Origin of the sequence: Inhella sp., assembly GCF_041912635.1 — a bacterium.
Taxonomy (GTDB): domain Bacteria; phylum Pseudomonadota; class Gammaproteobacteria; order Burkholderiales; family Burkholderiaceae_C; genus Inhella.
This window is the reverse complement of the sequence record NZ_JAYRMO010000037.1, coordinates 1-49550: the sequence shown is the minus strand read 5'-3', so window position 1 is coordinate 49550 and position 49550 is coordinate 1. Positions and strand designations below refer to the sequence as shown.

The 49550-nt window shown below is 70.4% G+C and carries 49 protein-coding genes and 3 pseudogenes; 33 read left to right on the top strand and 19 right to left on the bottom strand.

What is annotated here, in order from left to right; genetic code table 11:
• A pseudogene (locus ACE3QP_RS18620) lies at window positions 1-620 on the top strand (hypothetical protein); the annotation flags it as partial.
• A gap of 51 nt (window positions 621-671) precedes the next feature.
• On the opposite strand, the gene ACE3QP_RS18615 reads toward ACE3QP_RS18620, so the two are convergent.
• Window positions 672-4130 (bottom strand): S8 family serine peptidase, encoded by a 3459-nt coding sequence (locus ACE3QP_RS18615; protein ID WP_374438105.1) that lies wholly within the window; start codon window positions 4128-4130, stop codon window positions 672-674.
• Between the two features lie 344 nt (window positions 4131-4474).
• Here ACE3QP_RS18615 and ACE3QP_RS18610 point away from each other — a divergent pair, with 344 nt between their 5' ends.
• A complete protein-coding gene (locus ACE3QP_RS18610) occupies window positions 4475-5692 on the top strand; it encodes an MFS transporter (protein ID WP_374438103.1) in 1218 nt (405 codons plus the stop codon).
• Window positions 5693-5785: 93 nt separating this feature from the next.
• On the opposite strand, the gene ACE3QP_RS18605 is transcribed toward ACE3QP_RS18610, so the two are convergent.
• The 3 genes from ACE3QP_RS18605 to ACE3QP_RS18595 form a co-directional block, all read right to left on the bottom strand.
• Complete coding sequence (locus ACE3QP_RS18605) at window positions 5786-7090, bottom strand: NnrS family protein (protein ID WP_374438101.1); 1305 nt, start codon at window positions 7088-7090, stop codon at window positions 5786-5788.
• Between the two features lie 18 nt (window positions 7091-7108).
• Window positions 7109-8320, bottom strand: a complete 1212-nt coding sequence (locus ACE3QP_RS18600) for an NAD(P)H-dependent flavin oxidoreductase (protein ID WP_374438100.1) — start codon at window positions 8318-8320, stop codon at window positions 7109-7111.
• A gap of 92 nt (window positions 8321-8412) precedes the next feature.
• On the bottom strand, window positions 8413-9033 hold the full coding sequence (locus ACE3QP_RS18595) for a DUF1579 domain-containing protein (RefSeq protein ID WP_374438098.1): 621 nt from the start codon (window positions 9031-9033) through the stop codon (window positions 8413-8415).
• A 91-nt stretch (window positions 9034-9124) separates the two neighbouring features.
• On the opposite strand from ACE3QP_RS18595, the gene ACE3QP_RS18590 reads away from it, so the two are divergent.
• Window positions 9125-10153: a LuxR C-terminal-related transcriptional regulator gene (locus tag ACE3QP_RS18590; protein ID WP_374438096.1), complete on the top strand. Its 1029-nt coding sequence runs from the start codon at window positions 9125-9127 to the stop codon at window positions 10151-10153.
• 217 nt (window positions 10154-10370) lie between these two features.
• Window positions 10371-13211 carry a TonB-dependent receptor domain-containing protein gene (locus ACE3QP_RS18585; RefSeq protein ID WP_374438094.1) on the top strand — a complete coding sequence of 947 codons (2841 nt, stop codon included), beginning with the start codon at window positions 10371-10373 and terminating at the stop codon, window positions 13209-13211.
• Between the two features lie 246 nt (window positions 13212-13457).
• On the opposite strand, the gene ACE3QP_RS18580 is transcribed toward ACE3QP_RS18585, so the two are convergent.
• Both ACE3QP_RS18580 and ACE3QP_RS18575 read right to left on the bottom strand, forming a co-directional pair.
• Window positions 13458-13928: a DUF4124 domain-containing protein gene (locus ACE3QP_RS18580; protein WP_374438092.1), complete on the bottom strand. Its 471-nt coding sequence runs from the start codon at window positions 13926-13928 to the stop codon at window positions 13458-13460.
• 105 nt (window positions 13929-14033) lie between these two features.
• Entirely contained in the window at window positions 14034-14405 is a 372-nt protein-coding gene (locus ACE3QP_RS18575; protein WP_374438090.1) for a putative zinc-binding protein, read from the bottom strand.
• Window positions 14406-14502: 97 nt separating this feature from the next.
• Between ACE3QP_RS18575 and ACE3QP_RS18570 the strand changes: the two genes are divergently transcribed.
• Together ACE3QP_RS18570 and ACE3QP_RS18565 are read left to right on the top strand one after the other, a co-directional pair.
• Complete coding sequence (locus ACE3QP_RS18570; RefSeq protein ID WP_374438088.1) at window positions 14503-16101, top strand: diguanylate cyclase; 1599 nt, start codon at window positions 14503-14505, stop codon at window positions 16099-16101.
• Entirely contained in the window at window positions 16098-16316 is a 219-nt protein-coding gene (locus ACE3QP_RS18565) for a DUF3820 family protein (RefSeq protein WP_374438086.1), read from the top strand. The genes ACE3QP_RS18570 and ACE3QP_RS18565 overlap by 4 nt, the downstream gene beginning before the upstream one ends.
• A 10-nt stretch (window positions 16317-16326) precedes the next feature.
• Here ACE3QP_RS18565 and ACE3QP_RS18560 read toward each other — a convergent pair whose 3' ends face one another.
• From ACE3QP_RS18560 to ACE3QP_RS18550, 3 genes are read right to left on the bottom strand one after another with little or no spacing between them, the layout of a single operon-like run.
• Window positions 16327-16740 carry a GFA family protein gene (locus tag ACE3QP_RS18560; protein ID WP_374438084.1) on the bottom strand — a complete coding sequence of 138 codons (414 nt, stop codon included), beginning with the start codon at window positions 16738-16740 and terminating at the stop codon, window positions 16327-16329.
• A 26-nt stretch (window positions 16741-16766) separates the two neighbouring features.
• Window positions 16767-17024: a TfoX/Sxy family DNA transformation protein gene (locus ACE3QP_RS18555; RefSeq protein WP_374438082.1), complete on the bottom strand. Its 258-nt coding sequence runs from the start codon at window positions 17022-17024 to the stop codon at window positions 16767-16769.
• A complete protein-coding gene (locus tag ACE3QP_RS18550) occupies window positions 17021-18658 on the bottom strand; it encodes a diguanylate cyclase (protein WP_374438080.1) in 1638 nt (545 codons plus the stop codon). The genes ACE3QP_RS18555 and ACE3QP_RS18550 overlap by 4 nt, the downstream gene beginning before the upstream one ends.
• Window positions 18659-18794: 136 nt before the next feature.
• Between ACE3QP_RS18550 and ccmA the strand changes: the two genes are divergently transcribed.
• The 12 genes from ccmA (at window position 18795) to ACE3QP_RS18490 (ending at window position 29610) form a co-directional block, all read left to right on the top strand.
• Window positions 18795-19406 (top strand): heme ABC exporter ATP-binding protein CcmA, encoded by a 612-nt coding sequence (gene ccmA / locus ACE3QP_RS18545; RefSeq protein ID WP_374438078.1) that lies wholly within the window; start codon window positions 18795-18797, stop codon window positions 19404-19406.
• The gene (ccmB, locus tag ACE3QP_RS18540) at window positions 19403-20071 is read left to right on the top strand and encodes a heme exporter protein CcmB (RefSeq protein ID WP_374438076.1); all 669 of its coding nucleotides are present in this window, start codon (window positions 19403-19405) and stop codon (window positions 20069-20071) included. Before ccmA ends, ccmB begins: the two co-directional genes overlap by 4 nt.
• A gap of 4 nt (window positions 20072-20075) precedes the next feature.
• Window positions 20076-20813, top strand: a complete 738-nt coding sequence (ccmC, locus tag ACE3QP_RS18535; protein ID WP_374438074.1) for a heme ABC transporter permease CcmC — start codon at window positions 20076-20078, stop codon at window positions 20811-20813.
• Entirely contained in the window at window positions 20810-20971 is a 162-nt protein-coding gene (gene ccmD, locus ACE3QP_RS18530) for a heme exporter protein CcmD (protein ID WP_374438072.1), read from the top strand. Before ccmC ends, ccmD begins: the two co-directional genes overlap by 4 nt.
• A gap of 563 nt (window positions 20972-21534) precedes the next feature.
• A complete protein-coding gene (ccmE, locus tag ACE3QP_RS18525) occupies window positions 21535-22005 on the top strand; it encodes a cytochrome c maturation protein CcmE (RefSeq protein ID WP_374438071.1) in 471 nt (156 codons plus the stop codon).
• On the top strand, window positions 22002-24032 hold the full coding sequence (locus ACE3QP_RS18520; RefSeq protein ID WP_374438069.1) for a heme lyase CcmF/NrfE family subunit: 2031 nt from the start codon (window positions 22002-22004) through the stop codon (window positions 24030-24032). The genes ccmE and ACE3QP_RS18520 overlap by 4 nt, the downstream gene beginning before the upstream one ends.
• A complete protein-coding gene (locus ACE3QP_RS18515; RefSeq protein WP_374438068.1) occupies window positions 24029-24553 on the top strand; it encodes a DsbE family thiol:disulfide interchange protein in 525 nt (174 codons plus the stop codon). The genes ACE3QP_RS18520 and ACE3QP_RS18515 overlap by 4 nt, the downstream gene beginning before the upstream one ends.
• The gene (locus tag ACE3QP_RS18510; RefSeq protein ID WP_374438066.1) at window positions 24550-24963 is read left to right on the top strand and encodes a cytochrome c-type biogenesis protein; all 414 of its coding nucleotides are present in this window, start codon (window positions 24550-24552) and stop codon (window positions 24961-24963) included. The genes ACE3QP_RS18515 and ACE3QP_RS18510 overlap by 4 nt, the downstream gene beginning before the upstream one ends.
• Window positions 24960-25628: a tetratricopeptide repeat protein gene (locus tag ACE3QP_RS18505; RefSeq protein WP_374438064.1), complete on the top strand. Its 669-nt coding sequence runs from the start codon at window positions 24960-24962 to the stop codon at window positions 25626-25628. Before ACE3QP_RS18510 ends, ACE3QP_RS18505 begins: the two co-directional genes overlap by 4 nt.
• A 167-nt stretch (window positions 25629-25795) precedes the next feature.
• Window positions 25796-26710 carry a hypothetical protein gene (locus ACE3QP_RS18500; protein WP_374438063.1) on the top strand — a complete coding sequence of 305 codons (915 nt, stop codon included), beginning with the start codon at window positions 25796-25798 and terminating at the stop codon, window positions 26708-26710.
• A gap of 175 nt (window positions 26711-26885) precedes the next feature.
• On the top strand, window positions 26886-28802 hold the full coding sequence (locus ACE3QP_RS18495) for an RCC1 domain-containing protein (protein WP_374438061.1): 1917 nt from the start codon (window positions 26886-26888) through the stop codon (window positions 28800-28802).
• A 46-nt stretch (window positions 28803-28848) separates the two neighbouring features.
• Entirely contained in the window at window positions 28849-29610 is a 762-nt protein-coding gene (locus ACE3QP_RS18490; RefSeq protein ID WP_374438059.1) for a hypothetical protein, read from the top strand.
• A gap of 15 nt (window positions 29611-29625) precedes the next feature.
• Here the strand turns inward: ACE3QP_RS18490 and ACE3QP_RS18485 are convergent, their stop codons facing one another.
• Window positions 29626-30786, bottom strand: a complete 1161-nt coding sequence (locus ACE3QP_RS18485) for a diguanylate cyclase (protein WP_374438057.1) — start codon at window positions 30784-30786, stop codon at window positions 29626-29628.
• A gap of 68 nt (window positions 30787-30854) precedes the next feature.
• Here ACE3QP_RS18485 and ACE3QP_RS18480 point away from each other — a divergent pair, with 68 nt between their 5' ends.
• Entirely contained in the window at window positions 30855-31274 is a 420-nt protein-coding gene (locus tag ACE3QP_RS18480) for a VOC family protein (protein WP_374438055.1), read from the top strand.
• Here the strand turns inward: ACE3QP_RS18480 and ACE3QP_RS18475 are convergent.
• The 3 genes and pseudogenes from ACE3QP_RS18475 to ACE3QP_RS18465 all read right to left on the bottom strand — a co-directional run.
• On the bottom strand, window positions 31271-31549 hold the full coding sequence (locus tag ACE3QP_RS18475; RefSeq protein WP_374438053.1) for a hypothetical protein: 279 nt from the start codon (window positions 31547-31549) through the stop codon (window positions 31271-31273). The two genes, ACE3QP_RS18480 and ACE3QP_RS18475, sit on opposite strands and share 4 nt — an antisense overlap.
• Window positions 31543-31845, bottom strand: coding sequence for a serine hydrolase (locus ACE3QP_RS18470; protein WP_374438109.1), 303 nt, complete (start codon window positions 31843-31845; stop codon window positions 31543-31545). The genes ACE3QP_RS18475 and ACE3QP_RS18470 overlap by 7 nt, the downstream gene beginning before the upstream one ends.
• A 72-nt stretch (window positions 31846-31917) precedes the next feature.
• Window positions 31918-32183, bottom strand: a pseudogene (locus tag ACE3QP_RS18465) (serine hydrolase); the annotation flags it as partial.
• Window positions 32184-32400: 217 nt separating this feature from the next.
• Between ACE3QP_RS18465 and ACE3QP_RS18460 the strand changes: the two are divergent.
• Window positions 32401-33006, top strand: coding sequence for an OmpA family protein (locus tag ACE3QP_RS18460; RefSeq protein WP_374438051.1), 606 nt, complete (start codon window positions 32401-32403; stop codon window positions 33004-33006).
• 30 nt (window positions 33007-33036) lie between these two features.
• Here the strand turns inward: ACE3QP_RS18460 and ACE3QP_RS18455 are convergent, their stop codons facing one another.
• On the bottom strand, window positions 33037-33348 hold the full coding sequence (locus ACE3QP_RS18455) for a YkgJ family cysteine cluster protein (protein ID WP_374438107.1): 312 nt from the start codon (window positions 33346-33348) through the stop codon (window positions 33037-33039).
• Between the two features lie 47 nt (window positions 33349-33395).
• A complete protein-coding gene (locus ACE3QP_RS18450) occupies window positions 33396-34511 on the bottom strand; it encodes an HD-GYP domain-containing protein (protein WP_374438050.1) in 1116 nt (371 codons plus the stop codon).
• Window positions 34512-34605: 94 nt separating this feature from the next.
• Between ACE3QP_RS18450 and ACE3QP_RS18445 the strand changes: the two genes are divergently transcribed.
• The 11 genes from ACE3QP_RS18445 to ACE3QP_RS18395 all read left to right on the top strand — a co-directional run bounded on the left by ACE3QP_RS18445 (window position 34606) and on the right by ACE3QP_RS18395 (window position 45737).
• Window positions 34606-35091 carry a GNAT family N-acetyltransferase gene (locus tag ACE3QP_RS18445; protein ID WP_374438049.1) on the top strand — a complete coding sequence of 162 codons (486 nt, stop codon included), beginning with the start codon at window positions 34606-34608 and terminating at the stop codon, window positions 35089-35091.
• 380 nt (window positions 35092-35471) lie between these two features.
• A complete protein-coding gene (locus ACE3QP_RS18440; protein WP_374438047.1) occupies window positions 35472-35717 on the top strand; it encodes a hypothetical protein in 246 nt (81 codons plus the stop codon).
• 25 nt (window positions 35718-35742) lie between these two features.
• The gene (gene infA / locus ACE3QP_RS18435) at window positions 35743-36009 is read left to right on the top strand and encodes a translation initiation factor IF-1 (RefSeq protein WP_374438045.1); all 267 of its coding nucleotides are present in this window, start codon (window positions 35743-35745) and stop codon (window positions 36007-36009) included.
• A 21-nt stretch (window positions 36010-36030) separates the two neighbouring features.
• Complete coding sequence (locus tag ACE3QP_RS18430) at window positions 36031-36282, top strand: RNA recognition motif domain-containing protein (protein WP_374438043.1); 252 nt, start codon at window positions 36031-36033, stop codon at window positions 36280-36282.
• 92 nt (window positions 36283-36374) lie between these two features.
• A complete protein-coding gene (locus tag ACE3QP_RS18425; RefSeq protein ID WP_374438042.1) occupies window positions 36375-37520 on the top strand; it encodes a TIGR04552 family protein in 1146 nt (381 codons plus the stop codon).
• A 68-nt stretch (window positions 37521-37588) separates the two neighbouring features.
• Window positions 37589-38323, top strand: coding sequence for a DUF3592 domain-containing protein (locus tag ACE3QP_RS18420; protein ID WP_374438040.1), 735 nt, complete (start codon window positions 37589-37591; stop codon window positions 38321-38323).
• Window positions 38320-40122 carry a fibronectin type III domain-containing protein gene (locus ACE3QP_RS18415; RefSeq protein ID WP_374438038.1) on the top strand — a complete coding sequence of 601 codons (1803 nt, stop codon included), beginning with the start codon at window positions 38320-38322 and terminating at the stop codon, window positions 40120-40122. The genes ACE3QP_RS18420 and ACE3QP_RS18415 overlap by 4 nt, the downstream gene beginning before the upstream one ends.
• 50 nt (window positions 40123-40172) lie before the next feature.
• Window positions 40173-41066 carry a hypothetical protein gene (locus tag ACE3QP_RS18410; protein WP_374438036.1) on the top strand — a complete coding sequence of 298 codons (894 nt, stop codon included), beginning with the start codon at window positions 40173-40175 and terminating at the stop codon, window positions 41064-41066.
• Window positions 41059-42162 (top strand): hypothetical protein, encoded by a 1104-nt coding sequence (locus tag ACE3QP_RS18405; protein WP_374438035.1) that lies wholly within the window; start codon window positions 41059-41061, stop codon window positions 42160-42162. Before ACE3QP_RS18410 ends, ACE3QP_RS18405 begins: the two co-directional genes overlap by 8 nt.
• A gap of 77 nt (window positions 42163-42239) precedes the next feature.
• Window positions 42240-43070 carry a hypothetical protein gene (locus ACE3QP_RS18400; RefSeq protein ID WP_374438033.1) on the top strand — a complete coding sequence of 277 codons (831 nt, stop codon included), beginning with the start codon at window positions 42240-42242 and terminating at the stop codon, window positions 43068-43070.
• A gap of 234 nt (window positions 43071-43304) precedes the next feature.
• Entirely contained in the window at window positions 43305-45737 is a 2433-nt protein-coding gene (locus tag ACE3QP_RS18395) for a collagenase (RefSeq protein WP_374438031.1), read from the top strand.
• A gap of 25 nt (window positions 45738-45762) precedes the next feature.
• On the opposite strand, the gene ACE3QP_RS18390 is transcribed toward ACE3QP_RS18395, so the two are convergent.
• The 3 genes from ACE3QP_RS18390 to ACE3QP_RS18380 all read right to left on the bottom strand — a co-directional run bounded on the left by ACE3QP_RS18390 (window position 45763) and on the right by ACE3QP_RS18380 (window position 47779).
• Window positions 45763-46467, bottom strand: coding sequence for a phospholipase D-like domain-containing protein (locus tag ACE3QP_RS18390; RefSeq protein ID WP_374438030.1), 705 nt, complete (start codon window positions 46465-46467; stop codon window positions 45763-45765).
• Entirely contained in the window at window positions 46464-46931 is a 468-nt protein-coding gene (locus tag ACE3QP_RS18385) for a hypothetical protein (RefSeq protein ID WP_374438028.1), read from the bottom strand. The genes ACE3QP_RS18390 and ACE3QP_RS18385 overlap by 4 nt, the downstream gene beginning before the upstream one ends.
• 122 nt (window positions 46932-47053) lie before the next feature.
• A complete protein-coding gene (locus tag ACE3QP_RS18380; RefSeq protein WP_374438026.1) occupies window positions 47054-47779 on the bottom strand; it encodes a peptidoglycan-binding protein in 726 nt (241 codons plus the stop codon).
• A 226-nt stretch (window positions 47780-48005) separates the two neighbouring features.
• Here ACE3QP_RS18380 and ACE3QP_RS18375 point away from each other — a divergent pair, with 226 nt between their 5' ends.
• The gene (locus ACE3QP_RS18375) at window positions 48006-48887 is read left to right on the top strand and encodes an alpha/beta fold hydrolase (protein WP_374438024.1); all 882 of its coding nucleotides are present in this window, start codon (window positions 48006-48008) and stop codon (window positions 48885-48887) included.
• Between the two features lie 60 nt (window positions 48888-48947).
• On the top strand, window positions 48948-49193 hold the full coding sequence (locus ACE3QP_RS18370) for a hypothetical protein (RefSeq protein ID WP_374438023.1): 246 nt from the start codon (window positions 48948-48950) through the stop codon (window positions 49191-49193).
• A 230-nt stretch (window positions 49194-49423) separates the two neighbouring features.
• Here ACE3QP_RS18370 and ACE3QP_RS18365 read toward each other — a convergent pair.
• Window positions 49424-49550: pseudogene (locus tag ACE3QP_RS18365) on the bottom strand (IS1595 family transposase); the annotation flags it as partial.

Sequence of the window (49550 nt, the reverse complement as noted above, 5' to 3'; positions counted from 1 at the left end):
CGAATTTGCAAGAAATCAAAGTCCATTGGATTGATTTCTTGCAACCCGCGCCATCGGCATTGGCCCGCTCACGGCATCTGCGCTCCTATGAGAACGAGGCCGGAGATGGGTTTTTCAGGGTCGACTATCTGGTGCTGCCGCCCGCGCTGGTGCAGCCCTTCGCCCACGCCAAGCGCCTGAGCGACCGCCATGCCGCCACCGGCGCGCAGCGCGCCCTGGCGCGCCTGCTGGAGGACGGCAGCTACAGCCGCCACGTGCGCCGCCTGCGGCGCCTGCAGCAGGCCCGCCAGCGCGCGCTGGTGGAGGCGCTGCAGCGGCATCTGGGCGACCAGGCGGAACTGCAAGGCACCGCCAGCGGCCTGCATCTGGTGCTGTGGCTGAACGGCCTGCAGGCCCGCCAAGAGCCAGCCCTGGCGGCCGCCGCGCTGGCGCGCGGCGTGCGCGTGTACCCGCTGGGGCCTTACTTCCACCCGGACAGCCCAGCGGCGGCGCGGGAGCGGCCGGCGGGCTTGGTGATGGGGTACGCCTTGCTGGAGCCGGAGCGGATTGAGGTGGGGGTGAGGCGGTTGGCGGAGGGGGTGAGGGAGGTTGGGAAGAGGGGCGCCATGTCTAAGGCCTGAAGCGCGAGGAAGCGCTCCCCACCTTCAGACCCGCGCTGACGCGCTCCACACCTATCCAGCGACGTACTCCAATCCAGTACCCGTCAGTCCAACCAAGTCAACTCGCTGAGCAGTCAGATCCAGTTCGACCGCCATCAGGGCCAGAGAAGCCTGCGTGTACTCGCCGCGGTCGAGCAACCCCACGAAGTGAGCAAGTTCACCCGGCCCAGGCAACACGCCCACCACATTCCGGTAGACAAGGTTGACGAAGTCGCGGTTCGAGGTTGAGCCCGCTGCGGCCAGGAACTCTGCACTCGCCACGGCCTGCGCGACCGCCTGGCTCAGGCTAGCGCCGCCGTCCAGTAGGGCCAGCCATTTGCCTACGACCCGCTCCGCTGCGAGTTGTTCAGGGCCGAACAGCGCGCCGATAAGCCGGGCCGCACCACCTGCTGCACCCTGCAGATCGAGGGCTACAGACAAATCTGAGAACACCAATCGCTCGACAGTCGAAAAAACGTCGACTGACCCATCTGGCGCCGTGATCGAGTACTCCGTCGCAGGGCGGTTCGGCTGCTTCACCAGGCGATAGGAGCCCTTCAGGCCTTCAAACCGGATCCGATCGAGTCCATCGTTTCCTTGGAGAACGTCGTTGCCCCGACCGGGTTCGAGCCAATCGTCACCGCTTCCACCCGTCATCAGGTCGGCACCATCGCCGCCCACCAGCACATCGCCACCTGGACCTCCTCCGAGATAGTCATCACCCAGACCGCCCCTGAAGGTGACCGGAAGGGTGCCCGCGATCAGCGCGTCGTCTCCAGTGCCTGCGATAACCGTCCCGACGCGAACGCCGGCCGAGACCGCAAAGGGTGCGCCATTGAGGTTCGAAGCGGTACGGCCAGAAAGGTCGACTCGGCTGTCCAACCCGAGCGCACCAAAGTTGATCGTTTCCAAGCCGCCATCGCTGTCCCGCAGGACTCCTCGCGCAGGATCGCGAGCCACGACATCCGGATATTCGTTCGTGTAGACGTAGACATCGTTGGTCGTGTCAGGCCGGCCGATCAGCGTGATGCCCCAGTCGAGGAAGGTGCCGACCTCACCCCGTTCTATGTCGAAGACCCCAATGCTCCAGCTTCCTACCGACGACTCGCCCCAGTTCAGCACCGTGTCGAAGGTAAAACGAACGTCGTCTTGGGAAGAGCCGTAAGCACCCAGCGCGCCCTGTGAGGGACGGTACATGAGGAAGCTGCTCGTCCCGGCCGGAGAGGTCAGGATGATCGCCAAGTCGCCGATGAAGCTGTGTTGGATGTTCACTGTCACGTCCACGCGCTCCACCAGCATCTGCTCACTGATCTGCAATTGGCTGTAACTCAGGCCTGTGCCGTCAGGGATGGCTTCGCGCACATCCTTGCGAGCACTGACCTCCTTGACATTGGCGCTGGTCTGTGCCGGCTGATCCCAGGCCGCGGCCAGGCGCACGGCGGCCAGTGCGTCGACCTGTCCGAAGCCAGTCGCGTGCGTTAGGGCGTTGAAGTGCATGCCCCCGCCGTTCCAGTTGGTAGCTCCGTTTGACTTCCATTCGCCCACGCCTACGTTGGTCTGGCGCGCAGTCATGGCCAGGATCTGCTGCACGTCCCGATACCCAAGACCTGGGTTCACCTCGAGCATCATCCCGACGATGCCGGAAACGATGGGCGCCGAGAACGATGTGCCGTCAATCCAGGCCAGGTCGGTATTGCTGTAACCCGCCGAGTTTGAGCGATCAGTCGTCAAGATGCTGCCCCAGCTTTGATTGCCCGCACCACCCGGCGCCGAGACCAAAACCGAGGCACCTGTCGTCGAAAAACTCGAGGCTCGGCCAAACGCATCCGTAGCCCCGACAGTGACCACATAGCGGCTGTTCTGGAAGTTGTGCAGATTGGTGTCGTCACCCACGCTGAACGAATTCCCCGCCGACTGCACCACCACCGTTCCGAGGCCCTTTCGGCCAACGGTGGCCAGGTCCTTCAGAGCTGCGAAGGCCGGGGCAAACGTTGGAGACTTTGCATCGTCCAGGAAGGCCCAATTGGTGTCCGTTTGCAGCAAATTACCGAAGCCCCACGAGTTGTTCAGCACGTCCAAGCTTTGGGCGTACCTAAAGGCGTTCGTGATCTCCGTGATGTACTGCTGGCCGAACCGCAGCGGCGAGTAAATGGGAACGATCGTGGAGTCGTAGGCCACGCCAACCACACCATTGCCATCCCGGGCAGCCCCAATCACTCCAGCCACGCTCGTGCCGTGGTTATCGGTGCTGGCGAGCGGCGCGCCGCCTGCACTGAGGTTGCTGGCGTTCACACCCAGTGCCAAGCTTGTGTTACGCGCCAGATCCGGGTTGGCGCGGTCAACACCTTGGTCGAGCACCCCGATCTTGACGCCCTTGCCCGTGGCCAGCTGCCATGCCCAATGGGCACGCACTGTGTACAGGTGCCACTGCCAGGCTGCGTAGGGGTCAATAGGCAGGCTGATGCCCTCAGGCGTGTCGTCGTCGCGGATCTCACCGAACAACCTGCCTTGGTACGCCGCCCCAGTCACAGCGCTGACCTGCACGTCGAACACGCGGCTGGGCTCAAAGTAGGCATTCCCAAAGACGGGTACCTGAACTTCCGCCGAGGAAGCGCCTGCGGGAATCGTCACACTGCGGGATACGGCCTGATAGTCAAACCCCGCCACCGCAGTCCCGTCCTTCGTCGCAAAGGTGAAGGTGACGGCATCGCTGCTGGGCTGGGACAGGCGAAAGCTGAACTTCAAGCTCGTGGTGGCCCCGGCAGCACCTTCGATGACGTACATCGACTCAGCGCTGAGGTTGGGCAGTTCCCGCAAGGACAGTGTGTAGGCACCCCAATCGGCCAATCGATTGCCAGAGACCTCGAAAAAGAACTTGCCGGACCAGCCTGGCGTGAACTCCAACTGGCCGACGCCGCCTGACCCAATGCGGGTGCCGTACTGGTCATAAACCGCAAGGTACCCATTGGCCAGTGGACCGGAAAGTTGCACTCGGTATGCCTTCCCCTCCACGAGATTGGCTCCGTGGAAGTCGGCGTCAGCGGGTAATTCAAGCGTTCCGCCCTTCGACCCGCCAACTACAAGCGTGCTGGTAGTCGATGTTGTGGCTTCGTAGTCGTCAGTGCCGTTGGAAATCATCAGCACCGAGTAGGCGCCAACTGCGGCGCTGCCGAAGGCTCGCCAACTGGATTGGGCATCCACGTAGTAGACGCCGCTGACGGTTGGTGTGAACGTCACCCACTCGCTGCCATTGACGCCCCACGAGTCCGCCGATGCAACCAACTGGCCAGTCGAGTTACGAAGGGCAAGGTAGGCATCCATCGAGGAGCCCAACATCCCGAACTGGTAGCGGTAACCCGCCACCAAATAGGTCACAAACCAATCCGAGTCGAACGGGGACTCTATGCGGCCGTAGGCCAGCCCGCTGAGGTTTAACCAGCCATTGGTTGCCGTAGAGCCGGCAAGGTCCGCCGAGCCTTCTGAAATTGACATGTCTTCTCCCTCCCTATTTGTCTTCTGGTGGTGCGCGCACCGAGTGCCGGCATCAACGCATCTTGTTTGCAGCCATTTTCCTTAGCCGATAAGGTTTGCCAACAATTTAAAGCACCCCTCCTTACTCCCGCACCCCTCGCCTCTTTGTCAACATGGCAGCCGCTGGCACCACAAACAAGGACAACAGCGGCGCCGTGATCGATCCCCCCACCATGGCGCGGCAATGCGGCTCATAGCCTCGCTGTCTTGGCTGGCACCTCGATCTGCAGAAGGAAATTGACGCACTCAAGGTATTGGCACGTGCCGCAGCACGTCGAACCCACGCCAGCCCCTACGCTCGCCTGATGGCCTCACCCCCCACCGCCCCCGCACCCGGCCCCGCCCCTCCGCACCCCCCGCGCCTCCCCACCGCCATCTGGGTCCTCGGCTTCGTCAGCCTGCTGATGGACATCTCCTCCGAGATGATCCACAGCCTGCTGCCGCTCTTCCTGGTGGGCTCGCTGGGCGCCAGCGCGCTGGTGGTGGGGCTGATCGAAGGCCTGGCCGAGGCCACGGCCTTGATCGTCAAGGTGTTCTCCGGCGCCCTGAGCGACTACCTGGGCCGGCGCAAGGGCCTGGCCCTGTTCGGCTATGCGTTGGGTGCGTTGACGAAGCCGCTGTTCGCGTTGGCGCCCGGCATGGCTTGGGTGCTGACGGCGCGCCTGCTCGACCGCATCGGCAAGGGCGTGCGTGGTGCCCCGCGCGACGCCCTGGTGGCCGACCTGGCACCGCCCGCGCTGCGCGGCGCGGCCTTCGGGCTGCGGCAGGCGCTGGACACGGTGGGGGCCTTTCTGGGACCGCTGCTGGCGGTGGGCCTGATGCTGCTGTGGGCCAACGACTTCCGCGCCGTGTTCTGGGTGGCGGTGATTCCGGGCCTGCTGGCGGTGGCGCTGCTGCTGTTCGGCATCCGCGAGCCCACACGGCAGGCGGGCGCGCCGCGTGTCAACCCGATTCGCCGCGAGCGCCTGCGCCAGCTCGGAAGCGGCTACTGGTGGGTGGTGGCTTTGGGTGCGGTGTTCACGCTGGCGCGATTCAGCGAGGCCTTTCTGGTGCTGAAGGCCGAGCAGAGCGGCATCGCCCTGGCCCTGGTGCCGCTGGTGATGGTGGCGATGAACCTGGTGTACGCGGCCTCGGCCTACCCGTTCGGGCGGCTGTCGGACCGGGTGAGCCACCGCGGGCTGCTGGCCGCCGGCCTGCTGGTGCTGATGGCGGCGGACCTGGTGCTGGCCACGGCCAGCCACTGGCTGGGCGTGCTGGCCGGCGTGGTGCTGTGGGGCGTGCACATGGGCATGACGCAGGGCCTGCTGGCCGCCATGGTGGCGGGCGAGGCCCCGGCCGACTTGCGCGGCACGGCGTTTGGCTTCTTCAACCTGGTGAGCGGGGTGGCCCTGCTGCTGGCCAGCGCGCTGGCCGGGCTGCTGTGGGACCGGCTGGGGCCGGGGGCGACCTTCCATGCCGGGGCGGCGTTCTGCGTGGTGGCGCTGGGGCTGGTGGGGTGGCGGGGGGCGGCGGCTTGCAAGTAGGACAGGCTGGCGCTCCACCGGCCTGATGCTGGGAGGGGGCGGCGCTTCCTCAGCGGGCGTCGGTCAGCTCTCAGGACGGTCCTCGGTCCGGTCTCAGCCTTCTCGCCCATCCGCCCGCGGGCGGCCGAGCCAACTGCCATAGCGCAGCGCCCAGCCCACACAGGCCAGCGCCCAGCCGCCAATGGCCGCCAGCGTGAGCGGCGTGGCCTGCGCGGGCCACAGGGCCGCCAGCACACGGGCCAGCACCGCCGCCTGCAGCAGCAGGTAGAGCGCCCAGGCCGGGCCATCCACCGCCAGCGGACGGCCGCTGTGGCCGGCGCTGACGCGGGTGATCATGGCGATCAGCGTGCAGCCCAGATAGCCCATGGTGAGCGCATGCAGCGGGGCCAGGCCCAGGCCCGCATGGCCCAGGGCCTGCAGCGCGTTCGAAGCGGCCGCCAGTGCAAAGGCCAGGCCCAGCCACACAAAGCCGCCATGCAGCATGGCCAGCAGGCGCAGGCCTTTGCCGCGCAGGCTGTGCAGCAGGCCCCAGCGCACGGCCAGCCACAGCAGCAGCGCGGCGGCGGCAGCCTGCAGCATCGCCAATGCAGCCAGCAGCAGGGCGGGCAGCGGGCCCCACAGCGCCGCGGCAAAGCCGGCCAGCGCGGTGGCGCCCAGCGCGCTCAGCATGGCCACCAGCAGCCACTCGGGCCGCCAGGCTTCCAGCGCCGGCAGCACGGCCTGGGTGAAGAAGGGCAGCATGCGGTGCGAGACGGCGGTGAACACCGGCGCCAGAAAGCCCCACAGCGCCAGCTGAATGGCTGCGCCCAGCAGCGCGGCCTGGCCCTGCCAGAGTGCGAAGGCGGCCAGGGCCATGGCCAGCAGGCCGTAGGCCGCGGCGCCGGCCACGATCTGCGCATGCAGGCGGTCGGCCACCTGGCTGGCGCGCAGGATGTGCAGGTAGCGGCGCAGCAGCAGCGCCCAGCCGCTGGCCGCCAGGGCCACGCCGGCGGCGGCCAGGGCGGCGCTGAAATGGAAGCCCGGCAGGGCGAGCAGCCAGCCGCCTGCGAGCGCCAGCACGCCGGGCAGCAGACCGCGTGCGTCCACCTCGGGCTGGGCCAGCCAGCGCGGGCCGGCGGTGAACAGAAAGCCGACGATGAAGAGCGGCATGAAGCTCAAGGCCAGCAGCAGGCCATGCGCCTGCGCCGGCGCCACCGCCCAGGGCGGCTCGAGCCCGCAGGCGCGTGCCAGCAGCACCGCGCCCCACCACAGGGCGCTCAGCGCCAGCCACACCGCGGCGCTGAAGAAGCCGAGGCGGTGCGGTGCAGTGAGCAGGCGCGCCAGGCGCCAGCCGCCGCTCTGCGGTGGGGCGGGCGGCATCGGCGGCGGGGCCTGCATGTGCAGGGGGAAAGTGGCCACGGTGGCGGGCTCAGCCTCTCAGGCTCCGGGGGCGGTGCCCAAAGCGATGCCGGGGGTGAGCAGGCGCTCCATCAGCTGGCGCACGCTGGTGATGTGCTCGCCAAAGGGCATGCCGCCGCGGCCGCGGAAGAACAGGCCGCCGCGGGTGTCGCCGCGCAGCGCGGCGGCCAGGCGTTGGTCAATACAGAACTGGCCCCAGCCCTTCATGCCGTCGCGCAGGCCGCATTGCTGCAGGCAGTCAAAGGCCAGGGTGCAGCGGCTCTTGACCTGGGCCACGGCCTGCAGACGGGCCTCGGCGCCGAGGTACTTCTTCAGCCAGGGGGTGAGCACGGCGCGCGCCGGCAGGCCGGCCACGCTGGTGATCTCGACCAGGTCTTCTTCACGCGCGCCGGCCAGCACGCGCTTGAACTCGATGTCGGCATCGCACTCCTCGGTGGCGACGAAGGCGGTGCCGAGTTGGGCGGCGTCGGCGCCCAGGGCCTGCACGCGCTGGATGTCTTCGCAGCGGCGGATGCCGCCGGCGGCGATCAAGGGCACACGGCCTTCGACGCCGGCATCGCGCAGCAGCTGGCGCACGGCCGGCAGCACGGTTTCGAACTCGAAGCGGGCGTCGTTGACGTCGGCGATCTTGGCGGCGCCCAGGTGGCCGGCGGCATGGCCGGGGTGCTCGATGACGATGGCATCAGGCAGGCGCTGCTGGCGCTCCCACTTCTTCAGCACCAGGGCCACGCCGCGGGCGTCGCTCAAGATCGGAATGAGCGCGGTCTTGGGGTGCTCCTTGGCCAGGCCGGGCAGATCGAGCGGCAGGCCGGCGCCCACCACCACGGCGTCGATGCCGTTTTCCAGCGCGGTCTTGATCGAGGCGGCGTAGTCGCTGACGGCGCGCATCACGTTCACGGCCACCAGGCCAGCGCCCTTGGCAATTTCACGCGCGGCCTGGATCTCGCGCGCCAGCGCTTCCTGGTTGGCGGCCTGGATGACGGCCTTCTTGGTTTCGTTCTCCGGCAGGCCTTCGCTGCGCGCCATCAGGTCGGGGTGGTGGCGGCGCAAGTCCACCGAGGAGATGGTGCCCACGCCGCCCTGCGCGGCCACGGCGCCGGCCAGGCGGTGGGCCGAGACGCCCACCCCCATGCCGCCCTGCACGATGGGCAGGAGCTCACGCCCGGCCAGGCTGAGGGCGCGCAGACCGGCGCGCGCGCGCGCCAGGTCCAAGGAGGCAAAGGCAGTCATGGCTCAGGTCCGGAAACAAGCGGACCGCGAGCCTAGGGTTTCTGCCGGCGCGGGTCTTTGATGCAGTTCAAGCTGTGCGTTCGCCCACGCGCCTATTGCGGCGCCACCGCCCCGCCGGCCGGCCAGCTGCTGGGGCCGATGCGGCGAACTGTCATCTCGTAGACCTTGCGCGGCTCCTGGCCTTCGGCGATGCGCTCACCGATCTCCGTCCACACTCCGTCCTTCAGCGTGGCGGTGTAGCGCAGGCGCGCGTTCGGGCCGGCAGCCGTGCTCCACACAAAGCCATCGGGCCGCACCTCGAAGGGGTGGTCGCCCTCGAAGCCCATGGCGTAGGAATAGAAGCCGTAGCTCTGCGTCTGCGGGCGCCAGGAAATGGTGCCGAAGGCGTTGAAGCGCAGCTTGCCCTCGGCGTCGTAGCCGCGGCCTTCCACCACGCGCAAGCTGCCGTCGAGCATCGGGCCGAAGCGTTCGGTCTGCGTCAGCTCCAGCCACTGGCCGTTGGGCATCAGGGTGCGGGCGGTGCCGCGCCACTCGCCCTCGAAGCCGGCGAGCGCGCTCAGGGCCTGGCGCTGCGCGGCCTGGCGCACGGCCGGGTCGTAGGGGTTCTGGGCGCGTGCCGCATCGGGCAGGCCAAGCAGGCTCAGGCCGGTGCAGACGAGCACACAGGCCAGGAGGGCGGTGCCGCGCGGCGGCTTGCGGGATTGGGTAGACATGGCCACAGACTATGCCGCGGCGGCCGCAGTTGCCTCCCCCCTAGGGAGGAGTGCAGCGCCGCCGCGGGCGGGGGCTTTCCATAATCGGCGGGTGGTCCAAGCCGCCCGTCCCCTTCTGGAATTCCAGCGCCTGGATGCGTTGCAGTTGCCCCTGCCCGACCTGATGCGAGAGCTGCAGCAGCATCTGGACCGCTGCATCGGCCTGGATTCGCTGGTGGTGCATTGGTACGACGAGCAGGCCGGCATGAACGAGTTCTATGCCGACCCGGGCTGGAATGCCGAGGCCATCGAGGCCTATGTGGCCGACAACCGGCACGCCCAGGCGGTGCACCGCCGTATCGCGCTGCAGCGCCTGCGGACGCGCCAGGTCTACAGCCTAGATGAGCAGGCGCTGCGCGGCCGCGAGGTGTACGACACCGTGGTGCGCCCGCTGGGCCTGGGCGCGGTGCTGAGCCTGCCCTACTGGCAGCCGGGGCTGCGCGCCATCGTCAGCTGCGTGCGCAGCGCCAGTGGCCCGCACAAGGGGCGCTTCGCGCCGGCCGACCTGCGCCAGGCCGAACGCCTGCACGGCGCGCTGGGCGGGCTGCTGGCACGCGAACCGGGCCCGCCCACGCCGGCCCTGGTGCAGCCCGGTGCCGCACTGATGGTGCTGGACGCCGACGGCCGGCTGCTGCAGGCCTGTGCGCGCGGCCGCCGCCTGCTGGCCTTGCTGGAGGCCAGCCCGGCGGGCGCAGATTTCCAGGCCCGCCTGCAGCAGGCCCTGGGCCGGCTGGAACCAGCGGCCGATGCCGCCGAGTTCGACTTCAGCTTGCGCGAGGGCCGCTACCGCCTGCGCCTGCGCCCACTCGGTGCCCTGGGCACCACCCGCCCTTGGGTGGCGGTGGAGTGGGACCGCCTGAGCCACCCCGATCTGAAGCTGCTGACGCTGGCGCGCCAGGCGGGCCTGAGCCGGCGCGAGCTGCAGGTGGCCCAGGCGCTGCTGGGCAGTGCAAGCGTAGAAGCCATCGCGCGCCAATTGGGCGTGGCCGAATCGACGCTCAAGACCCTGAGCCGCTCGCTCTACCAGCGCCTGCAGGTGAGCGATCGGCAAGGCCTGTGGCGCAAGTTCGCCGCGGCTTGAAGACGGCCTGACTTCGCCGTTCGGCCACTGTGCCGATTTCGGGCCCGCGCGCGCCGAGCCGCCTCAAGCCAGAAGCGCCCGCGCTCCGCACAGTCACGCCCCGTTGCACCCCGGCCCACAAGGCCCGGGCCGCGGCCGTTCCGTTCCCGTTTTCTACCTCCCCCCTGCCCGCCGCTGCCGCTGTGGCCGCCGCGCGCCTCCCCTTTTCGGAGTTCCCATGCAAGCGAAGAAGTCCCGCCTGTTCCTGGCGGTGTGCGCCGCGCTGGCCGCCACCGGCGCCCAGGCCCAGCAAGAGCCACAGACGCAGCTCGAACGCGTCGAGATCACCGGTTCCTCCATCAAGCGCCTGGCCGACCAGGGCGCGTTGCCGGTGCAAGTGATCAGCCGCATCGACATCGAACGCAGCGGCGCCAAGAGTGCCGAAGACCTGATCCAGGCTCTGCCTTCGATGCAGGGCTTCACGGTGGCGGCCGAATCCGTGAACGGCAGCGGCGGCGGGGTGCAGAACGCCTCGCTGCACAGCTTGGGCGCGCGCTACACCCTGGTGCTGCTGAACGGCCGCCGCCTGGCCGCCTACAACGCCGGCTCGGCGGTGAACCTGGCCAGCATCCCGCTGGCCGCGGTGGAGCGCGTGGAGGTGCTGACCGACGGCGCCTCGGCCCTGTACGGCTCGGACGCCGTGGCCGGCGTCGTCAACTTCATCCTGCGCCGCGGCCAGACGGACTGGGTGCTGAACCTCAGCCACAACCAGCCCGAGCAGAAGGGCGGCGCCAGCAGCAGCTTCTCGCTCTCCAAGGGCTTCGGCGACCTGGACCAGGACCGCTTCAGCCTGCTGATGACCTATGCGCACGACGAGCAGAAGGAGCTCAACGCCGCCGACCGCCCCTTCGGCGCCTCGGGCATCCGCGAGTTCAGCCACGGCGGCCAGCGCTATGCGCTGTACCAGCTGGCGGTGAACACCACGCCGGCCTCCGTCACGCTCGGCTTGAAGAACCCCATCGTCAAGGACGGCGAGCCCTATAGCGCCGTGACCTTCTCGCCCAACTACCTGAAGAACGGCCAGTGCGCGCCCAACACCGCGCTGACCACGGTGGGCCCCGACAAGGCCTGCTACTTCGACTTCGCCGCCACCGTGCAGCTGATCCCGGACTCGACGCGCGACAGCTTCTTCAGCGCCGGCCAGTTCAAGCTGGACAAGAACACCACCCTGTTCGGTGAGGTGGTGCTCTCGCAGTTCGACCAGCGCGCCCGCTACGCGCCGGCGGCGCAGGGCATCGCGCTCTCGCTGGCCGACCCGCTCTACAAGGAGTACGTGCTGCCGCACCTGGCCACGATGGGCGTGGACCCAGCCAACGTCAGCCGCGCCACCACCAACAACCGCTTCGTCGATGCCGGCGGCCGCGCCAATCTGTACCAGACGCGCGCCCAGCACCTGGCCTTCGGCATCGAGGGCCAGTGGCGCGAGTTCGACTACAGCGCCAGCCTGGTGCACTCCACCAGCCAGCAGGACAACGACTACGACGGCGGCTACATGAGCCGCAACTGCTACGCCGGCCTGGTGAGCGCCGGCAAGGTCAACCCCTTTGCCGCGGCCGGTGGCAACGCCGCCTTGTTCGGCCCCTGCGTGCTGCACGAGCGCGCCACCCGCACCGAGACCGCGCTGGACGTGCTGAGCCTGCGTGGCTCGGGCGAGCTGTTCAGCCTGCCGGCCGGCGGCGCCCAACTGGGCGTGGGCGTGGACCTGGCGCGCCAGCAGTACGACTCCCTGCCCAGCCCCATCAACCAGGGCCCCAACAAGATCGGCGGCGCCAACGACACGGTGTTCGGCTCCTCGCCCGGCGCGCTGCCGGTGGGCGCCACGCGCAACAACTGGGGCGCCTTCGGCGAGCTGCTGATGCCGCTCTACAAGGGCGTGGACCTGACCGCCGCGGTGCGCTGGGACGACTACGCCAAGGCCCGCAACCGCTACCTGTTCAAGAGCGACGGCACGCTGGACGCCCCGGGCAGCCAGGGCAACGCGAACAGCAAGTCCACCTACAAGCTGGCGCTGCGCGTGGCGCCCACCCGCGAGTGGCTGCTGCGCGGCTCGCTGGGCAGCGGCTTCAAGGCCCCGAACCTGGACGAGATCACCCAACCGCTGCAGGACTTCGGTGTCACCAGCGGCAAGTACCCCTGCCCGGTGAAGGCCCCCGACCCGCGCGCGGTGGACTGCCGCGGCACCACCCAGTACGACCTGCTGACCGGCGGCAACCCCTTGAGCGGCGCGCTGGGCCTGAAGCCCGAAGAGAGCCAGAACCGCACCATCGGCTTCCGCCTGGAGCCGACGCGCAGCCTGAGCTTCGGGATGGACGCCTGGTGGGTCAAGATGAAGAACCAGATCGTCGCCCTGCCCGAGACCTTCCCGTTCAAGAACCCGGCCGGCTACGACGGCCTGTTCCGCACCGTGTTCGACGCCGGCCTGGGCGCCAACAAGCTGGCCACCCTGCTGCCCAACTTCAACCTCGGCCGTTCGCGCTACAGCGGCATCGACTGGGAGCTCAGCAGCAGCAGCGACCTGGGCATCGGCAAGCTGAAGATCGAGTGGAACGGCACCTACATGCTGCGCTCCGAGGTCGAGATCGGCGGTGAGGTAGAGAGCAGCGTGGGCCGCTTCGACGGCTACAACAACGTCACCGCCCGCATCGTGCAGCGCCTGGCCGCCACGCTGAAGCAGAACGCGATGTTCAGCCACACCCTGGCCTGGAACTGGCGCTCGGGCTACCACGACGCCGTGCAGACCGCCGACGACGGCTCGATCAAGGTGGTGAATGCCGACGGCAGCCTGGGTGACTACGCCACCGTGGTGCGCGATGTGGCCGCCTTCAGCACCCTGGACTGGCAGACCCGCCTCGACTGGAACAAGCACCTGAGCCTGAGCCTGGGCGCCAAGAACCTGCTCGACCGCGACCCACCGCTGTCCATCCGCACGTCCGGCGGCGGCAACCAGGCCGGCTTCGACCCGCGCTACGCCAGCCCGCTGGGGCGGCAGTGGTATGTGACGGCGACGGTGAAGTACTGAGCGGTCCGGGCCGGTAGCACCGGACGGCGCGGCCGGCCCATTTCGTTCAGAACCGATCGCTTGGGCCGGCCGGTTGGGTTGAGGTTTCAGCCCGTGAATCCAGCTCCACCGACACCGTGATCGAGGGTGTCAGTCGAACCTTCGAGAAGCGTGTCGTGAATCCCGCGCTTCTTCCGGGCATGGCGGTAGGGCAAGGCGCTCGTGGCCCCAAAGTCAGGCCTCTGTCCCAGGATCAGGCCACTCCGGCTATTCGCACCCACCGTCACGGTAGGCCTTGCGCTGGCGCCAAAGCTGCCTTTGTGCCTCCTGGCGCGCCAGGCTGGTCGTGGCCTGACGCTCCTGCCGCTCGGCCAGCGGCAGTTCCCTGTCCAGCCGCTGGCAGCGCTGCTGCAACTCGGGGCTCAGGCGCGTACGCCGCCCCGCCTGATCCAATTGCCGCGCATCCAGGCCGGTCAGCGGGCGCACAGCCTCGGCAAAGGCCTCGCGGCTGTGTTCGCGCTGCACATCGGCGCCGACTTGCACCCGCCCGCTGGACTTATTGAGTCCGCGCGTGGGTTGCAGCTCAAGCTTCTCAGCGCCCAGGCAGGGCGAATCGGAATACACGATCTTGCCGTCCAACTCGCAGCGGTAGGCCGTGCGCGAGGGGGGCGGCAGGCCCTGCGCCAGCGCAGTGGCACTCCACAACAAAGTGGCCACAAGGACGAGCATGGAGTTCATGACTTGAGAGCTGGATCGGAGTGAGGTCACTCATTCCACCAGAACGCCAGAGGCGCGCGACGACGCTGCGCTCATCCTTCCGCAGGACGCGATTCGTACCCATGCTCAGGTGCTGAGCAGCTCCCGGCAATGCGTCAGCAGTTCGATCGCCTGCTCGGGCTCAAACTCCCCATGCTGCACCTTGCGCACGCCCAGCTCGTGCAGGCGCACTTGCAGCGTGGGTGCCAGCCCATGGCGCGCCAGGCTGTGGCGCACGCATTCCAGTGCGCAACCGTCGATGGCCAGCACCGTGCGGCCGCTCTCTGCGGCACGCTGGGCCAGCCGCACCAGCGGCTTCACATCGCCGCCCAGGCCGGCGATGCAGGACATCTCGGCCAGGCCTTCGCGGTCCAGGCGCACGGCCAGGTGGTTGGCCAGCTGGGCGGCGCTGGAGCAGCCCGAGCAGGAGTAGACGAGGGGCAGCGTGTCCTTTTCCATCGGGCACGAGCATGAACCCGCGGCGTCCGGCGAGCCTTGAAGCGCATCAAGCGCAGGGCCTTCTGCCATCATGAAAGGCCTCGCCCCTGCCCTGCCGATGCCCCGTTCCGACCCCGTCCTCCCTCAAGCCCGGGAGCACGCCCGCCTGGCGCAATTCGAGCAGGCGCGTCAGACCCTGCAGCAGGGTCTGACGCAGGCCGATCCGGTGCGGGCCGCGGCCTACCGGCAGGCGCTGAACTTCGTGAACTGGGGCGCCGCCGTGCAGGGCGGGCGCAACGCCGAAGGACTCAGCGCGGCCGTCGAGGCGCTGGAGCGCCTGGAGGCCGTCGGCTGGGGCGAGCAGCTGCACTGGTGCTTTGGCGCGCTCGGCTTTTCCCTCGCCCTGGCGGGCGACCTGGAGGCGGCGCTGCGCTACATCGAGCGGGGTCTGGCGGATGCGCGCCGCCAAGGCGACGACAAGGCCTACCGGGCGCGCCTGGGCAACAAGGGCGCCGCCTTGGCGGTGGCCGGCCAGCGCCAGCTGGCCATCCAGGTCTACGAGCAGGCGCTGGCCCAGAGCCCGGAAGGCCCCGAGGGCCTGAATGAGCGCTTCCAGTTGCACAACAACATCGCCTACTGCCAGCTGCTGCTCGCGCGGCGCGCCGAGCCCGCCGTGCGGAGCGAACTGGCCGGCGCGGCCCTAATGCATACGGAGGCCGCTCTGCCCCTGCTGCAAGCCCTGGAGGCCCTGAAAGCCCAGCCCCCCTGGCGCCGTGCCTGGGTGCTCAGTCACCACGGCGCGGCGCTCACCCTGCTGGGCCGCTTGGCCGAAGCCGAGGCTGTGCTGCGCGAGGCTCAGCCGCTGGCGCTGGGGCACCAGCGCGTGGCCCTGACCCTGGCGGTGCATTTGGCCCAGCTCCTGTGCGCCGATGGGCGCCACAACGAAGCGCGCGTGCAACTGCAGGGCGCCCTCCAGCTCGACGTCGAAGCCCTGCTCGACCCCAGCGTCGATGAACTGCAGGAATGCTTCATGCGCCTGGAGATCCAGTGCGGCCAGTCCGATGCCGCCCTGCATTGGGCGGCACTGCGCATGGCGCGCCTGGAGGCACGCCACCAGCGCCAGCTCGAAACCGTGCGCCGGCATCTTGAGCTGTTCCAGCGCATCGATCAGGAACGCCAGCTGGAGCGCGAACGCAACCAGCAGCAGTTGCGCTTCTGGCAGGACGAAGCGCTGCGCGACCCGCTGTGCGGCACCCTGAATCGCCGCGGGCTGCAGGCCGCCGCCCAGGCCCTGCTGCAGCCCGATAGCGCCGTGGCCGTGCTGATGCTGGATCTGGACCACTTCAAGCGCATCAATGACAGCTTCGGCCATGCGCTCGGCGACGAGGTGCTGCGCCGCGCGACCGAGCGTATGCAGGGCGTCATCCGCGAGGGCGATGTGCTGGCCCGGCTGGGCGGCGAGGAGTTCTGCGTGCTGCTGCCGCACTGCCAGCCGGAGCAGGCCCTGCGCATCGCCGACAAGCTGCGCCTGCAGATCGAACGCACCGCCTGGGCCGAGCTGGCACCCGCGCTGCAGGTCACGGTGTCGGCCGGCGTCAGCGCCGGCTCGGGCGCGGACCCACTGGACGCGCTGATCGAAGCCGCCGACCAGGGGCTGTACGCGGCCAAGGCGGCCGGCCGCAACCGGGTGGCCAGCGTGGGAGCCGGTGCCCCATGAACCCCGACGACCTGCTCAAACTCGTCACCCAGACCATGCCCTTCGGCAAGCACCAGGGCATGGTGCTGGCCGATCTCCCAAGCAACTACCTGGCCTGGTTCGCCCGCGAAGGCTTTCCCAAGGGCGAGCTGGGGCGGCTGCTGGCGCTGATGCACACGATCGACATCAACGGGCTCAAGGATCTGCTGCGGCCGCTGCGTGACGGGCGGCGTTGAGGCTGGTGCCTCAGGGGGGCGGGCTGCGCAGGCCCTCGACATGCCGCTCGGCCCCGTCCTCGGGCAGCATCTCCCAAGCCGCCTTGGAACCGACGAACAGGTGATGCCGCACGCGCAGGCCCTCAGCGCCCGCGCTGATCGTTCCCGCCGGCACGAACAGCGTGTTGGCATCGTTCTCGCCCGGCACCCGCGCGCCGCAATGGCGGCAGAACCAGGTGTGCCAGTCAGCCCCCGGCTTGCTCCACTGCGCAATCGCCTCCTGGCCCTGCAGCCAGCGCAGGCGCTGCTTGGGCACCACCAGCACGGCGATGCCATTGGCGCCGGTGGCGCGCCGGCAGATCGAGCAGTGGCACACATAGATGCCGCCCGGGTCGCCATCGATCTCGAAGCGGACGGCGCCGCAGTTGCACTCACCTTGCAGCATGGGCTTTCCTTCCTCGGGTAATGGACTCAGCGCGGCGCCAAGCCCATGTCATCCAGGCGCAGCAGGATCTCGGTGCGGCGCTCGCGCTTCACGTCCAGCCAGTGCCGGCCCTCCTGGGCGCCGAGCAGCGCGTAGAGCAGGTTCAGGCTCACGCCGGGGTCCTTGGCCTTGAGGCGGGCGTAGAGCGCGAAGGCATCGGCGGCCTGCAGCTGGGCCGGGGTTTCGATGCCGATGTCGCCCAGCCAGGCGCGGCTCTTGGGGCCGAGGTTGAGCCAGTCCTTCATGGCCTGGGTTCCGACCCCACCACCCGATCCCGCCCCGCCCGCTTGGCCGCATACAGGCGCGCGTCGGCGCGTGCATAGAGCGCGGCGGGCAGGTCGGGGGCGGCGGCCATCTCGGCGCGGCCGGCCAGGCCGATGGACACGGTGATGCGCAGCTCGGGGTGCAGGGCGGCCCAGTCCTGGCGGCGCAGGCGCTCGCACAGGGCCTCGCAGGCTTGCAGGGCGCGTTCGCGGTCGCCGTGCAGGAAGAGCAGGCCGAACTCCTCGCCGCCCAGGCGCAGGGCGAGGTCGGCGCGGGCCTCGCGCAGCGGCTGGGCCAGGGCCTGCAGCACCGCGTCGCCCAGAGCATGGCCGAAGCGGTCGTTGACCTGCTTGAAGTGGTCGACGTCGATCAGGGCCAGCTGCAGGCCGGGGCTGCGCGGCCACTCCAGCGCCAGGCGTTCGTCGAACTGGCGGCGGTTGGGCAGGCCGGTCAGGGCGTCGGTGCGGCTTTCCTCGGCCAGGCGGGCCAGCAGGCGGGTTTTCTCGCGGTCGGCGGCCTGCAGGCGCTCGTGCAGGCTGCGCAGCTCGGCGTGGGCGCGCTCCAGCTCCAGGCGGCGCAGGCGCTGCTGGTCGGCGTCGGTCTGCGCGGCCAGCAGTTCGGCCTGCACCTGCAGGGCGCGGCGGCGGCGGTCGGAGTCCTCGTTGAACTGGGCGCGCTCGGCCTCGTGCGCGGCCTCCAAATGCGCCAGGGCCTCCTGGTGGCGGCCGGCACGCTTGTGCAGCTGGCTGAGCTGCCAGTGCGCGCGCTGCAGGGTCAGGCGGTCGCCGGTTTGGGCGCACAGGGCCAGGGCGCGCTCGAACTGGGCGGCGGCGCGCTCCTGCTCGCCGCATTCCAGCAGCACCAGGCCCAGGCCGATGCGCGCGGTGGTCTCGCCGGCCGGGTGGCTGCGGCCGGCGTGTTCCGCGGCGGCCTGCTCGCCCACGGCGCGCGCCTCGTTCAGGCGGCCCAGCTGGGCCAGGGGCTCGGCCAGATTGGTGCGCAGAAGGGCGGCGGAATCGTGCAGGCCATGGGCCTCGGCCAGCGCCAGGGCCTGCTCGAACTGGGCCAGGGCCTCGGCCGGCCGACCCAGGTTCTTGAGGTTGATGCCCATGTTGTTGCGCACCGCCAGCTGCATGCGCGGCAGGCCCAGGGCCTCGAAGCCTTCAAGCGCCTGAGCGTAGAGGGCCAGGCCCTGCTCGGCGTCGCCACCGCGCGAGATCGCCACGCCGCAGGAGAGCAAGGCCTCCGCCTGCGCCTGCGGGTCCTGGGCCTGGCGGGCCAGATCGAGCGCATGGCGCGCCCATTCGAGCGAGTCGTCGTGCAGGCCGGTGTGGGCGTAGGCAATAGCCAAGGTGCGCGCCAGGTCGAAACGCAGGCGGGCCGGGGCGGCCGCGCTGGCGCGCTGCGCGGCCAGCAGGCGCTGCAGCCCGGTCAGCTCACCGTGGCAGACCTCGGCCAGGCCACGCACGCGCGCCAGTTGCAGCGCGGCGGCCTGCTGCTCGGCCGCGGGCAGGGTGGCTTCCAGGGTCTGCAGCTCGGCCAGGGTGTCGGCCGGGCGCACCAGGGCCTGGCCGGCCAGGCGGGTGAGGTCGGATTCGAGGGCGGGGCTCAGCATGGGCGGCATCATCCGTGGTCTTGTTCCAGGTCAAAGCCGCCCGCTTTGCACAGGGCCGAACTAGGGCAATCCCCAGGCCGGGTTGACCCAGTTCAATCACGCCCCGGGGCCTGCCATCGCACACTGCGGCCCGAGCATGGAGACCAACGCCCCCACCCCCGAGCTGCTGCGCACCGACGCCCTGGTGTGCGCACGCGCCGAGCGCGCGCTGTTTGCGCCGCTGGGCCTGGCCTTGCGGGCCGGCGAGGCGGTGTGGCTGCGCGGCGCCAATGGCAGCGGCAAGACCACCCTGCTGCGCACCCTGGCCGGCCTGGGCCAACCCTTTGCGGGCAGCTTCCACTGCCCGCGCCCGCCGCGCTACCTGGGCCATGCCAACGGCCTGAAGGACGAGCTGACGGTGGCCGAGAACCTGCGCCTGGCCGCGGCACTGCAAGGCCAGCCCTGCGGCGCCGCCGAACTCAAAGCCGCGCTGCAGGCCCTGGGCCTGGGCGGCCTGGCGCGCCGACCGGCCCGCCAGCTCAGCCAGGGCCAGCGCCGCCGCACGGCCCTGGCCCGCCTGGCCCTGCCCTCGGCCCCGGCGTTGTGGCTGCTGGACGAACCCTTCGACGCGTTGGACCAGGAAGGCCTGGCCACCTTGCGCGGCCTGCTGCAGAGCCTGCTGACCGCGGGCAGCGCGCTGCTCTTCACCAGCCACCAGGAACTGCCCGGGCTGGCCACGCGCGACGTGCAGCTGGAAGCGGCGCCATGAGTGCCTTCTTCTGGCTGATCCTGCGGCGCGAACTGCGCCTGGCGCTGCGCCGGCCGCTCGAGGCCCTGCTGCCGGTGGTGTTCTTCGTCGTCGCCGCCAGCCTCTTTCCGCTCGGCATCGGACCGGAGCCCGCAACCCTGCGCCACATCGCCCCGGGCGTGTTGTGGGTGGGCGCCCTGCTGGCCACCCTGCTCTCGCTGAACCTGCTGTGGGGGGCAGACTGGCAGGACGGCAGCCTGGACCAGTTGCTGCTGGCCGGCCAGCCGGCCTGGCTGCTGGCCCTGGCCAAGGCCGCCGGCCATTGGCTCACGCACGGCCTGCCCCTGCTGCTGGCCGCGCCCCTGCTGGGCCTGATGTTCGGCCTGCCCGCCGCGCCCCTGGGCCTGCTGTGGCTGGGCCTGCTGCTGGGCACGCCGGTGCTCAGCCTGCTCGGTGCCTTTGGCGCCGCGCTGACCCTCGGCCTGCGCGCCGGGGGCCTGCTGAACTTGCTGATCGTGCTGCCCCTGGCCATGCCGGCGCTGATCTTCGGCAGCGGCGCCGTGGGCGCTTTTGAAGCCGGCCTGCCGGTGGGCGGCCATTACTCGCTGCTCGGCGCGCTGCTGCTGGCCACCCTGTTGGGCGCGCCGCCGGCCACCGGCGCGGCCTTGCGCATTGCCGTCGCTTGAACGTATGACTCGCTTCTACACCTTCGCCGCCCCGGTGCGCTTCTACGCGCTCACCGGCGCCCTGCTGCCCTGGCTGTGGCTTGCGGCCGCGCTGCTGGGTGCGGCCGGGCTGTACATGGGCTTCTTCGTCGCCCCCACGGACGCCACGCAGGGCGAGGCCTACCGCATCATCTTCATCCACGTGCCCGCGGCCTGGCTGTCGATGCTGCTCTACCTGGCCATGGCCTTCTGGGCGGCCATCGGCTGGGCCTTCAAGGCGCGCATGGCCTCGATGCTGGCGCGTGCCATCGCGCCCACCGGCGCGCTGTTCACCTTGCTCGCGCTGGTCACCGGCGCGCTCTGGGGCCAGCCGACCTGGGGCACCTGGTGGGTGTGGGACGCGCGCCTGACCTCCGAGCTGATCCTGCTCTTCCTGTTCCTGGGCTACATCGCACTCGTCAACGCCATCGAGGACCCGCAGCGGGCCGACCCGGCCGGCGCCCTCTTGGCCCTGGTGGGTGCGGTGAACGTGCCCATCATTTACTTCTCGGTGCGCTGGTGGAACACCCTGCACCAGGGCGCCACCATCAGCCTGACGGCCGCGCCCAAGATGGCCGAGACCATGCTGCAGGCCATGCTGCTCACCACGCTGGCCTGCTGGGCCTATGCGTTTGCGGTGGTGTTCATGCGGGCGCGGGCGATCGTGTTGGAGCGGGAGCGGGATGCCGGTTGGGTGGCTGCCTTGCGCGGGAGTGCGTCATGAACTGGGGTTCGGTGTCGGAGTTCTTTGCGATGGGTGGGTATGGGCTCTATGTTTGGGGCTCGTATGGGATGGCTTTGCTGGTGTTTGTTGTTGAACCTTTGTTTGCGCGGGCGCGGCATCGGCGGGCTTTGGTGGGGGATGAGGAGCTGGGCGAATGACTGCGCGTTGTTCGTTGCAGCCCGCAGGGGTCTTCAACCCCTGCACCCCGACCCGCATTTCTTTGCTGCGCCAAAGAAACGCGGGGCAAAGAAAGGCGCCAACCCACACAGTCGCCCTAGGGGCGAACTGTGATGGCGGTACTTGGGCTCACACTGACACGAGCCCTCATCTGACTTCCATGGGCAGGACAACGAAGGCGCCCGGAGTACCGGTCGTCCCGGGCACCGCAGACCATCACCCTCGGCGCTCCGAAGAACAGAACCCCAACCAGCGCAATACCTGCAAGGACGCTCGTTGGGGGTCCATTCATCGCAGAGAGCCCGCGATGGTCTGCAGTGGTCTAGTCGGCCGGTACTCCGGCCAGCTTAGCGGGCAGGTTTTCGCAGTCCCAGGAGGGCTGTGGGAGCCATGTGAACCAGCCGTGCAGTCGCGCGCCGCCCTAGGCGGCGTGCGTGCATTCAAGCGCCTTTCTTTGCCCCGCGTTTCTTTGGCAAGACAAAGAAATGCGGGTCGGGGTTCGGGGGTGAAGCCCCCGAGGGCTCTCACGCAGTAGGAACGAAACATGAGCAACACCCTAAAGCCCCGCCACCGCCGCCTCGCCCTCATCGGCCTGATCGCCCTGGCCATCGCCGCCATCACCGCACTGGTCCTGAACGCCTTCCAAAGCAATCTGGTGTTCTTCTACTCACCCACCCAGGTCGCCGCAAATGAAGCCCCGAAAGGACGAAGCTTCCGCCTCGGCGGCCTCGTCGAACCCGGCAGCGTGCAACGCCAGGGCGTGCAGGTGAGCTTCAAGGTCACCGACAACATGCACCAGATCCCCGTGCGCTTTGAAGGCGTGCTGCCCGACCTCTTCAAGGAGGGCAAGGGCGTCGTCGCGCAGGGCCAGCTCGGGGCCGATGGCCAGTTCACCGCGCGCGAGGTGCTGGCCAAGCACGACGAGAACTACATGCCGCCCGAGGCGGCCGATGCGCTGCACCAGGCCGAGCAGGCGCGCGAGCGCGCGCAGCGCAGCATGGGAGCGCCCAAGTGATCCCCGAGCTCGGCCATTTCGCCCTCTGGTTCGGCCTGGGCCTGGCCGCCCTGCTGGCCGTGCTGCCACCGCTCGGCGCCCAGCGCGACCGTGCCGACTGGATGGCGCTGGCCACCCCGCTCAGCCGCGGCCTGGCGCTGGCCGTGCTGCTGGCCTATCTGTGCCTGAGCTGGGCTTTCGTGCAGCACGACTTCTCGGTCGCCTACGTGGCGCAGCACAGCAATTCCGAGCTGCCGCTGCCTTACCGCCTGGCCGCCGTGTGGGGCGGGCACGAGGGCTCGTTGCTGCTCTGGGCGCTGCTGCTGGTGGGCTGGATGACGGCCCTGCGGCGCAAGGCCGGCAACCTGCCGCCGGCGCTGATGGCGCGCGTGCTCGGCGTGATGGGCGCGCTGGCCTTCGGCTTCCTGCTCTTCATGCTCAGCACCTCCAACCCCTTCGAACGCCTGCTGCCCGGGCCCGAGGAGGGCGCCGACCTCAACCCCCTGCTGCAAGACCCCGGCATGGTGCTGCACCCGCCCATGCTCTACATGGGTTACGTGGGCTTTGCGGTGGCCTTTGCCTTCGCCATTGCCGCGCTGCTGGCGCCCGAGGACGACCTGCAGCGCTGGTTGCGCTGGGCCCGGCCCTGGACGGCCGCCGCCTGGGCCAGCCTGACGGTGGGCATCGCCCTGGGCAGCTGGTGGGCGTACTACGAACTGGGCTGGGGCGGCTGGTGGTTCTGGGACCCGGTGGAGAACGCCAGCTTCATGCCCTGGCTGGCCGGCACCGCGCTGCTGCACTCGCTGGCGGTGACGGAGAAGCGCGGCGCCTTCCGCAGCTGGACCCTGCTGCTCGCCATCCTGGCCTTCTCGCTCTCGCTGCTCGGCACCTTCCTGGTCCGCTCGGGTGTGCTCTCTTCGGTGCACGCCTTTGCCACCGACCCCAAGCGCGGCCTCTTCATCCTCGGCTTCCTGGTGGTGGTGGTGGGCGGCTCGCTCAGCCTCTTTGCCGCGCGCGCCGCGCGCATGGGCCTGGGCGCGCGCTTCGGCCTGCTGAGCCGCGAGACCACCTTGCTGGGCAACAACGTGATGCTGCTGGCCACCTGTGGCGCCGTGCTGCTGGGCACGCTCTACCCGCTGGCGCTCGATGCCCTGGCCGGGCAGAAGATCTCGGTCGGCCCGCCTTACTTTGAATCGGTGTTCGTGCCGCTGATGGTGCCGGTCATCGTGCTGATGGGCGTGGGCCCGCTGCTGCGCTGGAAGCAGGACGAAGGGCCCGCGCTGGCACGTCGCCTGCGCGGGGCCGCGCTGCTGGCCGCCGTGGCCGCCGGCGCCTTCGGCTGGGCCGTGGGCGGTGGCCCGCTCAGCGCCGCGGCCTGGTTCGGCCTGGCGCTGGCGGGCTGGGTGCTGGCCTGCTGCGCCGCCGATCTGGCCGAGCGCCTGTGGCCTCGGAACGGCCAGGGCTTTATCGCGCGCTGGCAGGCGCTGCCGCGTTCGGTGCTGGCCATGCAGCTCGCCCATGCGGGCGTGGGCGTGTTCATCGTCGGCGTCACCCTCGTCAACAGCCTGCAGGTGGAACGCGACGTGCCGCTGGCGCCCGGCCAGGGCGTGGAGGTGGCAGGCTTCCGCTTCCAGCTGGAGCGCCTGCAGCGCGTCGAAGGGCCGAACTACGGCGGCGTGCAGGGCCTGGTGCGCGTCAGCCGCGACGGCGAATTCGTGGCCGAGCTGCGGCCGGAAAAGCGCGTCTACCGCAGCTCCGAGATGCCGATGACCGAGGCCGCCATCCGCGCCGGGTTGCTGCGCGATTTGTATGTGTCGCTCGGCGAACCTATTCAAGATGCTTCGGGCAGCAACGCCTGGATCGTGCGCGTCTACGTCAAGCCCTTCATCGACTGGATCTGGGGCGGCGCCCTGCTGATGGCCGCCGGCGGCCTGCTGGCTTGGCGTGACCGCCGCTACCGCTTGACGACCCGCGTGGCGCAGGCCCCCGCCGTGCCCTCGCCGCCCGAGCCCGTTCCGGAGCGGCCGCTGGAAGGCGCCACGCCATGAAGCTCAAGACCCTGCTGCCCCTGCTCGCCTTCGGCCTGCTGGCCCTGCTGCTGGCGCGCGGCCTGCAGCTGAACCCGCGCGAGATCCCCTCGCCCCTGATCGACAAGCCCGCGCCCGCCTTCGAGCTGGCCGCGTTGCACGAAGGTAAGCCCGCGCTGAAGAGCGCGGATCTGCAAGGACGCGTGAGCCTGCTCAACGTGTGGGCCAGCTGGTGCACACCCTGCCAGCAGGAACACCCGCTGCTGGTCGACTTCGCCAAGCGCCAGCCCGGCGTGCAGCTGATCGGCCTGAACTACAAGGACCAGCGCGAGGCCGCGCAAACCTGGCTGCGCCGCCTGGGCGACCCGTACCACGCCATCGGCTTCGACGAGCGTGGCCAGCTCGGCATCGAGTTCGGCGTCTACGGTGTGCCCGAGACCTTCGTCATCGACCGTCAGGGCCGCATCCGCTTCAAGCATGTCGGCCCGCTGACGGCCGAGCTGATGCGCGAGCGCATCGAACCCCTGCTCAAGCAGCTATGAAAGCCCTGCTCCTCACCTTGCTGTTGCTGGCCGGCGCGGCCCGGGCGGACGACGCCCAGCTTGACGCCCGCACCCATGCGCTGGCCCAGCAGCTGCGCTGCCTGGTGTGCCAGAACCAGACCATCGCCGACTCCCACGCCCCGCTGGCCCTGGACCTGAAGAACCGCGTGCGCGACCAGCTCGCTGCCGGCAAGACCGAGGCCCAGGTGATCGACGACCTGACCGCCAAGTACGGCGACTTCGTGCTCTACAACCCGCCCGTCAAGCCGACGACCTGGTTGCTCTGGGCCGGCCCGGCCCTGCTGGGTCTGGGCGCACTGGCCGGCCTGGCCTGGACGCTGCGCCGCCGCGCCCAGCAACCCGCCGCCGCCTTCGAACCCGACCCCGAGGACGGGGAGGACCTGCGATGAACCGCCCCGAACTCGAAGCCCTGCGCGCCCAAGGCCTGGCGCTGCGCGCCGCCTGCGCCCCGGCCGAGCAACAGGCCGAGCTGGAGCGCCGCATCGTCGAGCTGGTGCTGGCACCGGCACCGGCGCGCGCACCCGGCCGCCTGCTCGCCGCCTGCCTGGGCGCCGCCCTGCTGCTGGCCGCCGCCGGCTACGCCTGGAAGGGCAGCCCGGCCTCACTCATCCCCATGCAGGCGCCAGACCGTACCGAGGAAATGGTGCAACGCCTGGCCACGCGCCTGCAGCAGCAGCCGCAGGACCCCGCCGGCTGGGCCATGCTGGGCCGCTCTTACGCCGTGCTCGGCCGCATGGACGAGGCCGTGGCCGCCTACCGCAAGGCGGTGGAACAGGACGGCCGCAATGCGGAGTTGCTGGCGGACTTCGCCGACGTGCGCGCCACGGGCCAGGGCGGCTCGCTGGAAGGCGAGCCCGCCGAGCTGCTGGCGCGGGCGCTGCAGATCAACCCGGATTCGGTGAAAGCCCTGGCCCTGGCCGGCACCCGCGCGCTGCGCGCCGGGGACAAGACGCAGGCGCGGGTGCGCTGGGAGCAGCTGCTGAAGGTGGCGCCGGAGGGGCATCCGCTGCGGGAGATGGCGGAGCGGGGGTTGGGGGAGCTGGGGGCGCCGTAAGAGGCGACCGCACACAGTCGGAAGCACTGAGGCCTCGGCTGACCTCTGCAGACACGCCTGCCTCGCAGCGCAGCTGATCGGTTCGGAAGGTTCGGCGTTGACCCCGCATCCACGCGGCCAGCACCGCAATGGCATCATCATTTCCAGCCCCCCGCTGGAGACCCGCCTTGCGCCGTTCAGGTCACTCCGCTTTTCCTCGCACCCGGTTTCGGCCTTGGCTGGCGTTCGCCCTCACCGCGGCCAGCCTGGGCAGCGCCCAGGCGCAGCCGGAAATCCGCTGGGCGGTGGTGGATTGGCCGCCGGCCTTTGTGCTGACGCCGGACAAGCAGCCCGCGCGCATCGAGGACCTCGGGGATGGTCAGTTCGACCGGCTCTTCCAGGAAATTGCGCAGCGCCTGCCGGAGTTCACGCACCGCCCCCAGCTGGTGAATTCGGCGCGGCTCTGGCATTCCATCGGCGAGGGCCAGACCCTGTGCGCCGGGCCCTTGCGCAAAAGCCCGGAGCGCCTGCAGCTGGCCTACCTCACCCCGGCGGTGCGCTTGGCACCGGTGAGCCTGGTGGTGCGCACGGCCCAGTCCGAAGCGGTGCTGGGCGGCAACGGTCGCGCCTCGATCACTGAGCTGCGCGCCCGCCCGGATCTGCGCGGGCGGCTGGAGGCGGCGCGCAGCTACGGCGCCGCGCTCGACGCCGCGGTGCAGGGCCCCAACCCCTTGCCGCGCGAAACCACCGCACGCGTGGGTCAGACCCTGGAGTTCGTGGCGGCCGGCCGCTACGACTACACGCTGGAGTACGCCTTCGTCGTCGAGCATCTGCGCCGCAGCGGCCGGCTGAAGAGCGAGCTGAGCTCGCTGCCGCTGAAGGAGGCGGGGGACTGGGAGCCGGGCTACATCGTCTGCCCGCGCACCCCCTGGGGGCTGGAGGCCATCACCGCCATCGACCGCGCGATCCGCCAGGCGTCCACCGCGCCGGGCTTTCGCGAGGCCTATCTGCGCTGGCTGCCGTCGTCCGTGCGGCAGGCCCAGCAGGCAGCGATGGACGCGTTCTACGACGCACGCGCCAAGGGCGGGCCGCAGATCGAGTGAAGGCCGGCACGGCCGCGCCTTCACCCTGCTCACAACTGGACACACTCCCGCCCCCGAGACGGAGGGGGTCTGGGCCCGGGTGCAGCGCGGGCCTTGCCTAGCATGCGCGCCCTGCCATTCCCCAGCCGGCACGGCGGGGAGGCCATCCGCACGCCAAGAAGAGGGAGCCCCCACGATGTTCGAACGCACCCATGCCCGGGCCGGGTTGGCACTGGCCGTCAGCCTGGCCCTGAGCGCCTGCGGCGGCGGTGACGAAACCCCCGCCGAGGCCTCGCCCCGCATCCAGAGCAGCGGCCTGAGCCGCAGCGCAGCCGCGGCCGCCGACAGCAGCGTCCCGCCCGCCGAGGCCGCCCGCCAGCTGATGAATTTTGGTGAGCAAATGTTCCCGGCCTGGTTCCCGGGCCACGCCAGCACGCAGACCTTCGGTCCCTATCTGTACCGCTACTACGCGGAGAGCGGCAACTACCTCGCCGTGGCGAATGGCCAGGTGTTCGTGAGCGGCACCAGCTTCGGCCCCGCGCTCCTGGAAGTCGGCCCGATCACGGCGTTCTACAGCCCGGTGCCCGGCGGCAGCGCGAGCGTGACGACACCCAGCACCGGCAAGACGCCCTGGCGCGTGCGCACGCCGGCGCAGTTCGAGCTGCGCGACGGCGCTGGCACCCTGGTGGCCGGCACGCTGAGCTGCAGCAGCGACGCGCCGCAGGCACTGGTGGTGGCGGCGGACTGCTCCTCGCTCACCGGCCAGCGTCTGGGCCTGCACCCGGTCACCGTGAGCAACGGCAGCACCAGCGCCAAGGTGATGGTCAAGGTGATCCCGGTGGCGCAGCCGCTGGGCCAGCAGGGCGCCGCCACCGCCGTGCAGATGGTGGTGACCGTGGACGGCCGCGTGCTGGCCTGGGGCAGCAATGCCGATGGCGAGCTGGGGCAGGGCAAGTCGCCAGGCGAGCTGCCGGCCCTGGGCCTGCCCACGCCGGTCAAGAGCCCGGATGGCACGGGCAGCCTGAGCGGCATCGTGGCGGTGTCGGCCGGCGAAGGCGCGGCGCTGGCACTGAGCGAGGACGGCGAGGTCTATTCCTGGGGCGACAACGGCAGCTCCAAGCTGGGCCGCAGCCTGACCCCCGCGAGCGCCAGCTACGCGGCCTTGCCCGGCAAGGTGCAGGGCCCCACGGGCAGTGGCACGCTCAGCCACATCGTGTCGGTCTCCATCGGCGCCAGCAACGCCATCGCTCTGCGCGATGACGGCACCGTCTTCAGCTGGGGCGGCTACGCCGGGCATGACGACTCCGCGAGCGCGCGCAAGGTGCCCGGCATTCCCATCGGTCTGGAAGGCAACGGCCGCTTCGGGCCCGCAGTGGCGATCTCGGCGGGCTGGAGCTGGAACGCCGTCCTGCTGGCCGACGGCCGCGTCGCCACCTGGGGCTACTCCAGCAACAGCGAGGGCAATCTCGGCCGGCCGGGCAGCACGGCACCCTACCTGCCCGGCCTGGTGGTGACGGCCGCCAACGGCACGCCCGTGAGCGACATCGTCGCGCTCTCGGCCGGCTACCAGCACGCGCTGGCCCTGGACAGCAGCGGCCGCGCCTGGGCCTGGGGCAAGGGCTCCTCGGGGCAGTTGGGCGGTGGCGTGAACACCTCCTCGCCCACCTTCGCCAGCCTGGTGAAGGCGCCCGACGGCGGGCCCAGCCTGACCAACGTCGCCATGGTGGCGGCCGGGGGCAACCACAGCCTGGCCTTGGACCAGAGCGGCCGCGTGTACAGCTGGGGCTTCGCCACCAGCGGGCAGTTGGGCGATGGCGCCAACCGCCTGGCCGGCAACGGCCGCAACCTGCCGGCCCCGGTGGTGGATGTGAGCGGCACGCTGAGCCTGGGCTCGGTGGCCGCGCTGGCCGCCGGCTATGACGGCTCGGTCGCGCTGCTGCGCGATGGCAGCGTGCTGGCCTGGGGCAATGGCGCCAAGGGCGCCCTCGGCCAGGGTGCCAGCGCCAACCCCGACTGGCCGGTGCCGCTGCCAGTCAAGAACGAGGCCGGCAGCGCGGCGCTGATGCTCACCCCGGTGTCCTTCTGGACCCTCCTGAACCGGGTGGCGCGCTAAGCGCTCACCCCAGCGCAAAATCGCAGCAATCGTCCCGGAGACCCCCATGGCCAAGCCCGACACCTCCCATCCGCTGTCTCTAGCCTTCACCTGGCCCACGCTGGCCCAGGCCCGTCAGGAGCTGCTGGACGGCTTTGACGGCAACCACGACGGCGCCATCACGCGCGCCGAGATCGTGGCGGTGGCCGACCCGAGCGGCCAGCATGCGGACGCCCTGAACCCGGTGGTGCAGAAGCTGGTGGACCTGATGGACACCAACCGGGATGCCCGCGTGGTGGGCAGCGAGCTGGACACCGCCCTGCTGCGCCTGGATGTGAACCGCGATGGGCAGCTGAGCCCGGCGGACTTGGCCGGCCTGCATGCCGACGCCGGCCTCGCCCCGGTGCTGGCCGCGCTGATGCAAAGCCGGATGCCGAGCCCGCTGCCGCACCCGCCGCTGCCCCCGGCCCGCCAGGCCCCCACCGTGACGCAGGTGGTGGATGCGCTGCTCACGCGCTTTGACGGCAACCAGGACGCCTCGATCACCCTGGCCGAACTGCTGAAGGTGCTGGACCCCAAGGGCCAGCACAGCAAGCTGGAGGCCGCGATGAACGACCTCGTGACGGCAGTGGACACCGACCACAACGGCAGCATGAGCCGCGCCGAGATGCAGGCCGCCGTGGCCTCGCTCGACCGCAACCAGGACGGCCAGCTCGACCACGACGACCATGTGCCCGGCCCGCCGTCCGACGAGGCCGTCGACCTGATCGGCGTGCTGCTGCCGCAACTGCGCGATTTCGACATCGGCACGCTCGGCCACTTCGGCTGAGCCGCTGAACGACTCTCAGTCCGCCGCGCCCGCCAGCTCGGCGGACCACCGCACCGCCGCATTGCGGCCGCGCCGCTTGGCCGCATACAGGGCCTGATCCGCGCGCCGCAGCAGGGCCTCGCGGTCCGTGTCATCGGGCTGCGATTCGCTGAGCCCGAAGCTCGCCGTCAGCGTGATGGGTGTGCCGGCGGCGCCGCGGAGCTCCAGCGCCGCCACGGCCGCACGCAGGCGCTCGGCCAGGCGCTGCCCTTCCTGCGCCACCTGCGCCTGCGGCATCAGCACCAGGAACTCTTCGCCACCCAGGCGGCTGAGCTGGTCGGTCTCGCGCACTTGCGCCTGCAGGGCCTGGGCCACGGCCTGCAGCGCGCGGTCGCCGATGGCGTGGCCGTGCAGGTCGTTGATGCGCTTGAAGTGGTCCACGTCCACGGCGATGGCCACCAGCGGCCTGCCGTAGCGGCGCGCGCGCTCCCACTCCAGGTGCAGGCGCTCCTGCATGGCGCGACGGTTGGCCACGCCGGTCAGCGCGTCGCGGCTGGCCTGCTCGCGCAGACGGTTCAGCAGGCGCAGCGCCACCAGGAAGATGAACAGGAAGTTGAAGGTGCCTGCGCTGACCAGGGCCACCGCCCAGGTGGCGGTGGGCACCGCCTGCGCGCCGGTGATGTCGAGCGGCAGCTGCAGCAGGCCCCAGCCGACAAAGAACAGGTTCAGCGCCAGCTGGGCCAGCACCGGCAGGGTGGCGATCCAGGCCATGCGGCGGCCGAACTCGGCCAGAAAGGCTGGGCGCGCCTGCATGAACACGGCGCCCAGCAGCAGCGCATTGAAGAAGGCCATCGCACCCACGCGCGTCGACGTGGCCGCCGGCCCGACGAGCAGCAGCACGCCCAGGGCCAGCAGCGGCAGGCCGAACCAGAGCGCATCGGGCGGGCGCAGGCGCAGGAACACCAGCACGCCGCGGCCGGCAAAGGCCAGGCTGAACACGGTGGCCACATTGCTGCCGGTATGCGTCAGCCACACCGGCCCCTCGGGGCGCCAGGCCACCAGCGCTGCCTGCAGCGCCGCCAGCAGGGCAAAGCCCAGCCAGTGCAGCAGGGCCGGGCGTTCTTCCTTGTGCACGGCACAGCCCAGGCCCCACACCAGGGCGTACAGGATGAGCTGCAGGCTGGTGAGAAGGCTCATGGCGCGGCAGTATGCCGGCCGACCCGGGCGCGCTAGGCTGGCCCTCCACGCTTCTGCCTCAGCACGCCATGCCCCCTTTTGCCGTTCAACGCATCGACCACCTGGTGCTGCGCGTCAGCGATCTGGCGCGCAGCCTGGCTTTCTATGAGCAGGTACTGGGCTGCCAACTGGTGCGCCGCCGCGACGACCTGGGCCTGCTGCACCTGCGCGCCGGCAGCTCGATGCTGGATCTGGTGGCACTGAACGGCCCGCTGGGCCAGCGCGGTGGCGCCGGCCCGGGCGCCGAGGGCCGCAACGTCGACCACCTGTGCCTGCGCATCGAGCCCTTCGACGCCGCGAGCCTGGTCGCCCACCTGGCGCGCTTCGGCCTGCAGCCGCTGGGGCCGGTGACGGACAACTTCGGGGCCGAGGGCGACGGCCCCTCGCTCTACTGCACCGACCCCGATGGCAACACGATCGAGCTCAAGGAGCCGGCGCACGCCTCCTAACCGCGCACGTAGCGCAGGCCTTTGACGCGCTCGCTGCTGTACTCAAGGCCCTGCACACGGCCCTTGGCATCGCGCTGCTCCAGCGGCACGAAACCGGGGCGCTGCTGCGGGTACTGCACGGTGACGGCGCGGTAGCCCGCCCAGGCGCCGCCATGCTGGGTGCGCGCCAGGCCGCGGTCGGTATCGATCATCAGGCCCATGCCATAGCCCAGCAGCGTGCCGTCGTTCAGGCGGCCGGGGGTACGCAGGGTCTCGATCAGGTCGGGCTTCAGCACCTTGGGATTGGCCAGCTCGCCGTCTCAGCGCGCCAGGTCCTGCACCGTGCGCTGCACCGCGCCGTCGCCGGCCTGGTTCCAGTTCGACATCTCGATCCCGAAGCCCTTTTCGGCGGGCCCGGCACGATCTGGGTGTGATCGGTGCGCACATGGGTGGCCTTCATGCCCAGGGGCTGGAACAGGCGCGCCTGCAGCAGGGCGTCGAGCTTTTGGCCGCTGACGCGCTCGACCAGCTGCGCGGCCAGGAAGTAGCCGCTGTTGCTGTAGCTGTGCCGGCTGCCGGGCCTGAACTGCAGGGCAGGTGGTGCTGCACGGCGTCATCCAGGCCCAGCTTGCCGTCCTGCACCAGCAGCAGCACGGCTACGGCGGTGAACTGCTTGGAGCTGGAGCCGATGTCGAACACGGTGTCGGGCCGGATGGGCACGCCAGGGTTCAGATCGGCCAGGCCATAGCCCTTGGCGTAGAGGATCTCGCCGGCGCGGTACACGCCGAGCGCACAGCCCGGGCTCTGCGCACCGAACTCGGCAAACAGGGCATCGATGCGCGCCGGGTCGAGCACGGGCTCGGCGGCGTGGGCGCTGCCCAGCAGGGCGGTCAGCAAGGCAGTGAGCAGGGGCTTGAGGCGGTGCGGCATGCGAGGTTCCTGGGTTGCAAAGGCGCGCAGCATCATTGGCACCCGGCGGGCGGACCCAGCACGACGCGACAGGCTGCGCATTGCCACGGACTGGGCGCGGGCTGCGCGGACCGCTGCGCTGCGTTTGCTCACAAAGCCTGTCAGCCGGATCGCCAGAATCCGCGTTCCTTGCCAGCCGGCCCTGCCGGCCAGTACGTCCAAACCGATGGAGCAACGAATGAGAACAAGCGGGATCCTGGTGGCGCTGGGTGCGCTGACCCTGGCGGGTTGTGCAACCAAGGAATACGTCAACGAAACCGTGGCGCCGGTGCGTGCGGATGTACAGGGCCTGCAGCAGCGAGCGCAGGCGCAGGACGAAGGCCTGAAGGCGTTGGACGGCCGGCTGATGGGCCAGGGCGAGCGCATCAAGGCGCTGGAGCTGGAGGCCCAGGCCCGCGCCGCGGCGGCCGGCAAGATCAAGCAGCCCGGCTTCCTGATGAGCACGGTGCTGACCGACGACCGCTTCAAGTTCAAGCTCGGCCACGCCCAGCTGAGCCCCGAAGCGGGCACGCAGCTCGACCAGCTGGTGGCCCAGCTCAAGGCCGACAACCAACCGGTGGTGCTGGAGATCCAGGGCCATACCGACAGCAGCGGCAGCAGCGAATACAACCAGCGCCTGGGCCTGGAGCGCGCCGAGGCCGTGCGCCAGCACCTGGCGCGCGCCGGCGTGCCGCTGCACCGCATGGCCACCATCTCCTACGGCGAAAGCGCGCCAATGGCCGACAACCGCAGCGCCGAGGGCCGCAGCCTGAACCGGCGCGTGCAGGTGGTGGTGATGCGCTGAGCGGCTGAAGCGCAGTGCCGGCCGCGCCGATCAGGCGCCGGCCGATTCCAGCCCCCAGTGCGCGCGCGCCTTGCGGCATTGCGCGTCACCCGGCTCCACGGCCCGGCAGGGCGAGGGGCGCTGCGCATAGATGCCGCAGGCCACGGAGCGGCCCACCTCGCCCTGCAGGGCCACGCAGCGCGGCGGCAGGCTGGCGGTGCCCTGCATGCAGCGCTCCAGCGGCCGCAGCGCCTGCGTCAGTGCGGCCGGCACCTGGCCGCCGGGAGCGTCGTCGGCCTCGGCCCAGTAGAAGGACACCCGGTAGGTGGCGCAGCAGGCGCCGCAAGTCTGGCAATCCGGCACGGTGGCCAATCCCTTCGATGTTCAGCAGGGGCGAGATTTTGGCGGGCTCAGTGCAGCAGGCCGTAGACCCGCTCGGGCGGCAGCCGGGCCACCAGTTGCCGGTCGGGCTCCAGCGCCTTGAAGGCAAATTCGGGCTGGCTGGTGTCGCGCTTGAGGGAGGCCTGGCAGGGCATGCCGCGCTTGTCGGTCAAGGTGGCCACCAGCGGGGTCTGCGGCGTGGCGCCGCGGCGGATGACGACGCCGCGCTCGCCATTGGCCAGGCTCACCACCTCGCCGGGCGGCAGGGGCCCGAACTCGCGGATCAGCGCCGCCACCATCGGGCTGCTGGGGTACTCGGCATAGGCCTGGCGCTCGGCCTCGCGCAGGTCCAGCGCGGGACGGGATTCGCGCCGGCTGATCTTGGCCAGGAACACATCGGCCAGGCGCAGCAGCTGGGCGGGCTCGCAGACCTCGCGCAAGCCGCGCGGGTAGCCCAGGCCGTCGGCATGTTCGTGATGCTCGACCACGGCGCGCAGCCAGGTCTCGTCCTCGATGCCGGCGGCGCGCAGCCGGGCCACCGCGACATCGGGGTGGGCGCGCAGCTCGTCGCGCTGCTCGGCCGTCAGGCGGCCGTAGATGGCGAAGCGGCCCTGCAGGTCCAGGCAGGCCAGATTCATCGTCAGCGCGGCCATCAGCAGGGTGTGCTGCTGCTCGGGCGCCCACTGCAGGCGCCGCGCCAGCAGCCAGGCCAGGGCCGCGGTGTAGACGGCGTGAGTCAGGCCGTACATGCGCAGGTGGTGGGACTCCTGGCGCAGCATCAGATAGAGCGCCACATCGGGCTGCTGCTCGACCAGGGACTGCAGCGCGTCCCCCAGCTCGCTGCAGGCGGCGCGGAAGTCCTCCGGCGGCAGCGGATCGCGCGCCAGCGCATCCAGGCCCCAGTAGCAGCGCCCCCAGCGCGCAAACAAGGTGGGCGGCTGCGGCTCGACCTTGCGGCCCGCGGCCAGGGCCTTGATCTCCTCGACATCGGCATGGATGCCGCGCGCCAGCAGGGCTTCGAGCTGGCGTTCGCTGCGGATGACCTGGGCCGCGGCCAGCAGCAGATGGCCGTGCTCGTCCCGCACATTGAAGGGCAGGGGCGCGCCCACTTTGATCTGGCTGGCCACCAGCTTGAGCAACTGCATGCGCAGCTCCTGCGTCGGTCGGCCTCCCTGGGCCGGATTGAGACCCAGGCCAGGGTCTGCTGTCAAGCCGCCGGCCGGGAGTCCAATGCGGGGCATGCGCATTTCTGCTCCCGAATTCCTGCCCCTGGACCCGAGCGAGGCCGACCAGGCCCGCCGCCTGCACGCGCTGCTGCAGACCTTCTACCGGCAGGAGGCGGAGCAGCTCGGCTTGGGAGCCGACTACCCGCCGCTGCTGCGCACGGCGCATGCGCTGCAGGGCAGCGGCGAGTGCTGGATCGCGGCGGCCGAGCAGGGCGAACTGCTGGCCGTGCTGGGCTTCTACCCCGACGAGGACGATGAGGCCGTGACGCGCATCGGTGCCCTGGTGGTGCGGCCGGACCGGCAGCGCCAAGGCCTGGCCACCTGCCTGCTGCATGCGCTCATGGCCAGCGTGGGCGGCCACGCCCGGCTCACGGTGCAGACCGCGCAGGCCAACGCCGCCGCGTTGGCCTTCTACCGCCAGGCTGGCTTCAAGGAGCTGCGCCGCTGGCAGGAGCGCTGGCCAGGTGGGCAGCTGGGCGTGGTGAAGCTGCTGCGCTGAGCTTTCCTGTTGGGCCAAAGTCACGCAAGCCGCTTTCTTTAGGGGATCAACCAAGGAAATTTTGTTTCCTTGGGTATGGGATCCCGCTTAGAATCGCTCCGCTTGCCACGCCTTGCTCTCGCACGTGGCATCTGTCGTCTGACACCGCGCGGCCGCTCACTTTGCCCGCCGCCCAATCTGCCAGCCGCCCTGCTCACGGGGTCGCTCCAGCCGTCGACCACGCCAAGCGACGAGCCACCCGGTCGGACCGCTCCCCGGCCACCCTCCAGCGGCGCTGCGTTCGCCCTCCCTGTTTTTCCAATGCCCGGCGCACGGTCTCCGGGTTTCGGTCCATGGCCCAACGCAGGGTCCGGGCCGGTCGGCGCTCACGCGCCCATTCCATGAATCAAGTCCTACAAGAACAAAAAAGTCCTTCCAGCTTCGCGCTGGGCAAATACCTGATCTCGCCGCTGGCGCGCATGAGCGCGCCGGGCGTCTACCACGCCTCGGTGTCGATCCGCAGCGGCCGCGGCCGCGCGAGCCACGACCGCGTGTTCCGTTTCCTTCCCCAGTTCTCCAGCCTCGAGAGCGCGTGCAGCTATGCCGCGGAACAAGGGCGGGCCTGGGTTGTGTCCCCGGCGCGATGACGCGCGCCCCAACCGGAGTCCCCCCATGGCCAAAGAAGAACTGATTGAGATGCGCGGCAAGGTCGATGAAGTGCTGCCCGACTCGCGCTTCCGCGTGACGCTGGACAGCGGTCACCAACTGGTGGCCTACACCGCCGGCAAGATGCGCAAGCACCGTATCCGCATCCTGGCGGGCGACAACGTCAGCCTTGAGATGTCGCCCTATGACCTGAGCAAGGGCCGCATCACCTTCCGGCACATCGAAGCCCGCGCGGGCGGCGCCGCGCCGCGTCCGGCCTTCCGTCCGCGCTAAATCCTTTTGATTGGAAACACCATGAGCACCAAGATCTACGTCGGCAATCTGCCTTACTCCGTGCTGGACGCCGAGCTGCGCGACCAGTTTGCGCATTTCGGCGCCGTGGCTTCGGCCCGCGTCATGATGGACCGCGACACCGGCCGTTCGAAGGGCTTCGGCTTCGTCGAGATGGGTGACGCCGAGCAGGCCCGCCAGGCCATCGCCGGCCTGGACGGCGTGCAGGTCGCCGGCCGCGCGCTGAAGGTCAACGAGGCGCGTCCGCGCGTCTGAGACCGATGCCCCGCCAGGGGCAGGCAATACCGCACAGGGGCGCCGCAAGGCGCCCCTGTTCGTTTGGGCTCCGGCGGGACTAAGCTGCCCGCATGGACTGGCCCCTCGCCAAAACCAGCCGGCGCTTCGCGCTGAACTGGACCTATCTGAGCGACATCGCGCAAGGCGTGTCGCCCATCGACCTGCAGGGCCTGGCGCTGCGCAATCTGGCCGACGCGCGCCAGTACGCACGCGAGTACGGCTACGACGTCGACCAGCCCGGCGTCACCGACTACCTGCGCGCCATCCAGCAAGAAGCCCTGGGCTTCGTGCGCAGCCAGTTTCTGAAGCCCGAGCAACAGGGCCTGATCCCGCCCGAGGTGGCCGCGCCCGGGGACCCGCTGGAGCTGCTGCTGCTGGCCTCGCACAGCACCCACCGCGTGGACCCGCAGCGTCTGTGGGCCTGCACCCTGTTGAAGGTGATGCACGGCCTCTTCTACATCGACAACAACCTCAAGCTGCGCCATTTCGAGACCATCCGCCAGCAGGTCTTTGCCGGCCTGGACGAGGTGCTGGTCGAACGAGAGGGCCGCAGCTATCTGCGCGACGGCCTGCTGGAGCTGCCGCTCGTGCATGTGGAGCGCAAGCGCAACAAGGGCCGCCACAGCATCCTGCTCAAGCTGCTGCAAAAGCCCGAGTACGTGGCCGCCGACATCCACGACCACCTGGGCCTGCGCCTGACCCTGCAGACCCGCGTGGAATGCCTGCTGGCGCTGGAGCTGCTGCGCCGCGCACATCTGGTCTCAGCCAGCAATCTGGAAGTGAGCCGCACGCGCAACACCCTGGTGGACCTGGACGCCGCCAAGCAGGTCTTCACGCGCTGGCGGGCCTTGCTGGAGCGCAGCCCTGGTTACCCGCAGGCCCTGCTGCAGCGCATGGATGAAGAACTGGCCGCGCTGGCGCCGCAGCCGCAGCGGCGCGACAACCCGCACAGCGCGGCCGAGTTCCACAGCCTGCAACTCACGGTGCGCAAGATGATCCAGCTGCCGCCCGAGGCCGGCAGCGAGGCCGGCTGCCGCTTCTTCTTCGCCTACGAGATCCAGCTGCTGGACGCCGCCAGTTTGGCGCAAAGCCAGCAGGGCGCGGCCAGCCACGAGGCCTACAAGCAGCGGCAGGTCGAGACCGCGCGACGGCGCGTGTTCGGGCCGCAGCTGCTGGCCTGGCTGGCCGGCCAAGCCAACCCGCAGGCCCCCGCCTGAGGGGCCAGGGCGGCCGCCCTTGAGCTGCCACGGAGCCTGCCGGCACACTGCCCGCCAAGGAGACCCCCATGCAATCCTGGCTGATGCGCCTGCCCGGCCTCTTGTTCAGCGGCGTGTTCATGCTCGCTTTCGGTCTTGTGGGCATCTTCTTCGGCATCAAGCCCACGATCGAAACCCTGGCCATGGCCTGGACGGTGCAAGGCTGGCAGGCCGTGCCGGCCGAGGTGTTGCATGCGCAGTTGCACGAGCACCGCGGCAGCAAGGGCAGCACCACCTACCGGGTGGAAGCGCGCTACCGCTACGTCATCGACGACCAGGCGCACGAGAGCGAGCGCATCGGGCTGGATGAGTCCAGCGGCAGCGACAACATCGGCGACTGGCACCAGCGCTGGGCCGACCGGCTGCAGACCTCGCAGGCGCAGAACCTGAAGGTGCTGGCCTATGTGGACCCGGCCAACTCGGCACGCGCGGTGCTGGAGCCGCACATCCGCTGGCCGATGCTGTTCTTCCGGCTGCCCTTCGCGCTCGTATTCACCGGCGTGGGCCTGGGCGCGGGCTGGGCCTTCATCCGCATCTGCCGCGGCCAGCCGGCGCAGCCTGAAATCCAGCGCAAGTTGGACACACGCGGCGGCGGCGCGGCGGCGCTCGGCCTGTTCGCCTTCTTCTGGTGCGGCCTGTGCCTGCCCATGGTGGCGCTGGTGTGGAGCGACGGCGACGCGTCCTGGGTGGCCAAGCTGGTGATCTCGGTCTTCGGCCTGATCGGCATCGGCCTGGCCGTCGGCGCATGGAAGGCGCGGCGATGAAACAAATCCCTCTTGCAGCCCTGCTGCTGCCGGCCTGGGTGCTGGCCCAGCCCATCCCCACGCTGAGCCTGACGGGCGGCCGCTACGCGCTGGAGCTGCCCTATCTGGACCTGGGCAGCGGCAGCGCGCGCACGGCCTGGAAGGCACGCCTGCAGTCCGGCGATCTGGCCGTTTTCGAGGTCGAGGCCGGCTCGGTGGCGCAGCAGGCCTTGCAAGGCAGCGGCAGCAGTGCGGCGCGCCTGGAGGGCGGGCCCGGGGCCTACCGGCTGCAGCTGCCCTATCTGGAGTTCACGCTGGACGGCCAGACGCGTGCCTTCCGTGCCACGCTCCAGAGCCCCGACCTGGCCCGCTTCCAGGTGGAGGCTGCGAGCGTGGCTGAGCTCGGTCTGTACCCCGCCGCACCCAGCGGCCTGCAACTGAGCGAGCAGGGCATGCAGACCGTCGGGGCCCAGCGCTTCGGCAGCTCCACCCAGCTGCTGCTGAGCTGGCAGGCACCCGGGGCCTTGCCGGCGCAGTACGCGATCGAGGCGCTCGATGCCAGCGGCAGCGTGCTGCGCTTCCAGGCCGGCGCCGTGGCCACCCAGGCCCTGCTGAGCGGACTGAAGGCCGCCACGGCCTACCAAGTGACGCTGCGCGCCTGTGCCGATGCGGCCTGCAGCCGTTCGCGCAGTGCCAGCGCCAGCGCGAGCACGCCCACCGAGTTCTGGCAGCTGCAGGGCAGCGGCAACACGGTGGCCGGCCTGCTGCAACCGGTGAGCGACGGCAATGCCCGGCTCTCGGCCACGCGCTTCGGGCCCGAGGCCGGGGTCAGCGCGAACACCGTGCAGTTCTATTACGGCCCGCGCGGCTTCAGCGGGCTTGCGGTGGCCAGCAGCGCGGCGGGCAGCTACCAGAGCTTCACCAGCCTGGCCGCCAGCAGTGGGGTGCGTTCGCCCGGCAGCGCGGGCAACCCCATCCAGAGCATCATGACTGGCCAGGGCGTGCCCCTGGGCGGCGCGCTGGGCGCCAAGGTGCGGCTGTTCTTCGAATCGAACGACGCCGATGGCCGCACGCGCATCTACTCGGTGGACAGCGTGGACGGCTACGCCGGGCGCGATTTCCACAGCGGCGCCGCCACGCAGTGCAGCAGCCCGGCCGACTACGCCGCCGGCGGCCCCTGTGCGGCCACGCTGGTGATCGGCGTGGAAGGCGATGGCGCCCTGGCCAACCCCAAGCTGCGCGCGGCCCGCCAGCACAAGCTGGCCTGGCCCACGCAGGACGACTGGCGCTGGCGCGGCGAGGCCGGCAGCTTCATGGTCTTCACGGTCGATGCCCTGAGCGGCTGCAGTACCGCCAGCCACAACCACGGCTATGCGGTGTGGGACGGCAGCCGCTTCCAGGTGCAGTACGAGGCCGCTGGCTGCCCCAAGCTCTTCAAGAGCATGCAGGCCGCCGTGCCCATGCACCTGGGCGGCGCGCGCTACAAGCTCTACTTCGGCGACCCCTCCGTCAGCACCGGGCGCCTGCAGGGCTCGGGCCTGCCCTTCGTCGGGCCGAAGAAGCTGCTCTACGCCGATGGCGCACTCAGCGGGGCGGCCGGCACCGTGGAGTTCGAGGACTGGGAGCCCATCGCCCAGGCACGTGGCCTGGTGTTTCTGTGGCCGAACGGCGAGCCGCTGGACGACCGCGCCGAGGGCTATATCGATGACTTCCACTTCCTGGCACCGGCCGGGAACCTGGCCCAACAGCTGGGTTACCTGAGCATCACCGATGGCGTGGTGGTGCCCTTTGCGGCGCTGGCGGTGCTGTTGAACCCCTGAGACCTTGTTTGGGCATAGTGCGGCGCTCGACCACGCCCCGGGAGACCCGCATGGGACCGCTGACGCCGACGCAATGCATCGTGTGCGACAAGAGCCTGCCGCTCTGGCAGAGCGCGGGCATGGCGCCCTGCTGTGGCGATCCGGCCTGCAAGCTCCTGCTGGCACAGCGCGGCCAGATGGGCGAGTTTCTGTTCCAGCATCAGGTGGCCCAGGGCCGCGCCCGCGCGCGCGAACGCGCCGAGGAGGCGCGCGCCGTGGCGGCACGCGCCGCCGCTGAAGCCGCCGAGAGCGAACGCGCCTTTGAGGCCCTGCGCGCCCAGCGCGGCACAGGGCCGGGCGTGCTCGAGGCCGTGCTGCCCAGCGGGCCGCGGCGCACGCGGCCGGTGTCCGCGCGGCGGCGCGCGGCCTATGAGGCGCATCTGCGCGCCATCGTGGCCGAGGCCTTCACAGAACCGCCGCCAGATGCGCCCCCCCCCGCGCCGCCGGCCACACCGGAACTGGGCTCGCGCCTGCCCGAGCGCCTGTGCACGGCCTGCGGCGGCGGCTGCTGCACCGCCGGCAAGGAGCACGCCTACCTGATCCCCGCCAGCATCCAGCGTCTGCGCTTCCAGGATCCCAGCCTGCAGCCCGAGCAGATCGTGCAGTTCTACCTGCGCCACATCCCGGCACAGGCCTGCGTGAACTCCTGCGTCAACCAGACCCGGCAAGGCTGCGCGCTGCCGCGCGAGTGGCGCTCGGATACCTGCAACACCTGGGCCTGCAAACCCCTGCAGGCGCTGTACGCGGGCCTGCAGGCCGAGCCCCCCGTGCACACCGTGCGCGTGCTGCGGCGCCGCCAGGACCAATGGACACAGACCCTGCTGCAAGCCGACAACGGCATCGTGGCGCGCGCCGAGTTGCGCGAGGACGCCCTGCTGAACCTGCGCATCCCGCGCGATGACTGAAGCCGCCCCGCAGCTTTGCGCCGCCTGCGGCGGCCTGATGCGTTTCGAGCCCGGCAGCCAGCGCCTGCGCTGCGGCGCCTGCCGCGGCGAGCAGGTGCTGGACGACCCCGGCGCCGCCGCACTGGCCCAGGCCCTGGCCGAGCAGGACTACGCGCACTACCTGGCCCTGCGCGCCGGCCAGGAACCGGCCCTGGCCGCGCAGGCCGTGGACTGCCCGCAATGCGGGGCGCGCTGCGAGTTCCCGCCCATGGTGGTGGCCATGCCCTGCGCCTTCTGCGCCGCGCCGCTGCAGGCCACGCAGGCCCACGCGCAGCGGCAGATCCGCCCGCACGCGCTGCTGCCCTTTCAGCTGGACGATGGCGGCGCCCGCCAGGCCTTTGCACGCTGGGTGGGCAGCCGCTGGTTCGCACCGAATGCGCTGAAGGCCCTGGTGCGCTCGCCCGATGGCGGGCGCGGCGTCTACCTGCCGGCCTGGACGATCGACGCGCACAGCCATTCCGAGTACCGCGGCGAGCGCGGCACCCACCGCCAGCTGCGCGAGACGCGCCAGAACGCCCAGGGCCAGAGCGAGACCGTCACCCGCACCGTGACCGACTGGACCCCGGTGGCGGGCGAGTTGGACCTGCAGTTCGACGACGAACTCATCCCCGCCAGCGCCAGCCTGCCCGCGGCCGGCGCGCCGGCCCTGGCCATGCCGGCGCTGGCCGCGCTGCGCGTGGTCGATGCCGACTACCAGGCCGGCTTCCAGACCGAGGCCTACGCCCTGGGCCTGGAGCCCGCCTTCGCGCAGGCTCAGGCGCACTTCGAGGCACGCATCCGCAGCGCGGTGGAGCGCGAGATCGGCGGCGACGAGCAGCGCATCCACAGCCTGCACAGCCAGTTCGATGCCATCCGCTTCTGCCTCATCCTGCTGCCGGCCTGGATTTACAGCTACCGCTTCCAGGGCAAGGTCTGGCAGGTGGTGGTGAACGGACACAACGGCACCGTGGCGGGCGAGCGGCCCTGGTCGGCCTGGAAGATCGCGCTCACCGTGGCCGGCGTCGCGCTGGGCGCCGCACTGCTGTGGTGGCTGGGGCAGGGCGGTAGCGTGGCATGAGCCCGGCGGGCCGCTGAGGCGCACCCGAGCTAGCGCGCGCTTGGCAGCCGGGGGGCCTGCGGCGCAGCATGCCGGGCATGAACACGCCCATCGCCGCCCCGCGCCCCGCGCCAGCCCACCCCGCCCGCCACTGGCCGCTGGCCCTCGCAGCCTGGCTGCTGCTCTACCTGCTGGCCCTGGGCCTGGGCGAGTTGCCCGGCCTGCAGGCCCTGGGCCAGGCGGCCCACACCGGCAGTGCGGCGCACGGCCACCCCTATGCCGACACGCGCAGCTGGCTCGGCCTGCCCTTCGCGGCCGACACGCTCAGCAACCTGCCCTTCGTGCTGCTGGCCCTGCTGGGTGCCGGGCGCCTGCGCCGTCACCCGCTGCAGGGCATCGGCCGCCGCGCCGCCTGGGTGTTCTGCGCCGGCCTGCTGCTCACCGGCCTGGGCTCGGCGGCCTTTCACCTGGCGCCCAGCGCCGGCAGCCTGGTGCTGGACCGCCTGGGCATGGCGGTGGCCTTTGCCGGCCTGCTGGGCCTGGCCAGCACGGCGCGCCTGGGCGAGGCTGCCGGCCGCTGGCTGCTGCCGGTGTACCTGCCGCTGGCACTGCTGGCCGCGGCGCTGCCGGGCCTGGGCGGCACGGTCTGGCCCTGGGCGGTGGCGCAGTACGGGGGCGTGCTGTGGCTGCTGGGCCTGTGCCTGCTGCCGCAGCCTGCAGGCGCGCTGCGCTTAGGCCTGGCCTGGGTGCTGCTGGGCTATGCCCTGGCCAAACTCTTCGAAGGCCTGGATGCGGCGATCTTTGCCGCCAGCGCGGAATGGGTCAGCGGCCACACGCTAAAGCACCTGGCCGCGGCCGCGGCCTGCTGGCCGGTGCTGGCCAGCCTTGCGAAACAAGACGTGACGTCTTTGTCGCTCCGGCCACGCTGAACAACCAATCCTCACCCGCGTTCGCAAAGTCTTACCGCCCACCCCCGGGCAAGCCCGATAGTCCATATCGCATATTGGATCCAATATATCGGCTCCAGCAGATGCACAGGCGCGGTGCGTAGGACTGCTGGTGTGCGGCCCCTCCGCTTCGCGACGGTGGGGCGGCAGCGCCGGGGCAGCAGAGCGACACCCTGACCCCGGTGTTCCCCCAAACAGACCGACGGAGACACCCCGATGCGTACCCCTGCCCTTTCCGGGCTGGGCCTGGCCCTGGCTTGCTGCCTGAGCCTGGTCCATGCCGCCCCCCGCCCCAGCGACACCCTGCCGCGCCCGCACAGCCACCAGGCCGTCAGCCCCAAGGACCGCGCCCCGCTGCCCAGCACGCGAGAACATTTGCGCGACGACGCCGGCCAGACCCTCAAGCGCCGCCTCGCCGCACGCGCGGCCGCCGCGGCCTGTGACGTGAACCTCTACACCACGCGCAGCGGCACTGCGCTGGTGGAGGCCATCCGCGCCAGCAGCACTGACTGCATCAACCAGCTCTTCACCCTGAGCGGCGCGGACGCGCAGAAGGCCTTCAACGAAACGCAGATGCGCAGCGTGGCCGAGGGCCTGCGCCTGCAGGCGCTGAGCTACGCCGGCAACAACAACGGCGCCATCCAGCAGCTGATCCTCTACCTGCGTGCCGGCTACTTCGTGCAGTACTACGCCCCTGAGGTGGTGGGCAGCTATGGCAGCGGCCTGAAGACGGCGCTGCGCGGCGCGCTGGACGCACTGTTCGGCAATGCCGCGATCCGGCAGGTCAACGACGCCAACGGCGGCGTGCTGGCCGAGGCCGTGACCCTGATCGACTCGGCCACCGAGAACGCGCGCTACCTGTGGGTGGTGCGTCAGCTGCTGGACGGCTACGGCGCCGACTGGAATGCCTACTGGGGCATGAAGAACGCCGTCAACAACGCCTTCACGGTGCTGTTCCGCGGCCATCAGAACGACGATTTCCAGGCCGTGGTGCAAAGCGACACCAGCGTGCTGCAGGCACTCTCCAACTTCGCCAACCGCAACTGGGGCCAGCTTGGCGGCGCCGAGGGCTATCTGGTGACGAACGCCGCGCGCGAGCTCGCCCGCTTCCTGCAGTACGGCACGCTGAAGCCCGTGGTGCGCCCGCTGGTGCAGACCCTGGTGCAACGCAGCAGCGTCAGCGGCGTCACCGCGCCGGTGTGGATCGGCCTGGCCGACATGGTGGACTACCACGACCCCGGCCGCTGCACCGACTACGGCCTGTGCGACTGGCGCGCCCGCGCCGAGGCCGCAGCGCTGCCGCAGCGCCAGGTCTGCAGCCCCACGCTGACCCTGCGCACGCAGTCCATGAGCGCGGCCGAGCGCAATGCCACCTGCGCCTCGGTGATCAATCAGGAAAGCTATTTCCACGCCAAGCTGCAGACCAACAAGCAGCCGGTGGCCAATGACCTGAACAGCGCGCTGGAGCTGGTGGTCTTCAACAGCAGTGCCGACTACGAGACCTACGCCGGCGCGCTGTTCGGCATCGACACCAACAACGGCGGCATGTACCTGGAGGGCAACCCCGCCACCCCGGGCAACCAGGCGCGCTTCATCGCCTACGAGGCCGAGTGGCTGCTGCCCAACTTCCAGGTCTGGAACCTCAACCACGAGTACACGCATTACCTGGACGGCCGCTTCAACATGGCGGGCGATTTCTCGGCCGGCCAGACCACGCCCACGGTGTGGTGGGTCGAGGGCCTGGCCGAGCATGTCTCCTACTGCTACCTGAACCAGCGCTACGACCGCGCCTTCACCGAGGCCCCCAAGCTCAGCTACACGCTGAATCAGCTGTTCGACACCGACTACAACGGTGGCAGCACGCGCGTCTACCAATGGGGCTACCTGGCAGTCAGCTTCATGATGGAGCGCCACCGTGCCGACGTGACGACGCTGCTGGGGCATTACCGCAAGGGCGAATGGGCGGCCGCGCGCACGCTGCTCAAGACCACCATCGGCAGCCGCTACGACGCCGAGTTCCGCACTTGGCTGCAGGGGGTTTCGGCCACCGGGGTGAACTGTGCCAACCCGGTCGTCAACCAGCCGCCGGTGGCGCGCTTCGAGAGCACGGTGAATGGCCTGTCCGCCAGCTTCCGCGACACCTCGACGGATGCCGATGGCCGCGTCACCACCTGGCGCTGGACTTTCCATGACGGCACTCAGTCCACGCTGCCCAACCCGAGCAAGACCTACGCTGCCGCGGGTGACTACCCGGTGACGCTGGAAGTCTGGGACGACGGCCGCCTGGGCGCACGCACCGACGGCAGCGTGCGCATCACCGCCAGCCCCTGCCCGAGCCGCAGCGATGCGATGGGCAATGGCTGCGTGCGCAGCGGGCTGAGTGCCGCGCAGGGCGGGCTGCTGTACTACTTCATCCAGGTGGACAAGCCCAACACCACGCTGACCATCCAGACCAGCGGTGGCGCGGGCGACGCAGACCTGTACTTCAGCGGCAGCGGCTGGGCCAGCCCGAGCAGCTACCAGCTGCGCTCGGCGGGCAACAGCAATAGCGAGACGCTGCAGATCCCGATCGCGCAGCCGGGCTACTACTACCTGACGGTGCATGCCTACCAGGCGTTCAGCGGGCTGAGCCTGAGCACGCGTTACTGAGCCCCGCCTGCGGCGGGCCGGCCGCTCAGGCCGGCTCGTCCAGGCGCCGCCACAGCGCCTCGAAGCGTTCGCCGAAGGCGGCGAGCAAGCCGGGCTCCTGGCTCAGCACCAGGTTCTCCTCATTCAGCTCGCTGGCGCTGCGCGTCCAGTTGTAGCTGCCGTTCAGCAACCAGGCGCCATCGAACAGCGCGAACTTGTGGTGCATGTGCGCACGGCTGCGGTCCACCCGCGTGGGCACGCCGCGCGCCATCAGCTGGCGCACGTCACTGCCGGCGTCGAAGGCCTTGTCGTTGTCGGTGATCAGGCGCAGCCGCACGCCCCGCCCGTGCGCGGCCAGGATCTCGCGAGTGATGCGGTCGTCGGAGATCGTGAAGACGCACAGATCGACGCTGCGGCTGGCGCCGCGCAGCCGGCCCAGGATGGCGCGCAAGCAGTCCTCGCCCGGGCTGAAGTGGGCGCGGCTGGGTGCCAGGCCAGCGGGCAGGCGCGCCTGGTCGAGCGCGCGCATCACGCCCTCCAGCCAGGGCAGCAGATCGGCCGCGGCCTCGCCCGCCTCCACGCGCTGCCGCGCCAGCGCAAAGGCCTGCTTGCGCAGCTGGCGCAGCCCGTCCTCGGGCGGGTTGGCCTCGCGCAGCGAGGCGATCAGCTCGCGCCGCTCGGCGTCGCTGAGGCGGCTGTCGGCCAGGCTGTCGTCCAGGGCGGTGAGCAGGGGGGCGGGGTTCCAGGTCATCGTTCGGGGGCACGCAGGCACAGGACGCGAATTTCACTGCTCGGCGGCGTGTAGCGCCTCGCGCGGTTGGAGGGCCATTCGCCGAGCTCGATCGCCCAAAGGCGCCCGGAGGCATCCGGGCTCGCGCTCCAGAAGAACCGAGCACTGAGCTGGAACAAGGGCGAGACGCGGCAGAGCTGCGAGCCACAGGGCATTTGGGCAAAGCCGGGGTCCTGCAGGGCCCTGAGTTCGGCCTCGCCCGGCAGCTTCCAGCCCGGCCCGAGCGCCTGGCAATGGGCCTGCGCCTCGCTGGCGGGGATGGGGCGGCCGCCATCGTGCGCGGTCCATAGCAGCCCGGTCTGGCTATCGAGCACCAGGCCCGGGCCTGCCGGCCGCCAGCGCACCGAAAGCAAGGCCCGGCGCATCACCTCCGCACCGTCCGGCGGGAGGCGCTGGCGTTCCAGATCGGCGAGGTGTTCGCTCACCCTGGCGGGGCGGGTGGATGCGGGGCTCGAAGCCGGAACGGCTGCTTCCGGTGCGGCGCCGCTGTGTTGGGCCAGACAGGCGAAGAGGAGCCCGGCGCCCAGATGAAGGCGACGCATGGCGCTCAGCGCTCAAACACCCGGTAGGTGCGCGTGGGCACGTCCATCACCCATGCTTGGTATTCCACCCAGCTGATCTTGCCGCGGTTGGGCGGCCAGGGGTCGAGCACCAGCAGGTGCGTGCCCTCGCCGGTGGGCTGGTTGTCGCTCACCATCGCGCTCACCGCCACCCAGTGGCCTGGCGAGCCGCGCCCAGCCGCATAGTCCTGCGCGCGCCACAGCATGCTGAAGATCAGCGGCGTGCGCTTGAGGGTGTTGACCAGCGCACCCACGCTCCAGCTCATCGGCGGATTGCAGCGCAGGCCATGGGCGGCGGCGAAGCGCGCACCCAGGGGCGCGCCGAGGTCGGTGGCGGAGCCGTTGTTGAGGCCGCCATCGGCCGACACCATGTCGCGCGGCGTACGGGCAATCACCGCTGGCACCGTGCTGCGCGTCAGCATGGCCGTGCTGGCCGCCCAGCAGGTGCTGGGGGTGGGCTGCGGGATGTGGGTGAGGTTGTGGTTGGCGCTGGCGATGTTCAGACCCTGGGCCAGCGCGGCCTGGGTGATGGGGCCAGCCACACCGTCCGGCGACAGGCGGTTCTGGCGCTGGAAGGCCACCACCGCGGCCTGCGTGCGCGGACCGAAGTCGCCATCCACTTTCAGGCGCGGCTGCGCCCCCTTGGCATTGAGCTGCACCTGCAGCACCACGACATCGAACCCCCGGGAACCCTGGCGCAGCAATGTGGGCATGGCAAACCTTCCGGCAGCGGTGGCAAAGGGGCGATCTTGACAAGCCAGGCCGGCCCAAATGCAAGCACTTGCTACCGCTCCCGTGTTCAAGGGGCGGCACCACGCCGTTCAGGGCGCCGGGCTGTCGATTCAGCGGCCCCGCCCGCCATGCGGCGAGCGGGCGGCGCCGGCTGCGGCCCGGCTGGGCAGGATGCGCCCATTCCAACCCCACTCACCGGAGCACCCGATGCCACACCGCCCCCTGAACTGGCTGAGCCAGATCTTCGCCACCACCGCCTTGCTGGCCGCCAGCTGGTCCGCGGGCGCCAGCCCAGCCAGCGAACTGCAGGTGCAGGTGCGCGGCGACGGCCGGCCGGTGCTATTCGTGCATGGCCTGAACAGCGCCGCCAGCACCTTCGAGGGCACCTGCGCGGCGCTGCAACCGGGCGTGCAATGCCATCTGGTGCAACTGCCCGGCTTTGCCGGCGCCGCACCGCTGGCCGAGCCCAAGGCCTATGTGCAGCAGCTCAGCCAGCAGCTGCAGGCCTACACCGAGCGCGCCGGCCTGAAGGACCTGACCGTGGTGGGCCACAGCCTGGGCGGCAGCCTGGCACTGAACTGGGCGGCCGAGCGGCCCGAGCAGATCGCCCGCCTGGTGATCGTCGACACCCTGCCCTTCCTGATGGCGCTGCGCAACCCGCAGGCCACGGCGCAGGAGGCCGGGGCCACGGCGGCGGCGATGCGCGAGGGCGTGCGCCGCGGCCCGCTGCCGCGCCCGCACCTCGAAGCCATGGCCAGGAGCATGACCCGCACGGCCGAAGGCCAGCAGCGCCTGGTGGCCTGGGGCGAGGCCAGCGACCCCGCCAGCACCGCCGAGGCCATGCACGACCTCTGGGCCCTGGACCTGCGCCCGCTGCTGGCGCGTGTGCAGGCCCCCACGCGCGTGCTGGCCTCCTGGGCCGCCTATGCGCCCATGGGCGGCACGGCAGAGCGCGTGCGCGGCCTTAATGAAGCCCAGTACGCCGGGCTCAGGGGCGTGCAGATCGAGGTCAGCGCGGCCGGCTACCACTTCCTGATGTGGGACGACCCGACCCTGGTGGAAGCGCAGGTGCGCGCGGCGCTGCAGTGAGCAAGGGCGGAGGCGCTGCTCGCACAATGTGCGCCCCCCGCCGCCAACGACGCTCACACCATGATCGAACCGCCCGAAGTCCCGCATGTCCACGGTCACCACGAGGGGCCGCACCGTCACCCTTGGCTGCGCTTGATGCTGGACGCCGTGGTGCCGATCAGCGTGCTGCTGCTGTCCATCGGCGCCCTGCACACCGGCACGGCGATGGACAAGCTGGTGGCGCACAACGAGAAGCTGGTGAAGGCGCAATCCACGCCGATCCTGACGTACAACACCAGCAATTTCGATGACCAGCAGCAGCGCTAGGCGCTGAAGTTCGAGATTACCAATGTGGGCACCGGCCCGGCACGCCTGCACTGGGTGCGCGTGCATCAGGACAAACAAAGCTATCCGCACTTCTTTCCCTGGCTCGAGTCGCTGAACCGGGAATCGGCGGCACTGAGCAGCGCCGAACCTGATTAGTAATGTGCCTCAGCACCGCCACGGATCTCCGGAATTGGATGCGGCGGACAGCGCGCCACATCCACGATGAGTCGGGCGGCGAGGTAAGTGTCGGCATGCTTGGCCCAACCCAGGGAGTGATAGGCCCCATGCAAGCTGGTCTTGAGGTTGCCCAGGATCGTGTTGACCCAGGTGAACTGGGGCAGATCGCGAGGCTTGCGC

Excerpts from the sequence above, each read along its gene's own strand:
- ACE3QP_RS18375 (WP_374438024.1), top strand. The coding sequence starts at position 48,006 with ATGCCACACCGCCCCCTGAACTGGCTGAGCCAGATCTTCGCCACCACC.
- ACE3QP_RS18480 (WP_374438055.1), top strand. The coding sequence starts at position 30,855 with ATGCCCCCTTTTGCCGTTCAACGCATCGACCACCTGGTGCTGCGCGTC.
- ACE3QP_RS18570 (WP_374438088.1), top strand. The coding sequence starts at position 14,503 with ATGCCCCGTTCCGACCCCGTCCTCCCTCAAGCCCGGGAGCACGCCCGC.
- ACE3QP_RS18490 (WP_374438059.1), top strand. The coding sequence starts at position 28,849 with ATGGCCAAGCCCGACACCTCCCATCCGCTGTCTCTAGCCTTCACCTGG.
- ACE3QP_RS18495 (WP_374438061.1), top strand. The coding sequence starts at position 26,886 with ATGTTCGAACGCACCCATGCCCGGGCCGGGTTGGCACTGGCCGTCAGC.
- ACE3QP_RS18380 (WP_374438026.1), bottom strand. The coding sequence starts at position 47,779 with ATGCCCACATTGCTGCGCCAGGGTTCCCGGGGGTTCGATGTCGTGGTG.
- ACE3QP_RS18510 (WP_374438066.1), top strand. The coding sequence starts at position 24,550 with ATGAAAGCCCTGCTCCTCACCTTGCTGTTGCTGGCCGGCGCGGCCCGG.
- ccmB (WP_374438076.1), top strand. The coding sequence starts at position 19,403 with ATGAGTGCCTTCTTCTGGCTGATCCTGCGGCGCGAACTGCGCCTGGCG.
- ACE3QP_RS18445 (WP_374438049.1), top strand. The coding sequence starts at position 34,606 with ATGCGCATTTCTGCTCCCGAATTCCTGCCCCTGGACCCGAGCGAGGCC.
- ACE3QP_RS18420 (WP_374438040.1), top strand. The coding sequence starts at position 37,589 with ATGCAATCCTGGCTGATGCGCCTGCCCGGCCTCTTGTTCAGCGGCGTG.
- ACE3QP_RS18550 (WP_374438080.1), bottom strand. The coding sequence starts at position 18,658 with ATGCTGAGCCCCGCCCTCGAATCCGACCTCACCCGCCTGGCCGGCCAG.
- ACE3QP_RS18425 (WP_374438042.1), top strand. The coding sequence starts at position 36,375 with ATGGACTGGCCCCTCGCCAAAACCAGCCGGCGCTTCGCGCTGAACTGG.
- infA (WP_374438045.1), top strand. The coding sequence starts at position 35,743 with ATGGCCAAAGAAGAACTGATTGAGATGCGCGGCAAGGTCGATGAAGTG.
- ACE3QP_RS18580 (WP_374438092.1), bottom strand. The coding sequence starts at position 13,928 with ATGAACTCCATGCTCGTCCTTGTGGCCACTTTGTTGTGGAGTGCCACT.
- ACE3QP_RS18440 (WP_374438047.1), top strand. The coding sequence starts at position 35,472 with ATGAATCAAGTCCTACAAGAACAAAAAAGTCCTTCCAGCTTCGCGCTG.
- ACE3QP_RS18415 (WP_374438038.1), top strand. The coding sequence starts at position 38,320 with ATGAAACAAATCCCTCTTGCAGCCCTGCTGCTGCCGGCCTGGGTGCTG.
- ACE3QP_RS18585 (WP_374438094.1), top strand. The coding sequence starts at position 10,371 with ATGCAAGCGAAGAAGTCCCGCCTGTTCCTGGCGGTGTGCGCCGCGCTG.
- ACE3QP_RS18610 (WP_374438103.1), top strand. The coding sequence starts at position 4,475 with ATGGCCTCACCCCCCACCGCCCCCGCACCCGGCCCCGCCCCTCCGCAC.
- ACE3QP_RS18460 (WP_374438051.1), top strand. The coding sequence starts at position 32,401 with ATGAGAACAAGCGGGATCCTGGTGGCGCTGGGTGCGCTGACCCTGGCG.
- ACE3QP_RS18600 (WP_374438100.1), bottom strand. The coding sequence starts at position 8,320 with ATGACTGCCTTTGCCTCCTTGGACCTGGCGCGCGCGCGCGCCGGTCTG.
- ACE3QP_RS18575 (WP_374438090.1), bottom strand. The coding sequence starts at position 14,405 with ATGGAAAAGGACACGCTGCCCCTCGTCTACTCCTGCTCGGGCTGCTCC.
- ACE3QP_RS18410 (WP_374438036.1), top strand. The coding sequence starts at position 40,173 with ATGGGACCGCTGACGCCGACGCAATGCATCGTGTGCGACAAGAGCCTG.
- ccmE (WP_374438071.1), top strand. The coding sequence starts at position 21,535 with ATGAGCAACACCCTAAAGCCCCGCCACCGCCGCCTCGCCCTCATCGGC.
- ccmC (WP_374438074.1), top strand. The coding sequence starts at position 20,076 with ATGACTCGCTTCTACACCTTCGCCGCCCCGGTGCGCTTCTACGCGCTC.
- ACE3QP_RS18400 (WP_374438033.1), top strand. The coding sequence starts at position 42,240 with ATGAACACGCCCATCGCCGCCCCGCGCCCCGCGCCAGCCCACCCCGCC.
- ccmA (WP_374438078.1), top strand. The coding sequence starts at position 18,795 with ATGGAGACCAACGCCCCCACCCCCGAGCTGCTGCGCACCGACGCCCTG.
- ACE3QP_RS18395 (WP_374438031.1), top strand. The coding sequence starts at position 43,305 with ATGCGTACCCCTGCCCTTTCCGGGCTGGGCCTGGCCCTGGCTTGCTGC.
- ccmD (WP_374438072.1), top strand. The coding sequence starts at position 20,810 with ATGAACTGGGGTTCGGTGTCGGAGTTCTTTGCGATGGGTGGGTATGGG.
- ACE3QP_RS18515 (WP_374438068.1), top strand. The coding sequence starts at position 24,029 with ATGAAGCTCAAGACCCTGCTGCCCCTGCTCGCCTTCGGCCTGCTGGCC.
- ACE3QP_RS18405 (WP_374438035.1), top strand. The coding sequence starts at position 41,059 with ATGACTGAAGCCGCCCCGCAGCTTTGCGCCGCCTGCGGCGGCCTGATG.
- ACE3QP_RS18560 (WP_374438084.1), bottom strand. The coding sequence starts at position 16,740 with ATGCTGCAAGGTGAGTGCAACTGCGGCGCCGTCCGCTTCGAGATCGAT.
- ACE3QP_RS18555 (WP_374438082.1), bottom strand. The coding sequence starts at position 17,024 with ATGAAGGACTGGCTCAACCTCGGCCCCAAGAGCCGCGCCTGGCTGGGC.
- ACE3QP_RS18390 (WP_374438030.1), bottom strand. The coding sequence starts at position 46,467 with ATGACCTGGAACCCCGCCCCCCTGCTCACCGCCCTGGACGACAGCCTG.
- ACE3QP_RS18370 (WP_374438023.1), top strand. The coding sequence starts at position 48,948 with ATGATCGAACCGCCCGAAGTCCCGCATGTCCACGGTCACCACGAGGGG.
- ACE3QP_RS18565 (WP_374438086.1), top strand. The coding sequence starts at position 16,098 with ATGAACCCCGACGACCTGCTCAAACTCGTCACCCAGACCATGCCCTTC.
- ACE3QP_RS18615 (WP_374438105.1), bottom strand. The coding sequence starts at position 4,130 with ATGTCAATTTCAGAAGGCTCGGCGGACCTTGCCGGCTCTACGGCAACC.
- ACE3QP_RS18595 (WP_374438098.1), bottom strand. The coding sequence starts at position 9,033 with ATGTCTACCCAATCCCGCAAGCCGCCGCGCGGCACCGCCCTCCTGGCC.
- ACE3QP_RS18450 (WP_374438050.1), bottom strand. The coding sequence starts at position 34,511 with ATGCAGTTGCTCAAGCTGGTGGCCAGCCAGATCAAAGTGGGCGCGCCC.
- ACE3QP_RS18505 (WP_374438064.1), top strand. The coding sequence starts at position 24,960 with ATGAACCGCCCCGAACTCGAAGCCCTGCGCGCCCAAGGCCTGGCGCTG.
- ACE3QP_RS18430 (WP_374438043.1), top strand. The coding sequence starts at position 36,031 with ATGAGCACCAAGATCTACGTCGGCAATCTGCCTTACTCCGTGCTGGAC.
- ACE3QP_RS18485 (WP_374438057.1), bottom strand. The coding sequence starts at position 30,786 with ATGAGCCTTCTCACCAGCCTGCAGCTCATCCTGTACGCCCTGGTGTGG.